The organism is Streptomyces sp. LUP30 (genome assembly GCF_001746365.1).
Classification (GTDB): Bacteria; Actinomycetota; Actinomycetes; order Streptomycetales; family Streptomycetaceae; genus Streptomyces.
The window spans coordinates 1-40,926 of record NZ_MJAJ01000071.1 but is presented as its reverse complement, the minus strand read 5'-3'; the positions used below and the strand labels follow the sequence as shown (position 1 = coordinate 40,926).

General features: G+C 73.1%; 38 protein-coding genes, 1 tRNA gene and 1 pseudogene. 19 read left to right on the top strand and 21 right to left on the bottom strand.

The features are described from left to right. Positions 1 to 1,238, top strand: a 1,238-nt coding sequence (locus BG482_RS36710; protein WP_069773549.1) for an aldehyde dehydrogenase family protein, incomplete at its 5' end; no start/stop codon positions are given. Positions 1,239 to 1,252: 14 nt separating this feature from the next. Beyond that, complete coding sequence (locus tag BG482_RS36705; RefSeq protein WP_069773548.1) at positions 1,253 to 2,335, top strand: Zn-dependent alcohol dehydrogenase; 1,083 nt, start codon at positions 1,253 to 1,255, stop codon at positions 2,333 to 2,335. A gap of 39 nt (positions 2,336 to 2,374) precedes the next feature. Here BG482_RS36705 and BG482_RS36700 read toward each other — a convergent pair whose 3' ends face one another. The 3 genes from BG482_RS36700 to BG482_RS36690 form a co-directional block, all read right to left on the bottom strand. After that, positions 2,375 to 3,418, bottom strand: a complete 1,044-nt coding sequence (locus tag BG482_RS36700) for a DMT family transporter (RefSeq protein ID WP_256096595.1) — start codon at positions 3,416 to 3,418, stop codon at positions 2,375 to 2,377. Positions 3,419 to 3,542: 124 nt separating this feature from the next. Beyond that, positions 3,543 to 4,304 (bottom strand): helix-turn-helix transcriptional regulator, encoded by a 762-nt coding sequence (locus BG482_RS36695; RefSeq protein WP_069773547.1) that lies wholly within the window; start codon positions 4,302 to 4,304, stop codon positions 3,543 to 3,545. Between the two features lie 47 nt (positions 4,305 to 4,351). Next, positions 4,352 to 4,984, bottom strand: a complete 633-nt coding sequence (locus BG482_RS36690; RefSeq protein WP_069773546.1) for a TetR/AcrR family transcriptional regulator — start codon at positions 4,982 to 4,984, stop codon at positions 4,352 to 4,354. 79 nt (positions 4,985 to 5,063) lie between these two features. On the opposite strand from BG482_RS36690, the gene BG482_RS36685 reads away from it, so the two are divergent. The 3 genes from BG482_RS36685 (at position 5,064) to BG482_RS36675 (ending at position 7,216) form a co-directional block, all read left to right on the top strand. Next, on the top strand, positions 5,064 to 6,215 hold the full coding sequence (locus tag BG482_RS36685; protein WP_069773552.1) for an acyl-CoA dehydrogenase family protein: 1,152 nt from the start codon (positions 5,064 to 5,066) through the stop codon (positions 6,213 to 6,215). Positions 6,216 to 6,274: 59 nt separating this feature from the next. Next, a complete protein-coding gene (locus BG482_RS36680) occupies positions 6,275 to 6,517 on the top strand; it encodes a YiaA/YiaB family inner membrane protein (RefSeq protein ID WP_069773545.1) in 243 nt (80 codons plus the stop codon). A 72-nt stretch (positions 6,518 to 6,589) separates the two neighbouring features. Next, the gene (locus tag BG482_RS36675; protein WP_069773544.1) at positions 6,590 to 7,216 is read left to right on the top strand and encodes a TetR/AcrR family transcriptional regulator; all 627 of its coding nucleotides are present in this window, start codon (positions 6,590 to 6,592) and stop codon (positions 7,214 to 7,216) included. 27 nt (positions 7,217 to 7,243) lie between these two features. Here the strand turns inward: BG482_RS36675 and BG482_RS36670 are convergent, their stop codons facing one another. Then, positions 7,244 to 7,705 carry a MaoC family dehydratase gene (locus BG482_RS36670; RefSeq protein ID WP_069773543.1) on the bottom strand — a complete coding sequence of 154 codons (462 nt, stop codon included), beginning with the start codon at positions 7,703 to 7,705 and terminating at the stop codon, positions 7,244 to 7,246. A gap of 131 nt (positions 7,706 to 7,836) precedes the next feature. Here BG482_RS36670 and soxR point away from each other — a divergent pair, with 131 nt between their 5' ends. Next, the gene (soxR, locus tag BG482_RS36665) at positions 7,837 to 8,325 is read left to right on the top strand and encodes a redox-sensitive transcriptional activator SoxR (protein WP_069773542.1); all 489 of its coding nucleotides are present in this window, start codon (positions 7,837 to 7,839) and stop codon (positions 8,323 to 8,325) included. Between the two features lie 97 nt (positions 8,326 to 8,422). Here the strand turns inward: soxR and BG482_RS36660 are convergent, their stop codons facing one another. The 3 genes from BG482_RS36660 to BG482_RS36650 form a co-directional block, all read right to left on the bottom strand. Then, positions 8,423 to 9,490: an RNA ligase (ATP) gene (locus BG482_RS36660; protein WP_069773541.1), complete on the bottom strand. Its 1,068-nt coding sequence runs from the start codon at positions 9,488 to 9,490 to the stop codon at positions 8,423 to 8,425. A gap of 241 nt (positions 9,491 to 9,731) precedes the next feature. Then, on the bottom strand, positions 9,732 to 10,454 hold the full coding sequence (locus BG482_RS36655) for a 3-keto-5-aminohexanoate cleavage protein (protein ID WP_069773540.1): 723 nt from the start codon (positions 10,452 to 10,454) through the stop codon (positions 9,732 to 9,734). 156 nt (positions 10,455 to 10,610) lie between these two features. Then, on the bottom strand, positions 10,611 to 11,213 hold the full coding sequence (locus tag BG482_RS36650) for a hypothetical protein (protein ID WP_069773539.1): 603 nt from the start codon (positions 11,211 to 11,213) through the stop codon (positions 10,611 to 10,613). 209 nt (positions 11,214 to 11,422) lie between these two features. Between BG482_RS36650 and BG482_RS36645 the strand changes: the two genes are divergently transcribed. The 4 genes from BG482_RS36645 (at position 11,423) to BG482_RS36630 (ending at position 17,639) form a co-directional block, all read left to right on the top strand. Then, entirely contained in the window at positions 11,423 to 14,209 is a 2,787-nt protein-coding gene (locus BG482_RS36645; RefSeq protein ID WP_069773538.1) for a penicillin acylase family protein, read from the top strand. Between the two features lie 372 nt (positions 14,210 to 14,581). Next, positions 14,582 to 15,346 (top strand): SDR family oxidoreductase, encoded by a 765-nt coding sequence (locus BG482_RS36640; RefSeq protein WP_069773537.1) that lies wholly within the window; start codon positions 14,582 to 14,584, stop codon positions 15,344 to 15,346. Next, positions 15,343 to 17,016 carry a class I adenylate-forming enzyme family protein gene (locus BG482_RS36635; protein ID WP_069773536.1) on the top strand — a complete coding sequence of 558 codons (1,674 nt, stop codon included), beginning with the start codon at positions 15,343 to 15,345 and terminating at the stop codon, positions 17,014 to 17,016. Before BG482_RS36640 ends, BG482_RS36635 begins: the two co-directional genes overlap by 4 nt. A gap of 29 nt (positions 17,017 to 17,045) precedes the next feature. Next, the gene (locus tag BG482_RS36630; RefSeq protein WP_069773551.1) at positions 17,046 to 17,639 is read left to right on the top strand and encodes a TetR/AcrR family transcriptional regulator; all 594 of its coding nucleotides are present in this window, start codon (positions 17,046 to 17,048) and stop codon (positions 17,637 to 17,639) included. An 82-nt stretch (positions 17,640 to 17,721) separates the two neighbouring features. Here the strand turns inward: BG482_RS36630 and BG482_RS36625 are convergent, their stop codons facing one another. Both BG482_RS36625 and BG482_RS36620 read right to left on the bottom strand, forming a co-directional pair. After that, positions 17,722 to 18,936 carry an acyl-CoA dehydrogenase family protein gene (locus BG482_RS36625; RefSeq protein WP_069773535.1) on the bottom strand — a complete coding sequence of 405 codons (1,215 nt, stop codon included), beginning with the start codon at positions 18,934 to 18,936 and terminating at the stop codon, positions 17,722 to 17,724. Between the two features lie 5 nt (positions 18,937 to 18,941). Next, on the bottom strand, positions 18,942 to 19,964 hold the full coding sequence (locus tag BG482_RS36620) for a phosphotransferase family protein (RefSeq protein WP_069773534.1): 1,023 nt from the start codon (positions 19,962 to 19,964) through the stop codon (positions 18,942 to 18,944). A 408-nt stretch (positions 19,965 to 20,372) separates the two neighbouring features. Between BG482_RS36620 and BG482_RS36615 the strand changes: the two genes are divergently transcribed. Further along, on the top strand, positions 20,373 to 21,350 hold the full coding sequence (locus BG482_RS36615) for an NADP-dependent oxidoreductase (protein WP_069773533.1): 978 nt from the start codon (positions 20,373 to 20,375) through the stop codon (positions 21,348 to 21,350). A 61-nt stretch (positions 21,351 to 21,411) separates the two neighbouring features. On the opposite strand, the gene BG482_RS36610 is transcribed toward BG482_RS36615, so the two are convergent. The 4 genes from BG482_RS36610 to BG482_RS36595 all read right to left on the bottom strand — a co-directional run bounded on the left by BG482_RS36610 (position 21,412) and on the right by BG482_RS36595 (position 23,678). Continuing rightward, positions 21,412 to 21,735 (bottom strand): DUF202 domain-containing protein, encoded by a 324-nt coding sequence (locus tag BG482_RS36610; RefSeq protein ID WP_069773532.1) that lies wholly within the window; start codon positions 21,733 to 21,735, stop codon positions 21,412 to 21,414. After that, positions 21,732 to 22,124 carry a YidH family protein gene (locus tag BG482_RS36605; protein WP_069773531.1) on the bottom strand — a complete coding sequence of 131 codons (393 nt, stop codon included), beginning with the start codon at positions 22,122 to 22,124 and terminating at the stop codon, positions 21,732 to 21,734. The genes BG482_RS36610 and BG482_RS36605 overlap by 4 nt, the downstream gene beginning before the upstream one ends. A gap of 57 nt (positions 22,125 to 22,181) precedes the next feature. Beyond that, complete coding sequence (locus BG482_RS36600) at positions 22,182 to 22,697, bottom strand: NUDIX hydrolase (RefSeq protein WP_069773530.1); 516 nt, start codon at positions 22,695 to 22,697, stop codon at positions 22,182 to 22,184. 87 nt (positions 22,698 to 22,784) lie between these two features. After that, complete coding sequence (locus BG482_RS36595; protein WP_069773550.1) at positions 22,785 to 23,678, bottom strand: DMT family transporter; 894 nt, start codon at positions 23,676 to 23,678, stop codon at positions 22,785 to 22,787. 288 nt (positions 23,679 to 23,966) lie between these two features. Here BG482_RS36595 and BG482_RS36590 point away from each other — a divergent pair. From BG482_RS36590 to BG482_RS36580, 3 genes and pseudogenes are all read left to right on the top strand, one after another. Then, positions 23,967 to 24,212 (top strand): annotated as a pseudogene (locus BG482_RS36590) (hypothetical protein); the annotation flags it as partial. 291 nt (positions 24,213 to 24,503) lie between these two features. After that, complete coding sequence (locus BG482_RS36585; protein ID WP_069773528.1) at positions 24,504 to 25,181, top strand: molybdopterin-dependent oxidoreductase; 678 nt, start codon at positions 24,504 to 24,506, stop codon at positions 25,179 to 25,181. Further along, positions 25,165 to 25,785 (top strand): cytochrome b/b6 domain-containing protein, encoded by a 621-nt coding sequence (locus tag BG482_RS36580; protein WP_069773527.1) that lies wholly within the window; start codon positions 25,165 to 25,167, stop codon positions 25,783 to 25,785. The genes BG482_RS36585 and BG482_RS36580 overlap by 17 nt, the downstream gene beginning before the upstream one ends. A gap of 138 nt (positions 25,786 to 25,923) precedes the next feature. Here BG482_RS36580 and BG482_RS36575 read toward each other — a convergent pair whose 3' ends face one another. Further along, a complete protein-coding gene (locus BG482_RS36575; RefSeq protein WP_069773526.1) occupies positions 25,924 to 27,321 on the bottom strand; it encodes a gluconate:H+ symporter in 1,398 nt (465 codons plus the stop codon). Positions 27,322 to 27,364: 43 nt separating this feature from the next. Next, positions 27,365 to 27,883 (bottom strand): gluconokinase, encoded by a 519-nt coding sequence (locus tag BG482_RS36570; RefSeq protein ID WP_069773525.1) that lies wholly within the window; start codon positions 27,881 to 27,883, stop codon positions 27,365 to 27,367. A 140-nt stretch (positions 27,884 to 28,023) separates the two neighbouring features. On the opposite strand from BG482_RS36570, the gene BG482_RS36565 reads away from it, so the two are divergent. Then, positions 28,024 to 28,725, top strand: a complete 702-nt coding sequence (locus BG482_RS36565; RefSeq protein WP_069773524.1) for a FadR/GntR family transcriptional regulator — start codon at positions 28,024 to 28,026, stop codon at positions 28,723 to 28,725. 14 nt (positions 28,726 to 28,739) lie between these two features. On the opposite strand, the gene BG482_RS36560 is transcribed toward BG482_RS36565, so the two are convergent. From BG482_RS36560 to BG482_RS36545, 4 genes are all read right to left on the bottom strand, one after another. Then, positions 28,740 to 29,165: a YchJ family protein gene (locus BG482_RS36560; RefSeq protein ID WP_079142599.1), complete on the bottom strand. Its 426-nt coding sequence runs from the start codon at positions 29,163 to 29,165 to the stop codon at positions 28,740 to 28,742. Positions 29,166 to 29,298: 133 nt separating this feature from the next. Beyond that, complete coding sequence (locus tag BG482_RS36555) at positions 29,299 to 30,654, bottom strand: M1 family metallopeptidase (protein WP_069773522.1); 1,356 nt, start codon at positions 30,652 to 30,654, stop codon at positions 29,299 to 29,301. 77 nt (positions 30,655 to 30,731) lie between these two features. Continuing rightward, positions 30,732 to 34,601, bottom strand: a complete 3,870-nt coding sequence (locus BG482_RS36550; RefSeq protein ID WP_069773521.1) for a Pls/PosA family non-ribosomal peptide synthetase — start codon at positions 34,599 to 34,601, stop codon at positions 30,732 to 30,734. A 326-nt stretch (positions 34,602 to 34,927) separates the two neighbouring features. Continuing rightward, positions 34,928 to 35,012: transfer RNA gene (locus BG482_RS36545), tRNA-Leu, on the bottom strand. A gap of 205 nt (positions 35,013 to 35,217) precedes the next feature. On the opposite strand from BG482_RS36545, the gene BG482_RS36540 reads away from it, so the two are divergent. The 3 genes from BG482_RS36540 to BG482_RS45865 all read left to right on the top strand — a co-directional run bounded on the left by BG482_RS36540 (position 35,218) and on the right by BG482_RS45865 (position 37,973). Beyond that, a complete protein-coding gene (locus tag BG482_RS36540; RefSeq protein WP_069773520.1) occupies positions 35,218 to 36,546 on the top strand; it encodes a M20/M25/M40 family metallo-hydrolase in 1,329 nt (442 codons plus the stop codon). Between the two features lie 169 nt (positions 36,547 to 36,715). Continuing rightward, positions 36,716 to 36,949: a chaplin ChpH gene (gene chpH / locus BG482_RS36535; protein ID WP_069773519.1), complete on the top strand. Its 234-nt coding sequence runs from the start codon at positions 36,716 to 36,718 to the stop codon at positions 36,947 to 36,949. Between the two features lie 181 nt (positions 36,950 to 37,130). Beyond that, the gene (locus tag BG482_RS45865) at positions 37,131 to 37,973 is read left to right on the top strand and encodes a chaplin (protein WP_069773518.1); all 843 of its coding nucleotides are present in this window, start codon (positions 37,131 to 37,133) and stop codon (positions 37,971 to 37,973) included. Positions 37,974 to 38,042: 69 nt separating this feature from the next. Here the strand turns inward: BG482_RS45865 and BG482_RS36525 are convergent, their stop codons facing one another. After that, a complete protein-coding gene (locus BG482_RS36525) occupies positions 38,043 to 38,231 on the bottom strand; it encodes a DUF5703 family protein (RefSeq protein WP_014671721.1) in 189 nt (62 codons plus the stop codon). Positions 38,232 to 38,278: 47 nt separating this feature from the next. Between BG482_RS36525 and BG482_RS36520 the strand changes: the two genes are divergently transcribed. Continuing rightward, positions 38,279 to 38,956 carry a hypothetical protein gene (locus BG482_RS36520; RefSeq protein WP_069773517.1) on the top strand — a complete coding sequence of 226 codons (678 nt, stop codon included), beginning with the start codon at positions 38,279 to 38,281 and terminating at the stop codon, positions 38,954 to 38,956. Positions 38,957 to 39,161: 205 nt separating this feature from the next. Here BG482_RS36520 and BG482_RS36515 read toward each other — a convergent pair. Further along, positions 39,162 to 40,926: ATP-dependent RecD-like DNA helicase (locus BG482_RS36515; RefSeq protein WP_069773516.1), on the bottom strand; the 1,765-nt coding region annotated here is incomplete at its 5' end.

Genomic DNA, 40,926 nt, shown 5'->3' with positions numbered 1-40,926 from the left:
CCCGGGCCGCCCTGCCCGGCTGGGCCGCCACGCCGCCCGCCGAGCGCGCGGCCCGCCTGGCCGCGCTGCGCGACGTCCTGGCCGCCCGCAAGGACGAGATCGCCGAGACCGTCACCGCCGAACTCGGCTCCCCGCCGGCCTTCTCCCAGGCGGTCCACGCGGCCGTGCCGATCGCGGTAGCGGCGTCCTACGCCGAGCTGGCCGCCACCCACGCCTTCGAGGAGAAGGTCGGCAACTCCACCGTCTTCCACGAGCCGATCGGCGTGGTCGGCGCGATCACCCCCTGGAACTACCCGCTCCACCAGATCGTCGCCAAGGTCGCGCCGGCGCTCGCCGCGGGCTGCACGGTGGTCCTCAAGCCCGCCGAGGACACCCCGCTCACGGCCCAGCTGTTCGCCGAGGCGGTTCACGAGGCGGGCGTTCCGGCCGGAGTGTTCAACCTGGTCACCGGGCTGGGCCCGGTCGCCGGCCAGGCCCTGGCCGAACACCCCGAGGTCGACCTCGTCTCCTTCACCGGCTCCACGGCCGTGGGCCGGCGGATCGCGGCGACCGCGGGCGCGGCCGTCAAGAAGGCGGCCCTCGAACTCGGCGGCAAGTCCGCCAACGTCATCCTGCCGAGCGCCGACCTCGCCAGGGCCGTCAACGTGGGCGTCGCCAACGTGATGTCCAACTCGGGCCAGACCTGCAGCGCGTGGACCCGGATGCTCGTCCACCGCGACCGCTACGACGAGGCCGTGGAGCTCGCCGCCGCGGCGGCCGCCAAGTACGCCGACCGCATCGGCCCGGTCGTCAGCGCCCGGCAGCGCGAGCGCGTGCTCGGGTACATCGAGAAGGGGCTGGCCGAGGGGGCCCGGCTGGTGGCCGGCGGCCCGCAATCCCCCCGCGGACAGGGCTACTTCGTCCGTCCCACGGTCTTCGCCGACGTCACCCCCGACATGACGGTCGCACAGGAGGAGATCTTCGGCCCGGTGCTGTGCGTGCTGCGCTACGAGGACGAGGAGGACGCCCTGCGGATCGCCAACGGCACGGTCTACGGGCTCGCCGGCGCCGTCTGGGCCGGCGACGAGGCGGAGGCGGTGGCCTTCGCCCGCAGGATGGACACCGGCCAGGTCGACGTCAACGGCGGTCGCTTCAACCCGCTGGCCCCCTTCGGCGGTTACAAGCAGTCGGGCGTCGGCCGCGAGCTCGGCGCGCACGGTCTCGCCGAGTACCTCCAGACCAAGTCCCTCCAGTTCTAAGGGAGTCGTCGACCATGGCTGTCCGCGCCGCCGTACTCCCCGCCGTCGGGGCCCCGTTGGAGATCACGCAGATCGAGCTGCCCGAGCCGGGGCCCGGCCGGGTCCGCGTCCGGCTCGCCGCCGCCGGCGTGTGCCATTCCGACCTGTCCCTGTCCGACGGCACCATGCGGGTGCCGGTCCCCGCCGTGCTCGGACACGAGGGCGCCGGCACCGTCGTCTCCGTCGGGGAGGGCGTCGAGCGCCTCGCCCCGGGCGACCAGGTGGTCCTCAACTGGGCCCCGTCCTGCGGCGCCTGCCACGCCTGCTCCCTCGGCGAGGTCTGGTTGTGCGCCAACGCCCTCGCCGGGTCCGCCGAGGTCTACGCCCGCACGACGCACGGCACGGACCTCCACCCCGGCCTGAACGTCGCCGCCTTCGCCGAGGAGACCGTCGTCCCGGCCTCCTGCGCCCTGCCCCTGCCGGACGGCATCCCCCTCACCGACGCGGCCCTGCTCGGCTGCGCCGTCCTCACCGGCTACGGCGCCGTCCACCACAGCGCCCGGGTCCGGTCCGGTGAGACGGTCGCCGTGTTCGGCGTCGGCGGGGTCGGTCTCGCCACCCTCCAGGCGGCCCGCATCGCCGGCGCCTCGACGATCGTCGCCGTCGACGTCTCCCCCGAGAAGGAGGCCCTGGCCCGCGCGGCGGGGGCCACGGAGTACGTCGTCGCCTCCGACCGCACGGCCCGCGACATCCGCGGACTCACCGGCGGACAGGGCGTCGACGTGGCCGTGGAGTGCGTGGGCCGCGCCGTCACCATCCGGACCGCCTGGGAGTCCACCCGGCGCGGCGGCCGCACCACGGTCGTCGGCATCGGCGGCAAGGACCAGCAGGTCACCTTCAACGCCCTGGAGCTCTTCCACTGGGGCCGCACCCTCTCGGGCTGCGTCTACGGGAACTCCGACCCGGCGAAGGATCTCCCGGTCCTGGCCGACCACGTCCGGTCCGGCCGCCTAGACCTGAGTGCGCTGGTCACCGAACGCATCGGGCTGGCGGACATCCCGGCGGCCTTCGAGACCATGCTGGCGGGCAAGGGCGGACGGGCACTGGTGATCTTCTGACGGCGGGCGGGCCCGGGTGCCGGGCCGCCGCGCCGCCGGTCAGGCGGAGTGCGGCGTCCGCTCGGGGCCCGGCTCGGGGGCGGCGCCGGCGGTCGTCAACGGGGGAGTCGCCCCGGCCGCGGTGTCGCCGGTCACGGCCCCCGGGGCCGCGGTCTGTGCGGTCGCGGCCTCCGCGGTCGCGTCCGGCGGCGCTGTCCGCGACCCCGACCGGGACACGGCCACCCCCGCCAGACACAGCGCCCCGCCCGCCAGGGTGAGCAGCCCCGGCACCTCGCCCAGCGCCAGCCACGACATCCCGACGACCAGCGCGGGCACCGCGTACGTGGTCGCCCCCATGCGGCTCGCCGTCGTCCGGGCCAGCGCGTACGCCCACGTGGTGAACGCCAGCGCGGTCGGAAAGACGCCCAGGTAGACCATGTTCAGCGTCGCGGAGAGCGGCGCGCTCCCCGTCTCGTGGGCCAGCTGTCCCGCGAACGGCAGACACACCACCGCCCCGATGGCGCACCCGAACGTCGTCACCTGAAGGGCACTCGCCCGGGCCAGGGCCGGCTTCTGGGCGACGACCCCGCCCGCGTAGCCGACGGCGGCGAGCAGACACAGCACCACTCCCAGCACGGACGATCCGCCCCGGCCGGACATCGACAACCCCACGGCGACCGCGCCCGCGAACGAGACCGCCATCCCCGCCAGCAGCCGCGGCGGCATCAGGTCGCCGAGCAGCCGCGCGCCGAGCAGGGCGATGAGGATCGGCCCGATGTTGACGACCAGGGCCGCCGTCCCCGCGTCCACCTGCTGCTCGCCCCAGTTGAGCACCACCATGTAGATGCCGAACCACAGCACCCCGGACGCGGCGATCCCGCGCCAGGCGGACCGCGGCGGCCACCCTTCACGCCGTATCGCGCAGACGACGCCCAGCACCGCCGCGCCGGACAGCAGCCGCCCGAGCGCCAGCGCCCCCGGCGAGTAGGCGTCCCCCGCGCTGCGGATCGAGACGAAGGCGGAGGCCCACAGAACGACGCTGACCGCGGCCGCTCCGGCGGCCGCCCATTCCGTACGACGTCCCGCACGCCGTGGACTGTTCATCATGGTCTCCAGGCTAGGAAGGAAGAGGGTCGGGGTCTCGCGGATTTCGGACGAGGAACCGGCGGCGCCGCGCACGAGCGGGCCTTGCCCGTCTCGCTGTGCCTCGCCGCGTCGTCGGCGGCGGTCAGCGCAGTGCCGCCGCCTCGATGCCCAGGAGCTCGGCCAGCGCCCGCTCGCCGGCCGGCGTCACCTTCACCGCCCGCTGCGAGCCGATGCGCACGCACCAGCCCGCGTCGAGCGCGTGCCGGCACAGGGCCGCTCCCGCCGCGCCGGCGAGGTGAGGGCGGCGCTCGGTCCAGTCGAGGCAGGCGCGGGCGAGCGGGCGGCGGGTCGTCCGGTCGAGCGCGATGCCGTTGCCCGCGAACCAGCGTGCCCCGGCCTCGGTCAGCACGAAACCGGCGGCCCGCTCTTCGCGGCGGCCCGCCCCGCTCAGCAGTCCACGCGCCGTGAACCCGTCGGTGAGGGCGATGCCGAGCCGCCCGGCGAAGTGGTCGTAGCAGGTGCGTCCCCGGGCCATCGCCGAACCGGCCGTCGTGGCCCGCAGGCCGCGCGGTCTGCGGGCGGGGTCCGGGGCGACCTGGGCGGCGAGGTCCTCCAGGAGCTGTGCGACCCGGGTGTCGAGGAGCTGGACGTAGCGGTGCCGCCCCTGCCGTTCCTCGGCCAGCAGCCCGCCCGCGACCAGTTTGCCCAGGTGCTCGCTCAGCGTCGACGCGGCCACGCCCGCGTGCCGGGCCAGCTCACCGGCCGTCCAGGCCCGCCCGTCGAGCAGCGCCAGCAGACAGGCGGCCCGCGTCTCGTCCGCGACCAGCCCGGCGAGCGCGGCCAGCCCCGGCGCCCGTGCGTCCCGATGATCACCCGTGTGTGTGTCGCTCACGTGGTCCAGCATGCGCGGCGAACAGTTCGGCCCGCACCGAACCGTGCTCGCCCGCCGTGCTAGGGCAGCTGCTCGAACTGCCGGGCGAGTCCGTCCAGCAGGGCCGTCAGGCCGGTCTCGAACGCCCGCTCGTCGATCTTCTCCTGCTGATCGGCGAGCAGGTGGGCCTGGCCGAGGTGCGGATAGTCGGCGGGGTCGTACGCGCTCACGTCGTCGACGAAACCGCCCGCGAACGAGCCGAGGGCGGACCCCATGACGAAGTACCGCATCAGCGCGCCGATGGAGGTGGCCTGCGCGGGCGGCCAGCCGGCGCGGACCATCGCGCCGTACACCGCGTCGGCCAGCCGCAGGCCGGCGGGACGCCGGCCGGGGCCCCGGGCGAGCACCGGGACGATGTTCGGGTGGTCGCGCAGGGCGGCGCGGTAGGAGACGGCCCAGTCGTGCAGCGCGGTGCGCCAGTCGCGGTCGTCCTCGAACATCGACAGGTCGACCTGGGCGCTGACCGAGTCGGCGACGGCCTCCAGGATCTCGTCCTTCGTGCGGAAGTGGTTGTACAGCGAGGGCCCGCTCACCCCCAGTTCGGCGGCCAGCCGACGGGTGGAGACGGTCGCGAGCCCCTCCGCGTCCACGAGCGCCCGTGCGGCCTGGACGATCCGGTCGGTGCTGAGAAGGGGCTTGCGCGGTCGGGCCATGGCGCACATAGTAGGGCTGCACCATGGAAACTAGCAGTGCTAATTTAAAGTCGGACTTCGTCGGTGGGGTGATCTCGTGGTGAATCTGGGGCTCAGCGAGGAGCAGGTGGCCGTCCAGCGGCTCGCCAAGGACTTCGTCGACCGTGAGATAGCCCCCCACGTGGTCGCCTGGGACCGGGCGGAGGAGGTCGACCGGTCCATCGTGGCGAAACTCGGTGAGATCGGTTTCCTCGGCCTGACCGTCGACGAGGAGTACGGCGGCTCGGGCGGCGACCATCTCGCCTACTGCCTGGTCACGGAGGAGCTGGGCCGCGGGGACTCGTCCGTGCGCGGGATCGTGTCCGTCTCCCTGGGCCTGGTCGCCAAGACCGTCGCGGCCTGGGGGAGCGAGGAGCAGAAGCGCCGCTGGCTGCCGGGCCTGACATCCGGCGAGTACGTGGGCTGCTTCGGTCTGACCGAGCCCGGCACCGGCTCGGACGCCGGCAACCTCGCCACCCGCGCGGTCCGCGACGGCGACGACTTCGTCATCAACGGCGCGAAGACGTTCATCACCAACGGCACCTGGGCCGACGTCGTCCTGCTCTTCGCCCGCTCGACCGACGCCCCGGGCCACAAGGGCGTCTCCGCGTTCCTCGTCCCGGCCGACACCCCCGGCCTGACCCGCCGCGCCATTCACGGCAAGCTCGGACTGCGCGGCCAGGCGACCGCCGAACTGGTCCTGGAGGACGTCCGTGTCCCCGGCTCCGCGCTGCTGGCGCCCGAGGGCAAGGGGTTCTCCGTCGCGATGTCGGCGCTGGCCAAGGGGCGGATGTCGGTCGCCGCGGGCTGCGTCGGCATCGCGCAGGCCGCCCTGGACGCGGCCGTACGGTACGCGGGGGAGCGCGAACAGTTCGGCAGGACCATCGCCCATCACCAGCTGATCCAGGAGCTGATCAGCGACATCGCGGTCGACGTGGACGCGGCCCGGCTGCTGACCTGGCGGGTCGCCGACCTGATCGACCGCGGCCTGCCCTTCGCCACCGAGTCCTCCAAGGCCAAGCTCTTCGCCTCGGAGGCCGCCGTGCGCGCCGCCAACAACGCCCTTCAGGTCTTCGGCGGCTACGGCTACATCGACGAGTACCCGGCCGGCAAGCTGCTGCGCGACGCGCGGGTGATGACCCTCTACGAGGGCACGAGCCAGATCCAGAAGCTGGTCATCGGGCGGTCGCTGACGGGGGTCTCGGCGTTCTGAGTACGTCCTGAGTACGGGGACGGATGCGGCCCGGGCCGTCCCGCGGCGATGCTGTCGCCATGAGCGACACACCGGTCAAGCAGAACACCGCCGCCTTCTACGGCCAGGCGGTCGCGTCCTTCGCCGTGGCCATGGCGGCGACCGCCATCGGCATCTTCAAACTGAACGCCGACGCCTGGGTGCGCGCCTTCCTCGCGATCGCCGTCCTCTACCTCGTGACATCGGCCTTCACCCTGGCCAAGGTGATCCGGGACCGGCAGGACGCCGCGGCCCGCGTGTACAGCCCCTTCGAAAAGCTCTGAGCGGGCGTTCTAAGCGAGCGCTCAGTTTCGGCTGTATGGTGTAGCTCCTGCAGCGAGAGGGGCGGACCAGCGATGAGTGCGGCGGAGGAGACGGCCGGCGGCGAGATCGAGCCGTGGGACGAGGTCACCCCTGACGCGGCCCGGCGACTGCTGGTCGCCGCCGTGGAGGCGTTCGCCGAGCGCGGTTACCACGCGACGACGACCCGGGACATCGCGGGCCGCGCGGGTATGAGTCCGGCCGCCCTCTACATCCACTACAAGACCAAGGAAGAGCTGCTCCACCGCATCAGCCGGATCGGCCACGACCGTGCGCTGGACATCCTGCGCACCGCGGCCGCCGGCGAGGGTGACGCCACCGGGCGCCTCGCCGAGGCCGTGAGCTCCTTCGTCCGCTGGCATGCCGGGCGGCGCACCACGGCGCGGGTCGTCCAGTACGAACTGGACGCACTCGGCCCCGAGGCCCGCGCCGAGATCCTCGACCTGCGCCGGCAGGTCGACGCCGAGGTGCGCGGCATCATCGAGGACGGGGTGGCCGCGGGCGACTTCGACGTGCCGGACGTGCACGGCACGACCCTCGCCGTGCTGTCCCTCTGCATCGACGTGGCCCGCTGGTTCAACGTGGACGGGCCCCGCACGCCCGACGAGGTCGGCGCGCTGTACGCCGAGCTCGTGCTGCGGATGGTGGGCGCGGCCGAGTAGCCGCGCCATGGCGTCCGCCGCCCCGGGTCAGAGGTAGTACCGGGACACCGACTCCGCCACGCACACCGGCTTGTCCCCGCCCTCACGCTCCACGGTGAAGGCGACGGCGACCTGGACGCCGCCGGTGACGTCCTCGACGCCGGTGATCGCCGCGGTCGCGCGCAGCCGGGAGCCGACCGGCACGGGGGCCGGGAAACGGACCTTGTTCGTCCCGTAGTTGACGCCCATCTTCACGTTCTCGACCGTGATCAGCTGCGGCCCGAAAAGCGGCAGCAGGGAGAGGGTGAGGTAGCCGTGCGCGATGGTCGTGCCGAAGGGGCCGGCGGCGGCCCGCTCCGGGTCCACGTGGATCCACTGGTGGTCGCCGGTGGCCTCCGCGAAGAGGTCGATCCGCTTCTGGTCGACCTCCACCCAGTCGGTGTACCCCAGTTGCTCGCCCACCGCCGCCTTCAGGTCGTCGGCGGACGTGAAGATCCTCGGCTCTGCCATGTCTGCGGCCCTCTCGCGTCACTAGCTGCCCATGTCACCATGCCATAGGTCTAAGCGACTGCTTAGCATGGTCCGCCGTCGGGTCGATGTCAACGGACCCGGCGGCGAGCGGGCTGGGTAGGGTTCGAGGGGTGCCGCAGATTCCCGAGAAGGTCCACGAGCTCACGGTCGGTCAGCTCGCCGCGCGCAGCGGCGCCGCCGTCTCCGCCCTCCACTTCTACGAGTCCAAGGGTCTGATCAGCAGCCGTCGCACGGCCGGCAACCAGCGCCGCTACCACCGTGACACGCTGCGCCGGGTCGCCTTCGTCCGCGCGGCGCAGCGGGTCGGCATCCCCCTGGCCACGATCCGCGACGCCCTGGCCGAGCTCCCCGAGGAGCGGACCCCGACCCGGGAGGACTGGGCCCGTCTCTCACGGGCCTGGCGCGCGGAACTGGACGAGCGGATCCAGCAGCTCAACCGTCTGAGGGACCACCTCACCGACTGCATCGGCTGCGGCTGCCTGTCGCTGGCGACCTGCGTCCTGTCCAACCCCGACGACGTCTTCGGCCGACGGGCCTCCGGCTCACGGCTGATGGCGGGCCGGAAGGAGCCCGGCGACCAGGCCCGCGGGGACGGCTGAGCCGTCTCCCCCCTCCCCCCTCCCCCTGATCCGCCCCCCGGCACGCGGACCCCCGGTGCTCGGTCCCACCCGTACCGGGTCCCACCGGTGCTCGGTCTCACTCGTACTCGGTGCCGCCCTTGCGGGTCAGGTAGGCCCCGCTGACCGCCTTGGCGATCGCCCTGCCCCCGGTCACGGGGCTGTGGCCCTCGACGGCCGGCCGGATCACCACGCCCTCGCGCAGGTGCAGCCCGCGTCCCGACACCGTCTCACGGCCGGTCGCGATCTCCAGGATCCGCTCACTGTCGTACGGGCCCTCGAACAGGCGCGGCACCAGGGGCAGTTCGCCCTCCAGGAGCTGCGCCGCGTCCAGCCAGCGCACCGTGCCGTCGATGTCCGCGCAGACGTCGAACACCGCGTACCCGAGAGTGGCGCGCCGCCCGTCCGCGCCGTACGTCAGGTCCTGCACGCCCGCTCCGTAGACCTCCGCGAACACGCCGACCCGGCGGGCGCCCAGCCGGTCGGCCAGGCGCGCCGCCGCCTCGGGGGCGCCGTGACCGCGCACGGCCCGCCAGTACAGGTTGCGGGGATCCTCCGTCAGGGCCAGGGACTTCGCCCCGAAGCCCTTCGAGGAGACGTACACCCGTTCCTGGTCGGCCACGTACGTCAGCAGGCAGGCGGAGCCGTGCAGCTTCTCGGTCACGACGACCGGCTCGCCGGCCTCGAAGATGCCGGGGTAACGCTGGATGTTCTCGATGTCGACCCAGGGCAGCAGATCCGGCGCGGCCTCGACGTCACCGCTCATGGTCGGCGGGATCGGCGGCACCCACTTGACGATGCCGAGCCGTTCCGCGAAGTCGACGCCCTCCGCCGCCGCCCGCACCAGGTCGACGTCGGCCAGCGCCCTGGGCCGGCACACGATCCCCTGCGACAGCTCGCCCCGCAGCCGCACCGCTTTGACCCGGTCCGACCCGCTGCCCGCCAGCCGCCCGGTGAGTCCCAGCTCCTCGACCAGCGCGGCGGGAAGCACCGACTGCTCGGGGATGTACAGGGCCGCCTCGCCGGTCCGGTAGGCGCCCTTGGCGACCACGGCCCGGTACAACCCGACCTGGGCCAGTTCGAGGGCGTCGGCGTTGGGGTGTTCGTGGACGGTCAGCACTTCGGCGGTGACGCGCAGCGTCGACATCAGGGGCTCCTCAGGGACTCGATGGGTCCTCGGTCGTGTTTCGTCGGCCTCTACTGTCCCCGCGGGAAACCGGTGGAGCGACCGGATTGACGGCTGCTAGCGTCGGTGGCGATCCGCTGCCCAAGTCCGCTGCGGCACCGGCCACTTCACCCGCTGCTCGGCCTTCCCGCACCCGCAAGCCCGGTCGCCCGACGCGCGTGGCACGCGGTGCGGTCCGCGTGCCGGTGGCCCCGCCCTGCGCTCATCCGCGCCCGCTCGGGTGCCGGCTCACCGCCTGTGCCACCAACTGGGCGTTCGACAGCGCCCGTTGTCCGTCCGGCAGGTGCAGCGTGTCCTCCAGGCCGATCCGGGTGGCCAGTCCGAGGCGTTGCGCCAGCCGCAGGACCGGCCAGGCTCCGCCGTCCTCGCCGTGCAGCAGCACGGGCCGGCCGAACGCGGGGCCCAGCTCGGCCAGGAGGGCGCGCGCGGTCGCCACGGCCGTCCGCCCGGCGGTGTCGGTCACCTCCGCGAGCACGCGCAGCACCCTCGGGCCGAGCGCAGACGCCGCGAACCGTGCCGCTCCGTCCGTCCCCGACCAGATGCCCGCCTCCACGCCGACGCCCCGTTCCATCAGGGCCGCCGCCAGTTCCTCCGCTCCCGGCTCGTGCCAGTTGACCGAGGCGTGGTCGGGCAGCACCGTCCAATCGCGCACCCGGGCCAGCCGTTGCGCGGGGTCCGGCTCCGCCCAGGCGCCCGTGGTGACGCCGACCGGCACCGCCACCCGCGCCCGTATCGCGTCGAGGGTCGCGGCGACCACGCGCGGTGAGACCGAGTCCCGTCCGCACGGCGTCCTGGGGTGGACATGGACGTCGGCGGCCCCCGCGGCGACGGCCTCCGCCGCGGACTCGGCCATCGCCTCGGGTGTCAGCGGGACCTTCGCGCCGTCCGCCGCGCCGCGCGTTCCGTTCAGACAGACCTGCACCATGTCCCCAGGGTGACATCCGCCACCGGCAACGGACCGGGCGACCGTCGCCGGCCCGCGGGGCCCGCGGAGCAGCGGAACAGGGGGGTGCGGCATCCCCGGCGCACCACCCCGCCGCGCCTCCGCGTCCGCCCCCGGCGTCCGCGCCGCGCCGTGCTCTCAGGCCGACATCAGCAGTCGTCCACGCCTGGCGTACGCCAGGGCCTCGGGGGTGAGGACGGGGCGTGGCACGAGGATCCCGCAGTCCGCGCAGACCGGACCCGCCGAGGGCTCGTGGTCCAGTTCGTACTTCCAGGGCAGTTCCTCGCCGCCGCACACCGGGCATTCGGCGCCCGGTTCGCGCTCCAGCGCGGCGATCAGCCTGCGCAGCACCTCGGCCATCGGCTCACGGGGGTGGACCCGCGGGTCGTCGCACCAGGCGACGCCGAAACCGCCCCAGGTCAGCCGGTGCCAGTCGTCGACGGTACCGGGCCTGCGCAGTCCGTCGTGCTTCTCCTTCCTGCGACGCTCGGCGAACTCGACCTCGTAGGCCAGCCATACGGCCCGCGCCTCCTCCAGCTCGTCCAACGCGGCCACGAGCCGCGCCGGGTCGGGGGAGCGGTCCTCCGGACCGAACCCGGCCCGGGAGCACAGGTGGTCCCAGGTCGCCCTGTGTCCGTAGGGGGCGAACCTCTCAAGGCACTTGCGCAGCGAGTACCGCCGCAGCGCCAGATCGCAACGCGGGTCTCGCACCTGTCTCGCCAGACTCCGGAAACCGGCCATCGCCTTGCACCTCCGTCACATCTGCACCTGTACTTCGGTCACTTCGGCGTCGTCGTACGGACGTCGTCGAATAGACGTATCGACATGCGATTCGGCTCCATCCGATCTCCGATGACCTCCACAAGCCGAAAACTTGACGCATGTTCATCTTCAAATCCTGGGGCTACCGGCGGTAACCTTCCGGCCACCCCCATCGCTAGGAGCAGCCGATGCCACGGCGAACCCCACGCACCACTCTCGACAGACTGAGAACTCCCGGCAGATTCCCCGGGTTCCTGAAGACAGCCTCCGTATGCGCGCTGATCGCAGGTCTTTTGTCGCCGATCACCCAAGTCGCGGCCGCCGCCGAGGCCACGGCCTCGAACGACTACTGCGGCGGCCAGTGTTCCGACATCCTGCCGCCGGGCGAGAACGGCAACGCCACTCTCGCCCAGGTCCTGCTCAACCAGGCGTTCGGGACCCAGCCCGACCACGCCGAGGACCAGCTGGGCCCCTACGCGAACCTCGCCAAGGGCTACCCCACGCTCACCAACGCCACGGTCAACACCTTCTTCAACGACGCCTCCTTCGGCGTTCCCTCCGATCAGGTGGCCTCCACCCTGAGCCCCGCGGGCCGCAGTGACGTGACGATCGTCCGCGACAAGAAGACGGGCGTTCCGCACATCACGGGCACCACCCGGTACGGCACCGAGTTCGGCGCCGGGTACGCCGCCGCCCAGGACCGGCTCTGGCTCATGGACGTCTTCCGTCATGTCGGCCGTGGCCAGCTCACGGCCTTCGCGGGCGGCGCCGCCTCCAACCAGGGCCTGGAACAGCAGTTCTGGCGCAACGCTCCGTACACCGAGGCAGACCTCCAGGCCCAGATCGACAACGCCGTCGCGACCAACGGCGCCCGCGGCCAGCAGGCCCTCGCCGACGCAGGCGCCTACCTGGCCGGTATCAACGCGTACATCGACGCCTCCGACAGCGGCCGCTACTTCCCCGGTGAATACGTCCTCACCGGCCACAAGGACTCAATCACCAACGCCGGCACCATCGATCACTTCAAGATCACCGACCTGGTGGCGCTGGCCTCGGTCATCGGCGCGCTCTTCGGCTCCGGCGGCGGCGGCGAGGTCAACAACGCCGTGTCGCTGCTCGCCGCGCAGGAGAAGTACGGCGTGGAGCAGGGCACCCAGGTCTGGGAGGCGTTCCGCGAGCGCAACGACCCCGAGGCCGTCCTCACCGTCCACAACGGCGAGAGCTTTCCGTACGCCGCCAAGCCCGCGAGCCCCCAGGGCGAGGCGCTGCCCGACGGCGGCTCGGTGACCACGCAGCCGCTGGTCTACGACGCCACCGGCACCGGCGGTGACCAGAGCGCCTCCGCCACCGCCGCGGCGGCCACCGCGTCCGCCCTCAGCTCGGCCCGGCGCGGCATGTCCAACGCCCTGGTGGTGAGCGGCAAAGCGACCGCGAGCGGCCACCCGATCGCCGTCTTCGGCCCGCAGACCGGCTACTTCGCCCCCCAGTTGCTCATGCTCCAGGAGATCCAGGGCCCGGGCATCAGCGCCCGCGGCGCCTCCTTCGCGGGCCTGAGCATGTACGTCGAGCTCGGCCGCGGCCAGGACTACGCGTGGAGCGCCACGACCTCCGGCCAGGACATCATCGACTCCTACGCGGTCGAACTGTGCCAGGACGACTATCACTACCTGTACCACGGCGCCTGCACGGCCATGGACGTCGTCGAGCAGAAGAACGCCTGGAAGCCGACCACCGCCGACGGGACGGCCGCCGGCTCGTACACCATGCGCGTCTACCGGACCAAGTACGGCCCCGTGCAGTACCGGGCGACCGTCGGCGGCAAGAAGGTCGCATACACCACCCTGCGCTCGTCCTTCATGCACGAGGCCGACTCGATCATCGGCTTCCAGATGCTGAACGACCCGGACTACGTCAAGAGCCCGCAGACCTTCCAGAGCGCGGCGCAGCACATCAACTACACCTTCAACTGGTTCTACGCCGACTCCTCCCACACCGCCTACTACAACAGCGGTGACAACCCGGTGCGTGCGAGCGGCGTCGACGCCGAGTTCCCGGTCTGGGCGCAGGCGGCGTACGAGTGGAAGGACTGGGTCCCGGCCACCAACACGGCCGCGTACACGCCCGCTTCGGCGCACCCCAACTCCGTCGACCAGGACTACTACATCTCCTGGAACAACAAGCAGGCCAAGGACTACGCGGCGGCCTCCTGGGGCGACGGGTCCGTGCACCGCGGGAACCTGCTGGAGGACCGGGTGAAGAAGCTGGTCGCGGCCGGCGGCGTCACGCGCGCGTCCCTGGCGAAGGCGATGGCCGAGGCGGCCCTCGTCGACCTGCGGGCCGAGGACGTCCTGCCCGACCTGCTGAAGGTGATCAACAGCTCCACCGTCACCGACTCCACGGCCGCGGCCGCGGTGACCAAGCTCCAGGCCTGGCTGACGGCGGGCGGCAGGCGCACGGAGACCACGGCCGGTTCGAAGACATACGCCGACGCCGACGCGATCCGCATACTGGACGCGTGGTGGCCGCTGCTGGTGAAGGCGGAGTTCGAACCCGGCCTCGGCTCCGGCCTGTACAGCGCGATCACCGCCAACCTGCCGGTGGACGAGGCCCCTTCGGCCGCCCACGGCCCGACCGGGGCGCACGCCGGCAGCTCCTTCCAGTACGGCTGGTGGAGCTATGTGGACAAGGACGTCCGGGCAGTGCTGGGCGAGTCGGTGCAGGGCGGGCTGACGCAGAAGTACTGCGGCGGGGGCACCCTCAGCGGCTGCCGTGACGTCCTGATCAGCACCCTGAAGACGGCGGCCGGCAAGACCGCGGCCCAGGTCTACCCCGGCGACACCCTGTGCGCGGCGGGCAACCAGTGGTGCGCCGACTCGATCGTCCAGCGCACGCTGGGCGGCATCAAGCACGGCAACATCAGCTGGCAGAACCGCCCCACCTTCCAGCAGGTGGTGGAGTTCACCTCGCACCGGTAGTCCCCGCGACGGCGGGTCGTGTCCTCACGGATGCGGCCCGCCGTCGGCGTCTCGCGCTCGCGTCCGCCGCCGTCGAGCGACCCGCACGGCATGTCGACGAGCGCGCGCCCGCGCGCCCGGCACGGCCCGCATCCCGCCGTGCCCCATCGCGCCCGCCGTCCCCCGGCGCCTTCCCGAGCGGCCTCCCGGCGCCGTAGGCCACGATGCATGCGGGCAGAGAGACGGAGAGAGACGGAAGGAGACGGAAGGGTGTCCCCGTCACGGCCGCCGGACTCCGCGGCGATCCCCGGGTAACCCTTTCGCCGCAACATACCGACTGGTTAGTCTGACAGGCAGAGCCGATTCGTGCCGCAGTCGCGTCGAAGGAGACCGATGGTGGAAGCCGTGCAGGATGCCGGAGTGGTCGTGACCGGAGCGGGAGGCGGCATCGGGGCCGCGCTGGCCCGCCGCTTCGCCGCCGAGGGCGCCCGGGTCGTCGTCAACGACCTGGACGCCGGGCGGGCCGAGGCCGTGGCCGCCGAGATCGGCGGCATCGCGGTGCCCGGCGACGCCTCCACGATCGTCGACCGGGCCCGCGAGGCGCTCGGCGGCGCCGTCGACGTGTACTGCGCCAACGCCGGGGTCGCCTCGGGCGGCACGGAGGCGGCCGACGAGGCCGTCTGGGCGCTGGCCTGGGACGTCAACGTCATGGCCCACGTCCGCGCGGCCCACGCGCTGCTCCCGCACTGGCTGGAGCGCGGCCGCGGCCGGTTCGTCTCGACCGTGTCCGCCGCCGGGCTGCTCACCATGATCGGCGCGGCCCCCTACAGCGTCACCAAGCACGGCGCGTACGCCTTCGCCGAGTGGCTGTCGCTCACCTACCGCCACCGGGGCGTCCAGGTCCACGCGATCTGCCCCCAGGGCGTGCGCACCGACATGCTGGACGCCACCGGCAGCGCGGGCGACCTGGTGCTCAAGCCGACCGCGATCGAGCCGCAGGACGTCGCGGACGCCCTGTTCAAGGGCATCGCCGAGGACCGCTTCCTGATCCTGCCGCACCCCGAGGTCGCCGGGTACTACCAGGTGCGGGCCGGCGACCCCGACCGCTGGCTGACCAACATGAACCACCTGCAGCAGAAGTGGGAGACCGCCGAATGACCCCGTCCGCCTCCCGGTACGCCGCCAAGCCCTGGCTGGCCCTCCTCGACGACGCCCAGCGCGCCCCGATCGAGCCCGCCGACTCACCCGTGCACGCCTTCCGCAGGTCCGTGGCCGAGGCGCCCGACCGCGCCTGCCTCGCCTACTTCGACGGCCGGCTCAGCTACCGCGAGGTCGACGAGCTCAGCGACTCCGTCGCCGGGTACCTCGCCGCCCGCGGCCTGGCGGCCGGCGACCGGGTCGCCGTCCTGCTGCAGAACTCCCCGCTCTTCGTCCTCGCCCTGCTCGGGGCGTGGAAGGCCGGCGCGACGGTCGTCCCGGTGAACCCGATGTACAAGTCCGCGGAGGTCGCCCACGTCCTGCGGGACGGCGAGGTCGCGGCGCTGATCTGCTCAGACCGCGCGTGGGAGGCGTATCTGCGCGAGACGGCCGCCGACTCGCCCGTGCGGATCGCGCTCACCGGCTGCGAGCTGGACTTCCAGACGCGGGGCGACGCGCGCGTGCTCGCCTTCGAACGTCTCCCGCAGGCGCCCGACGCCGACGACCTCACCGCCGTCGCCCGCGCCGGCCACAAGGCGCCCGAGGGCCGCGAGGCCGCCCCGGACGACATCGCGCTGATCAGCTACACCTCCGGCACGAGCGGAGCCCCCAAGGGCGCCACCAACACGCACGGCAACATCATGCACAACGCCGAGCGGCAGCGCACCGGGCTGCGCCTGCCCGAGGCGCCCGTGTACTACGCGCTCGCGCCCCTGTTCCACATCACCGGCATGGTCTGTCAGCTCGTCGCCTGTCTGAACAGCGCGGGCACGCTCGCCATCACGTACCGCTTCGACGCGGGCGTCGTGCTGGAGGCGTTCGCCGAGCACCGGCCGCACTACACGGTCGGCCCGTCTACCGCCTTCATGGCGCTGGCCGCCCACCCCGCCTGCACCCGGGACCACTTCGCCTCCTTCGCGCACATCTCCTCCGGCGGAGCACCGCTGCCGCCGGCCCTGGTGGAGAAGTTCCGGGCCGGCTTCGGGCCCTACATCCGCAACGGCTACGGGCTCACCGAGTGCACCGCGCCCTGTGCCTCCGTCCCGCCCCAGCTGGAGGCGCCGGTCGACCCGGCCTCGGGGACCCTCGCCGTCGGCGTGCCCGGTCCGGACACGGTCGTGCGCATCGTCGACGACCAGGGCGCCGAGGCGCCCTTCGGCGAGCAGGGCGAGATCGTCGTCCGAGGGCCGCAGGTCGTGCCCGGGTACTGGCGGCGGCCCGAGGCCACCGCCGAGACCTTCCCCGACGGCGAGCTGCGCACCGGCGACATCGGGTTCATGGACGAACAGGGCTGGCTGTACGTCGTCGACCGCAAGAAGGACATGATCAACGCGTCCGGGTTCAAGGTGTGGCCGCGCGAGGTCGAGGACGTGCTGTACACGCACCCGGCGGTGCGCGAGGCCGCCGTCGTCGGGGTGCCGGACGGCTACCGCGGCGAGACCGTCAAGGCCTACATCAGCCTGCGTCCCGGCGCCGACGCGGATGCCGGTACGCTCGCGGCCTACTGCAAGGACAGGCTGGCGGCGTACAAGTATCCGCGTCAGGTGGAGATCCTGCCCGACCTGCCCAAGACGGCGAGTGGCAAGATCCTCCGTCGGGAACTGCGTTCCCGCACACACGACGGCCAGTGACGCATCGAGGAAAAAGGCAGGTGGCGGCAGTGCCCAGGACGACGGACGGCGACGGGACGCCCGTGCCGCAGCGGCTGCTCGCCGCCGCCACCCGGCTCTTCGCCGAGCAGGGTTACGACCGCACCTCGGTGCAGGAGATCGTGGAGGCCGCAGGCGTCACCAAGGGGGCCCTGTACCACTACTTCGGCTCCAAGGACGACCTGCTGCACGAGGTCTACGCGCGCGTGCTGCGCGTCCAGCAGGAGCGGCTCGACGCCTTCGCGGGTGCGGACGAGCCGATCGAGAAGCGGCTGCGGGGCGCGGCGGCCGACGTCGTCGTCACGACGATCGAGAACCTCGACGACGCGATGATCTTCTTCCGCTCGATGCACCATCTGAGCCCCGAGAAGAACAAGCAGGTGCGCGCCGAGCGGCGGCGCTACCACGAACGCTTCCGCGCGCTGGTCGAGGAGGGCCAGCAGGCCGGCGTCTTCTCCACGGCGACCCCGGCCGACCTGGTCGTGGACTACCACTTCGGGTCCGTCCACCACCTGTCGACCTGGTACCGCCCGGACGGGCCGATGGGCGCGAAGGAGGTCGCCGACCACCTCGCCGACCTGCTGCTGCGGGCGCTGCGGCCGTAGGCCCCGCGCCCGTGAGAGGCGGGTACGCGTGAGGGGCGGTCGCCACGGCGACCGCCCCTCACGCGTACCCGGCGCCGGGTCCCTAGAGGTACTTCTTCAGCTCCCGGCGCGCCAGCGACCGCTGGTGGACCTCGTCCGGCCCGTCCGCGATCATGAGCGTGCGCGCACTGGCGTACAGCTCGGCCAGCGGGAAGTCCTGGCTGACGCCGCCCGCGCCGTGCAGCTGGATCGCCCGGTCGATGATGTCGACGACCGCGCGGGGCGTCGCGATCTTGATGGCCTGGATCTCCGTGTGGGCGCCCCGGTTGCCGACGGTGTCCATCATCCAGGCCGTCTTCAGCACCAGCAGCCGCAGCTGCTCGACGGTCACCCGGGCGTCCGCGATCCAGTTGTGGACCACGCCCTGCTGGGCCAGCGACTTGCCGAAGGCGTCACGGGACACGGCCCGGCGGCACATCAGCTCGATGGCCCGCTCGGCCATGCCGATCAGCCGCATGCAGTGGTGGATGCGGCCGGGGCCGAGCCGGGCCTGCGCGATGGCGAAGCCGCCGCCCTCCTCGCCGATCAGGTTCGTCACCGGCACGCGCGCGTGGTCGAAGACCACCTCGGCGTGGCCGCCGTGGGAGTGGTCCTCGTAACCGAAGACCTTCATGGCCCGTTTGACCGTGACGCCCGGGGTGTCGCGCGGCACGAGCACCATGGACTGCTGACGGCGGACGTCGTCGCCGTCCGGATTCGTCTTGCCCATCACGATGAAGATCGCGCAGTCCGGGTTCATCGCCCCGGAGATGTACCACTTGCGGCCCGTGACGACGTAGTCGTCGCCGTCGCGCTCGATCAGCGTGGTGATGTTGGTGGCGTCGGAGGAGGCCACCTCCGGCTCCGTCATCGCGAACGCCGAGCGGATCTCCCCGGCGAGCAGCGGCTCCAGCCACTGCTTCTTCTGCGGCTCGTCCGCGAACTGCGCGAGCACCTCCATGTTCCCGGTGTCGGGCGCGGCGCAGTTCAGGGCCGTGGGCGCCAGATGCGGGGAACGGCCGGTGATCTCGGCCAGGGGCGCGTACTGGAGGTTCGTCAGGCCCGCGCCGTGCTCGGCGTCGGGCAGGAAGAGGTTCCACAGGCCCTGCCGGCGCGCCTCCGCCTTCAGCTCCCCGACCACGGCCGGGGTGTCCCAGGGCGAGGCCAGCGCCGCCCGCTGCTCCTCCGCCACGGACTCCGCCGGGTAGACGTACTCGTCCATGAAGGCGAGCAGCCTGGCGCGGAGTTCCTCGGTGCGGGCGTCGAACGTGAAGTCCATGCCGGTCAGCCTTCCTGGAGAGTGGTCAGTCCGTGCTCGATGAAGACGGGGACGAGCTCCCCGATGCGGTCGAACCCGCGCCCGACCGTCTGGCCCAGCGTGTACCGGTAGTGGATCCCCTCCAGGATCACGGCGAGCTTGAACCAGGCGAACGCCGTGTACCAGGAGACCGCCGAGACGTCCCGCCCGGAGCGGGCCGCGTACCGTTCGATCAGTTCGGCGGGCGACGGGTGCCCGGGGGCGGAGGCCGTCGTGGAGATCGGGGAGTCCGGCAGCCGCAGCGGCACGCTGTACATCACCAGCAGGCCCAGGTCGGTCAGCGGATCGCCGAGCGTCGACATCTCCCAGTCGAGGATGGCGCGGATGGTGTCGTCCGGGCCGATCAGCACGTTGTCGAGCCGGTAGTCGCCGTGCACCACGGCGGGCGCGGGGGAGCGGGGCAGCTCGCGGCCGAGGGCGGCGTGGAGCTCGTCGACCCCGGCCAGCTCGCGGCTGCGGGAGGCGTCCAGCTGCTTGCCCCAGCGGCGCAGCTGCCGGTCCAGGAAGCCCTCGGGGCGGCCGAAGTCGGCCAGGCCCACCTCGGCGGGGTCCACCGCGTGCAGCTCCACGAGCGTGTCCACCAGCGACAGGATCGCGTCCCGGGTGCGCCGCTCGCCGAGCGGGACGAGCTCGTCGGCCGTCCGGTACGGAGTGCCCTCGACGAACTCCATGACGTAGAAGGGCGCCCCGAGCACCTGCTCGTCCTCGCAGAGCAGCACCGGTCGCGGCACCGGCACGCTCGTCGGATGGAGCGCGCTGATCACCCGGTGCTCGCGCCTCATGTCGTGCGCGGTGGCCAGGACGTGCCCGAGCGGAGGACGCCGGACGACCCACTTCGCCTCGCCGTCGGAGACGGCGTAGGTGAGGTTCGACCGTCCGCCCTCGATCAGCCGGCCGGTCAGGGGGCCGTGGACCAGGCCGGGACGCTCGCGCTCCAACAGGGCGCGCAGCCGGTCGAGGTCGAGGCCGGGCGGGTGGTCGGGGCTCATGCGTCGCTCCTGTGGGCGGGACGGGTGAACAGGACTCGCCCCATGATGCCGACCGGTCGGTATGCCGTCCAGTGGTCACGCCCAACGTGATCGGGGCCACGATAGGACGACGGCCCCCCGAGCGGCACCCGGGGAGCCGTGAACGCCCGACCGCCGGCCGCCCGCTCGCCCTTCCTGCCGGACGTCCCCAGCGGCGTCAGTGATCGTCCCAGGAGCCCTCGTGCTCGGCGTGGCGGTGGCCGTCGTCCAGGTGGTCCACGTGGTCGCCGTGCCGCACGCGCGCGTGCCCGCAGTCCTCGCCGTGCCGTCGACACCGCGGGCGACGACGTCGGACAGGCTGCCACGCCGACCGCCCGTATCGGGCCATTCCGCTTGCGTGGCGTCCGGGGACGCCGGAGGGTCGAACCCATGAAGGCCATCAGCTACTCCCGCTACGGCGGCCCCGAGACGCTCGTGTACGGGGACGTCCGCGAGCCCAAGATCGGCCCCGACTCGGTGCTGGTGAAGGTCCGGGCGGCTGCGGTGAACCCCGTCGACTGGAAGTGCCGCGAAGGATATCTGGACCCGATGCTCGACGCCGTCTTCCCGGTGGTCCCCGGTTGGGACGTCTCGGGGGTCGTCGTCCAGCTCGGGGTCTCCGTCGCGGAGTACGCCGTCGGCGACGAGGTCATCGGCTACGTCCGCGAGGACTTCCTCTCCCGCGGGACCTTCGCCGAGTACGTGGCCGCGCCGGTGCGCACCCTCGCCCGCAAGCCGCGCAATCTCACCTGGGAGGAGGCCGCCGGCCTGCCTCTGACCGGCCTCACCGCCTATCAGGTGCTGACCGGGGCCCTCCAGGTGAAGCGGGGCGAGACCGTCCTCGTCCACGCGGCCGCGGGCGGGGTCGGCTCCATCGCCGTGCAGCTGGCCCGCCACCTCGGCGCACGGGTGATCGGCACGGCGAGCGAGGCCAACCACGACTTCGTGCGCTCGCTGGGCGGCGAGCCGGTCGCCTACGGCGAGGGACTGGCCGAGCGGGTGCGCGGGCTGGCCCCCGAGGGCGTGGACGCGGCCTTCGACACGGTCGGCGGGGACACCCTGAAGGTCTCCGCCAACCTGCTGGCCCCGGAAGGGCGCCTGGTGTCGATCGCCGACGGCGAGGTCGTCGGCTACGGCGGCCGCTACTACTGGGTCCGGCCCGACGCCGAGGACCTCACCCGGGTGGCGGAACTGGCCGAACAGGGCGTGGTGTCCGTGCACGTCTCGGAGACGTTCCCGCTGGAACGCGCGGCGGAGGCCCACCGCCGGAACGAGGAGGGCCGCACTCGCGGCAAGATCGTCGTCACGGTGCCCTGGGACACGACGGACGGCGCGGACGGCGTCGGCGCGGACGTCGGCACCGGGTAGCGCGAGGGCTGACGCCGGCGCCGGGAAGGGGCACGCGCCGACCGGGACGCCCGGGTCGGACCTAGATCACCAGCGCCAGGGCGCAGGCCGCCGTCGCGATCGTGCACAGGACCACCGACGTGGCGTGCCGCGGAGCGAGGGGCGCCGGACTCGCCGTGGCGGCGAGGGCCCGGATCCGCTGGTGGGCGAGCAGCAGGAAGGCCAGCCACAGGCCGCAGCACAGGGCGCAGGCGACGATCCCGAACGGCGAGGCCCCGCCGTGCAGCCCCGCCTTCACGGCCAGCACGGCGGTGACGGTGCTCGCCAGCGTCGTACGCCGCCAGGCCAGCCGGGTGCGTTCCGGCTGCAGCCCGGGATCGCGCACGGACAGCGGCTCGCCGCTCACCCCTCCCACCCCACCAGCACCACCACGACCATCGCCACGGCCACCACCGCGACCACCACGCCCAGCAGCGCCGGGAACCGGGACGCCGGCAGGTCCTCGCCCCGGCGCATCGCCCGCTCGCAGCGCATCCAGTGGTTCACCGCGCGCAACGAGCACAGCACACCCGCCCCGAGCAGGGCCAGCGCCAGCCCGACCCGCCAGCCCCAGCGCAGGTCCGGCAGGAACTGGTCCACCGCGAAACCCCCGCCGATCAGCGCCAGCGCGGTGCGCATCCAGGCCAGGAACGTGCGCTCGTTGGCCAGCGAGAACCGGTAGTCGGGCGTGCTGCCCTCCTCCCGGACCTGCTCGGGCGCGAACCACAGCCTGACGTTCTGCACGAACTCGATCACCCGACGGACCCTACCCGCCGTCCGCCGCCCCGCCCCGAGCCCGCCGGCCGGCCCCGCTCAGCCCGTCGGCCGGAACTCCTTCAGGCGCCGGTACGCGGCCAGCCCGTCCGGCACCCACTCCCAGAGGGGCAGACGACGCTCGACCTCCTCCTCCGGCAGGAACGCGTGCCAGGCCACCTCCTCCACCTGGGGGTTCACCGGCAGCTCGCAGCGGACCTCGTAGACGGCCGACCACCAGCTCCCGGCGGGCCCGCCGTCGTAGAGGAACTTGAAGAGGAACTCCGGCCGGGGCAGACCGCTCACGCCCAGCTCCTCCTCGGCCTCGCGCAGGGCGGCGTCGTCGTAGGCCTCGCCCGCGCCGACCACCCCACCCACGAACATGTCGTACAGCGAGGGGAAGACCAGCTTCGCCGCGGTCCGGCGGTGCACGAAGAGCCGGCCGTCGGCGTCCCGGGCCTGGATGAAGACGCAGCGGTGCCGCATTCCTTCGGCGTACACCCGCCCCCGTGGAAACCGCCCCACGACCTGGTCGTTCTCGTCGACGACGTCGAGGATCTCGTCAGCAGCGCTCATGCGCCCATCCAAGCAGGCCGCCGTCACCGCAGGGCGCGGTCACGGCAGGGCGCGGTCACCGCAGGGCGGCCCGCGGCGACCGGCCGGTCACTGTGGCTGGAAGTGCGGCACGCGCTCGCGCGGCGCCGCGCCACGGGGCATCGCCGGATGCAGCCCGAGGAGCACGATGCCCGCGACGATCGCCGCGAGTCCCGCCGCCTCCCAGGCCAGCGCGCCGGTGTCGGTGTGCAGCCGGTCGCCGAGGAAGCCGACGCCGCAGAGGATCCCCGCGAGCGGCTGGGCGGCGGTCAGCGCGGGCAGCGACATCCGCAGCGGCGCCGTCTCGAACGCGCTCTGCACCAGCACGAGCCCGGTCACGCCGAGCGCGAGCACCGCGTACGGCTGCCAGCCGGTGAACAGCTCACCGAGGCCGCCCGCGCCGAAACGCTGACCGCTGACCCTGGTCAGGGCGTCCTGGACGCCGTACAGCAGTCCCGCCGCGAGGGAGAGCAGGACCGGGCCCGAACTCAGCCGGGACCGCTTCGCGTACGTCGTCAGCAGCAGCGCCACCCCGACCATCACGCCGATGATCAGCCAGTGCCGCAGCGGGTCCGCGACCGCGCTGCCGCCGCGCGGCTGGCCCGCCACGATGAAGGCGGTCACCCCGCCGGCGAGCAGGAGCAGACCGGCCCAGCCCTGGCGGCCGAGCGGCTGTTTCGTCTGGTGCCGGGAGAGCGCGAGGGCGAAGAGCAGGTTCGTCGCGAGCAGCGGTTCCACCAGGGAGATCTCGCCCTGGCCGAGCGCGACCGCGCCCAGCGCCATGCCGACCACCATCAGGCCGATGCCGCCGAGCCAGCGGGGCACCTTCATCAGGTCGAGCAGCAGCCGCGGCGAGAGGAAGTCGCCGAGCGGCGCCCTCTGGGCCGCGTTCTGCTGGAGCACGAACCCGAAGCCCAGGCAGCAGGCGGCGCTCACGGCGAGAACCAGAACCAGTACCGACACGCTGCGTACCTCGATCATCCGGTCGGACCACGGACGGGGGTGCGTGTGGCCGACTGTAGCGTCCCAGCGCCCAGGGTGCCCCTGGGAGTGCCGGAAACCTTCGCTTCGGGCCCGCCCCGGGACGACGATCCCGGGAGTGCCCCTGACCGGGCTGTTGACTCGCCCGCGGCGCCGGGCCCGAGGGCCGGGGCGCGACCGTACGGCCGTGGTGGCCGTATCGCCATGGTGTGGGCTCGGGCCGGGCAGCGCCATGGCGTACGCCACACCGGCGACGGGCGGTCCCGGCCGCGACCGGCCTTCGACCGGTGGCTGGAGTGGGAGCACGACGGCCACCCGCGGTATCCGGTCGACCTGAACTTCCTCGCCCACGCCAAGGCGTGCGAGGGACGGGGCGCCGAGGCCGCCGCCCTGTTCCGGCGCATCGGCCGGCATGTCACCCGCCGTCCCTGGGCGTACCCGGACCGCGAGCCGGGCCGGGCCTTCCGGACGGCCCGGGCCGCCGCGCTCCGGACCGGCGGGAGCGCCCGCAGCTGAGAGGCGGGTGAGAAGTGTGACGGAAGTCTGACGGCGGTTCTGGATCCCTGGCCCCGGCGGCCCCCCGGGTGCTCGAATGGAAGGGTGAACCCCGAACCGTCCGAGCAACCCGAGCAACCCGCACCACCGGAACGGCCGGAACCGTCCCAACGGCCGCGACCGTCCGATCCGCCGGGAGCACCCGAGCGGCCGGACCGGACCGGACGACCGGACCGGCCTGAGCCGTCCGGAGCGTCCGAACAACGCGATCAGCCGCCGCCCGGTGGACGCGGTGCGCCCGTCGGCCGGCGCGTGTTCCTCGGCACGCTCGCCCTGGGCGCCGTGGGCGTGATCGCCGCGCCCCCGCTCCAGCGCGGCCTCGAGGCCTTCCTCGGCAGCGCCGCCGACAAGGACCCGACCGGTCTCACCGGGCTGCTCCCCAACGGCGGCGGCTTCCGCTACTACTCGGTGACCTCGTCCGTGCCGCACAAGAACGCGGCGGACTACCGCCTCACCGTGGACGGCCTGGTCGACCGGCCCGGCACCTACACGCTGGACGAGCTGCGGGCCATGCCCCAGACCCGGATGGTCAAGGACGTCCAGTGCGTCACCGGCTGGCGGGTGCCCGGCACCCCCTTCGAGGGCGTACGGCTGTCCGCGCTGCTGGACGCGGCCGGCGTGCAGGCCAGGGCCGGCGCGATCCGCTTCACCTGCTTCGACGGCGCCTACAGCGAGAGCCTCACCCTGGCCCAGGCCCGCCGCGCCGACGTCCTGGTCGCGCTGCGGATGCAGGACAAGGACCTCGGCCACGACCACGGCGGACCCGTCCGCCTCTATGTGGCCCCCATGTACTTCTACAAGTCCGCCAAGTGGCTGTCCGGCATCACCGTCACCGAGAAGGTGCGCCCCGGCTACTGGGAGAACCGCGGCTATGACGTCGACGCCTGGGTCGGCCGTTCGAACGGACGGGACGATGATCCTACGAGCTGAGGCGCCGCCCGCCACGGAAGTGCGCCGCTTCACCCGCGCCGCGCGGTGGGTGCACCGCACCACGGCCCTGCTGATGGGCGTGTGCGTGGTGACCGCGTCCTTCCTCTACATCCCCGAGTTCGCCCAGCTCGTGGGCCGCCGTGAGCTGGTGGTCCGCGTCCACGAGTGGGCCGGGCTGGCTCTGCCCGTGCCCGTCCTGGCGGGCCTGGTCTCCCGCGCGTTCCGCGCCGACCTCGGACACCTCAACCGCTTCGGCCCGCACGACCGGCGCTGGCTGCGGGCCGCCCTGCACCGCGACAAGCGCCGGGAGTCGCGTCCGGCGGCCAAGTTCAACGCCGGTCAGAAGGTGTACGCGTCCTGGATCGCGGGGGCGACGCTGGTCATGCTCGGCACGGGCCTGCTCATGTGGTTCACCCACCTCACCCCGATCATGTGGCGCACCAGCGCTACCTTCGTCCACGACTGGCTGGCCCTGACCATCGGCGTCGTCCTGGCCGGTCACATCGGCATGGCCCTGGGCGACCCGGAGGCCCGGCGCGGCATGCGCACCGGATCGGTGAGCCGGGAGTGGGCGGAGCGGGAACACCGCCTGTGGCGGCCGTGACCGCCGTCGGTCACCCGCGGGGCGCTCCGCACGGCCCGCATGCGCCAAACCGACGCGAGCCGTGCCGGGCCGTCACCGCCCGGGCGGGATGCCGAGCGGACCGACCCGTTCTCGACGTCGGCGATCCCGGCGAGGCACCTAGACGACGAGCGAGAGCAGCAGGACCAGGCCGCCGGCGACCACCGAGATGATGGTCTCCATGACCGACCAGGTCTTGATGTTCTGTCCGACGCTCAGCCCGAAGTACTCCTTGACCAGCCAGAAGCCGGCGTCGTTGACATGGCTGAAGAACAGCGAGCCGGCGCCGACGGCCAGGACCAGCAGGGCGGTGTGCGCGGTCGTCATGTCGGCCGCGAGCGGGGCGACCAGACCGGCCGCCGAGATCGTCGCCACGGTCGCCGAGCCGGTGGCCAGCCGGATCGCCACCGCGATCAGCCAGGCCAGCAGCAGGGCCGGTATGGACCAGTCCTTGGAGACGTCCAGGACCATCCGGCCCACGCCGCAGTCGATCAGCGTCTGCTTGAACCCGCCGCCGGCGCCGACGATCAGGAGGATGCCCGCGATGGGCGCGAGCCCCTTGTCCACGAGGTGCGAGATCTGCTCCCTGCTGAAGCCCGCGGGCCGGCCCAGGGTGAAGATGCCGACGAGCACGGCGGCGAGCAGCGCGATCAGGGGCGAGCCGACCACGTCGAACACGCGCTGCGCGGTGTGCTCGGGGTCGTCCACGACGACGTCGACGAGTGCCTTGGACAGCATCAGCACGACCGGCAGGAGGATGGTGGCGAGCGTGGCGCCGAAGCCGGGACGCTTCTCCAGCTCCTCGGAGGGCCGCTGCGGGATCATGCGGTCGGGGGCGGGGACGTCGACCCAGCGGGCGGCGACCTTCGAGAACAGCGGCCCGGCGATGACCACCGTCGGCACGGCGACGAGCACGCCGAGCGCCAGGGTGACGCCCAGGTTGGCGCCGACCGCGTCGATCGCGACCAGCGGGCCGGGGTGCGGCGGGACGAGTCCGTGCATCACCGACAGGCCGGCCAGTGCCGGGATGCCGATCCGCATGAGCGAGTAGTTGCCCCGCTTGGCGACCATCAGCACCACCGGGATCAGCAGGACCACGCCGACCTCGAAGAACAGCGGCAGTCCGATCACGGAGGCGATCAGCACCATCGCCCACGGCATGGAGCGCCCGCCGGCCCTGGCGAGGATCGTGTCCACGATCTGGTCGGCTCCCCCGGAGTCGGCGAGCAGTTTGCCGAGGATCGCGCCCAGCGCGATCAGCACGCCCACCCCGGCGACCGTCGCGCCCAGCCCGGCGGTGAACGAGGCGATGGCCTTGTCCACGGGCGCCCCGGCGAACGCGCCGAGCGCGAGCGAGCCGACGGTCAGCGCCAGAAAGGCGTGCAGCTTGAACTTGGTGATGAGCAGGACGATCACGGCGATGCCCGCCAGGACGGCGATGCCCAGCTGCGCGTGGCCGGCCGAGGTGATCGGCTCGACCGTGTCCGCCGCCAGCATCTCGACGGTGAATCTGGTCACGGGGGTTCCCTTGCGGTTATCGGGACGGGGGAGGGTGAGGGGGTTACGCGGCCGGGTCGGGAAGGGCGGCGAGCGCCGTCACGGCCCGGCCTGCGATGGCCTGCGGGCTGCCGGAGACGTCGACGGCGACGCCCGCCTCGTCGGCCTGGAGCGGCTGGAGCGTGGCGAACTGGGAGTCCAGCAGAGCGGTCGGCATGAAGTGACCCTGCCGGTGCGCCATGCGGTCCTCGATCAGGGACCGGTCGCCGGCCAGGTGCACGAAGACGACTCCCGGGGCAGCGGCCCGGAGCCGGTCGCGATACGACCGCTTCAGCGCCGAGCAGCTGACCACCCCGCCGAGCCCGGCCCGTTCGTCCGCCCAGGCGCCGATGGCGTCGAGCCACGGCCACCGGTCGTCGTCGTCGAGCGGGGTGCCGGCCGACATCTTGGCGATGTTGGCCGGCGGGTGGAAGTCGTCGCCCTCCGCGTACGGGACGCCCAGCCGGGCGGCGAGCAGCGGACCGATGGTGGTCTTGCCCGTGCCGGCGACGCCCATCACCACGACGACCTGAGGGGTGCGCATCTTCGCCTCGCTGTCTTCCTCGACACCTGACGCCAACGGACGCCGACGACACTGAAACCGATTAGGTACGACGAATTCAAGAGGCTGTGATGAATAAGTCTGACTTTTTGGCTTCGTGATCTACCGCGTACTCTGTGTGCATGACCACTCCGGGCCGGGGTCTGCACGGCCGAGTACTGGACGCCCTGGGCCCCGCGATCACCGCGGGTGAGTACCCGCCGGGCAGCGTCCTGCGCACCGACGAACTGGCCCAGCGCTTCGACGTCTCCCGCTCCGTGATGCGCGAGGCGGTCCGTGTGCTGGAGTCCATGCACCTCGTCGAGTCCCGCCGCCGCGTGGGCGTCACGGTGCGCCCCAAGGCCGAGTGGAACGTCTACGACCCGCAGGTCATCCGCTGGCGGCTGGCCGGCGCCGACCGTCCGCACCAGCTGCGCTCGCTCACCGTCCTGCGCTCGGCGATCGAGCCGGTCGCGGCGGGCCTCGCGGCCACGCACGCCACGGCGGAGCAGTGCGCCGAGCTCACGCGGTGCGCACTGGGCATGGTGGCCAACTCACGTGGCCACCGCCTGCAGGACTACCTGTTCCACGACGTCGCCTTCCATCGGGTGATCCTCGACGCGTCCGGCAACGAGATGTTCGCCCGGCTCGGCGACGTCGTCGCGGAGGTGCTGGCCGGCCGCACCCATCACGAGGTCATGTTCGAGGACCCGGACCCGGCCGCCGTCACGCTGCACGTCCAGCTCGCCGAAGCGGTCCGCGAGGGCGACCCGGTGCGCGCGGAACGGCTCACCCGCGAGATCACGGTCGGCGCCCTCCAGGAACTCGACATCCTGGCGCCCTGACGCGCCCTGTCCCGCTACTCGGGGAACTCCCCGTCCACGTACATCCAGGCCCCGCCCACCCGCTCGAACCGGCTGCGCTCGTGCAGCGTCCCGCCCCGGTAGGAGGCCCGGAACTCCACGACGCCGGACGTGTGGAACGCGGTGCCGTCGGACGTGGCGAGGATCTCCAGACCCGTCCACCGCATCCCGGGGTCCAGCTCCAGCCGCTCCGGCCGCGTCCGTGGATGCCAGGTCCGCAGCAGATAGGGCACGTTCCCCCGGACGAACGCGCTGTAGCGCGAACGCATCAGCGCCTCGGCGGTGGGGGCGGCCATGCCGCCGTCCGCGTGGCAGCGCCCGCAGCACGCCTCGTACGACGAGGGCAGACCGCACGGGCAGCCGGCGGGCACAGAGACGGCGGCGGAGGCGCGCTGCCGCGGACGGGCGGTACGTCGGACCATGCCCCCATTGTGCCCGCCCCCTCGCCCCGGAGGGACGCGGGGAAGTGCGACCGGCCCCACCGATCCCCACCGGCCCTCACCGGCCCGCGGGGGCGACCCCGGACGGATCGCGTCGCCGCGTCCCGGCGGAGCGCTACGCGCCCCGGACCGCCGTCAGCACCGGCAGCGGGGGCAGCGCCGTCCCGTACACCCAGGCCTCGAACAGGTCGTCCAGCAGGGCGTCCACCGGCTCCGGAGCGAACCGGGCCACATGCGCGGTGAGCGTCGACGTCGTCACCGCCCCGCCCCGGTGCAGGGACAGCCAGGCGCGCAGCATCCGGAAGAACGCCTCGTCGCCCAGCGCGCAGCGCACCGCGTGCACGGTGAGGCCGCCGCGCTCGTAGAGGCGGTCGTCGAACATCGACTTGCGGCCCGGGTCGGCCAGGCGCAGATCCTGCGGCTGCCCCGACAGCGACCGGTGCGCCACGGCGGCCAGTTGCTGTGCGCTGCGGCCTCCCGACCGCTCCGACCACAGCCACTCCGCGTACTTGGCGAACCCCTCGTTCAGCCAGATGTGCCGCCAGTCGGCGATCGACACGCTGTTGCCGAACCACTGGTGCGCCAGCTCGTGCGCCACCAGCCGCTCCGAACCCCGCGCCCCGTCCACGTGGTTGGCGCCGAACAGCGACAACCCCTGGGCCTCGACGGGGACGTCGAGCTCCTCCTCCGTCACCACCACCGCGTACTCGTCGAACGGGTAGGGCCCGAAGAGCTGTTGGAAGAGATGCATCATCCCGGGCTGGCGCGCGAAGTCCCGCGAGAACTCCGCCAGCAGATGCGCCGGGATGTGGCCGTGCTGCGGCACCCCGCCGAGCCCCGGATCGCCCAGCAGCACGGTCTGGTACTCGCCGATGGACAGGCCCACCAGATAGCTCGACGTCGGCGCCGACTGCTCGTAGACCCAGGTCGTCGTCGAGGCCTTCGCCGTCCGGGTGAGCAGCCGCCCGCCCGCCACCACCGAGTACGCGGACGGCGTCGTGACCGATATCAGATACGACGCCTTGTCCGCGGGCCGGTCGTTGCACGGGTACCAGGACGGCGCGCCCACGGGCTGGCTCGCCACCAGCGCCCCGTCGTCCAGCTCCTCCCAGCCGATGCCGCCCCACGGACTGTTCACCGGCTTGGGATTGCCCGACCAGTGCACCTCCACGGTGAAGGCCGCCCCGGCGCGGATCGGCTTGGCCGGGCGGATGCGCAGCCGGCCGCCCCGATGCGTGTAGTGCGGCTGCCGGCCGTCCACCCGCACCCGGCCGATCTTGAAGTCGGCCAGGTTCAGCTGGAACTCGGCCAGCGGCGTACGCCCCGCGATCGCGTTGATCCGCGCCGCGCCCGACAGCCGGTTGGGGCCGGGCCGGTAGTCCAGCGTGAGCTCGTAACGGTGCACCCGGTACCGGGAGTCACCGTTGGCCGGGAAATACGGATCCGGCCCGACCGTCTGCTGAACTGCCACGTCCCCGTCCGCTCCCTGACCTGTGCTCGAACCACCCATCGCCGGTACACCGCTCACCGACTCCGAGTAGCCCCTCCTCAGGGACGCCATGCCTCGATCGGGTTGCCGAGCCAGCGGGTGTCGTCCGGAACGGACTCCGCGGCCATGACGAGCGACGCGGGGCCCAGGGTCGTCCGGGCCCCGATCGTGCTGCCGGGCAGCACGATCCCGCCAGGGCCCAGCGTGGCGCCCTCACGGAGGACCACAGTATCCGTCCGCAAGATCCGGTCGTGGAAGAGGTGAGTCTGCAGCACGCACCCACGGTTGACCGTCGCACCGTCCTCCAGCGTGACCAGGTCCGACTCGGGCAGCCAGTAGCTCTCCACCCACACGCCCCGGCCGATCCGCGCTCCGAGGCCGCGCAGCCACGCCGTCATCACGGGCGTCCCCGGCACCGCGCCCGCCAGCCACGGCACGGCCACCACCTCGACGAACGTGTCCGCCAGCTCGTTGCGCCAGACGAAACCGCTCCACAGCGGGTGCTCCCCGGCACGGTGCCGGCCGACCAGCAGCCACTTGGCGACGACGGACACGGCCGCCGCCGCGAATCCCGCACCCAGCAGCACCACGCCCGACAGCAGCGGCGCCCACACCCCCAGCGCGCACAGCGCGGCCACCGTGGCCACGCCCAGCGCGGTCGAGCACAGCACCGGCACGATCCTGCACAGCTCCACCAGCGCCCGCGCCCACAGCAGCCGCGCGGGCGGCTCGTAGGTGAGGCTGTCGTCGCCGTCCGCCGTGTGCCGCGGCAGCTTCACCGGCGGCAGCCCCAGGTACGAGGTGCCCTTCTTCGCCTTCTTCGGCGTCGCCGAGAGCACGCCCACCAGCCCGCCGTCCGGCACCGACCTGCCGGGCGCGGTCATCCCCGAGTTCCCGAGGAACGCCCGCCGCCCGATCTCCGCGCGCCCGACGCGCACCCAGCCGCCGCCCAGCTCGTACGGTGCGGTCAGCGTGTCGTCGGCCAGGAACGCGCCCTCGCCGACCGTCGTCAGACTCGGCAGGGCCAGCACCGTCGACACCTCGGCGCCCCGCCCGATCCGCATGCCCAGCAGCCGCAGCCACACCGGCGTGACCAGCCCGGCGTACAGGGGGAACAGCGTCTCGCGCGCCCGGTCCATCAGCTGGGTGACCGTCCAGGCCTGCCAGCCGACCCGCCCGTGCGCCGGGTGCGTGCCCTCCCGCAGCCCCAGGCTCAGCAGCCGGACGGCGACCAGCACCAGCAGCGCGTACGCCGCCCCGTAGGCCAGCGTGGCGGGCACGAGCGCGACGGCCGCACCCCGCATGGCCGCTCCCAGCCCGTCGCCGGGCGTCACGAAGAGCGAGGCCACCAGCAGTGCCGCCGCGCCCGACAGCACGGGAAGCAGCGTCAGCCCGAGCCCCGAGACGCCGTACATCGCCCGCCAGTAGCGGCTCTGCGGCGGCCGCTCCTTGGGCCAGTTGCGCTTGGCCTTGCCGACCTTGGCCGCGGGCGCGCCCGCCCACCGCTGCCCGGTCGGGATCTGGCCGGTGACCGCCGAGCCCGGCGCCACCTCGGCCCGCTTGCCGACGCGCGCGCCCGGGAAGAGCGTGCTGCGCGTGCCGACGACCGCGTGCGCGCCCACCTTCACCGTGCCGATCTCCAGCCGGTCGCCGTCCAGCCAGTAGCCGGACAGGTCCACCTCGGACTCCACGGCCGCGCCCCGGCCCAGCTTCAGCAGTCCGGTGACCGGCGGCAGCGCGTGGAGGTCGACGTCGGGGCCGACCTTCGCGCCCAGCGCCCGGGCGTACCGCTGCAGCCACGCCCCGGTCAGCGAAGTGGCCCCGCTGAAGTCGGCCAGCCGCTCCGCCGCCCACAGCCGCACATGCACCGAGCCGCCCCGCGGATGGCGGCCGGGCCGCACGCCCCGCAGCAGCAGCCGCGCCCCGCCCGCACCGAGCGCGAGCCGTCCCGGCGGGCTGAAGAACAGCAGGGCTCCGGCGGCCACCAGCCACCACGGGGCGGTGGGCAGCCAGCCGTAGGCGGGCAGCAGATCGCCCAGCGCGGTCAGCGCGACCGTCCAGCGCAGCCCGAGCAGGGTGAACAGGGGCAGGAGCAGCAGGAGCTGGAGGAACTGCGTCCGCTTCGGCACGGGCGCGATCGTGCGGGTGCCGACGTCGTCCTGCGCCGAGGCCTCCAGCCGCCGGGCCAGCTTGCGCAGGGTCGGCCGCTGGTAGACGTCCAGCACCGCGGCGCCGGGATAGCGGGTGCGCAGCCGGGTGGTGAGCTGGGCCGCGCCCAGACTGCTGCCGCCGATCGCGAAGAAGTCGTCGGAGGCGGAGGCCACCGGGATGCCCAGCACCTCCGTCCACTGCTCGGCGAGCCAGGCCTCGGTGCCGTACAGCTGCTCGGCGCGGCCGCCGGTCTCCAGCCCCTCCAGGGGCCAGGGCAGCGCGTTGCGGTCGACCTTCCCCGACGTGCGCGTCGGCAGATCCCGCACCGGCGCCAGCAGCGGAACCAGGGCCGCGGGCAGCTCGGCGCGCAGCCGCTCCACCGCCGCCGTCTGGTCCCAGCCGTCCTGGGTGACGACGTACCCGACGAGCAGCTGGTTGCCGCTGCGCGCGGTCCGTACCGCCGCGGCCGCGCCCGCCACGCCCGGCAGGGCCTGCAACGCCGCGTCCACCTCGCCCAGCTCGATGCGGCGTCCGCCGAGCTTGATCTGCTCGTCGGCCCGGCCGAGGAAGACGAGCCCCTCGGCGTCCGCGCGCACCAGGTCGCCGCTGCGGTACGCCCGCTCCCAGCCCAGCGACTTCAGCGGCGCGTACTTCTCCGCGTCCTTCTCGGCGTCGAGGTACCGCGCGAGCCCGACTCCGCCGATCACGAGCTGTCCGCTGCCGCCCAGGGGCACGGGTTCCCCGGCCTCGTCCACGACCGCCAGCTCCCAGCCCCTGAGCGGCAGCCCGATCCGGATCGGCTCCTCGCCCGACATCAGCGAGGCGCAGGCGACGACGGTCGCCTCGGTCGGACCGTAGGTGTTCCAGACCTCCCGACCCTCCGTGACGAGGCGCTGCACCAGCTCCGGCGGGCAGGCCTCACCGCCGAAGATCAGCAGGCGGACGTCGTTGAGGGTCTCGGGCTCCCAGAGCGAGGCCAGCGTCGGCACCGTGGAGACCACCGTGATCTCCTGCTCGACCAGCCAGGGCCCCAGATCGGCGCCGCTGCGGACCTGGGAGCGGGGGACGGGCACCAGACAGGCGCCGTACCGCCAGGCGAGCCACATCTCCTCGCACGAGGCGTCGAAGGCCACCGACAGCCCGGCCATGACCCGGTCGCCCGGCCCGATGGGCTCCTCGGCGAGGAACAGGGCGGCCTCGGCGTCCACGAAGGCGGCGGCGCTGCGGTGGCTGACGGCGACGCCCTTGGGTCTGCCGGTGGAGCCGGACGTGAAGATGATCCAGGCGTCGTGCTCGGGACCGGGGCGCGCGGCGGGGGCCGTCGGGGACGTGCCGTGGACGGTGATCCCGTGCCCGGCGCCGACGACGGCCCGCACCTCGGCCTCGCCGAACACCAGCTCGGCCCGCTCGTCGGGGTCCTCGGCGTCCACCGGGACGTAGGCCGCGCCGACGGCGAGGACGGACAGGATCGCCACGTAGAGATCGTTGGTGCCGGACGGGACGCGCACGCCCACCCGGTCGCCGAGCCCGACCCCGGCGGCGGCGAGCCGGCGCCGGAGGTTCTCCACCTCGACGGCCAGGGCGCGGTAGGTCAGGCAGACGACGCCGTCGTCCAGAGCCGGCTCGTCCGGGAACGACCGCACCGTCGCGTCGAGGACGTCGACCAGGGTGCGGGGGGAGGCGGCGGGGCCGCCGGAGAAGCGGGCGGTGTCGCCGAGTTGTGCGCGGAGTTCTTCGTCGAGCAGGCCGAGAGCACTGCTCTCGTGTGTGGCTGCCATCGGTCCTCGCGTCTCGATCCCGGAAGCCTCCGGGGCGCCGGCGGGCCCGCAGGTCTGCCTGGGGTTGTCCGGTCCAGCTCCGTAACAAGCCGGATATTTTAGTACGACGCTAGGCACGCCCGCCGGTGACGGCCACCCGGGACGGCCGTCCGGGGATCCGGGGAAGATCATCGACACGCCGCTGACCTGGGCGGTCACGGCGAGGGGGAGACTTGCCCCACATCAAGGGAAACCACCGCCCTGTGGCCCCGATGTCCTTTTTCGGCATGCCGTCACCGAACGCCGGAGAGGGTGGTCCCGACCGGGACCACCCTCTCTGGTTTCTGTGTCCGAGGGGGGACTTGAACCCCCACGCCCGATAAAGGGCACTAGCACCTCAAGCTAGCGCGTCTGCCATTCCGCCACCCGGACAAGGTGTCTGTCGTGCGGGGTTTACCCCGCGGCGACGTCGTAAACATTACCAGGCTTTCCGGGGTGCCCGATCACGGGAGGCCGACCGCCCGGCGTCCGGTCCGGCGTGAACTGCGTGTGACGGGCCGGGACCCGTCTTGGGCCGGGGCCCGGGGGAGGGGAGGATGAGGGAGACCCACCAGCAGCGACAGCGGGAGGAACCAGCGTGAGCGCGACGGACGACACGGCCAGGGGCGTCACCGGCGAGGACGAGGTCGTGGACCTCTGCCGCGAGCTGATCCGGATCGACACCAGCAACTACGGCGACCACTCGGGGCCGGGTGAACGCAAGGCGGCCGAATGGGTCGCCGAGAAGCTCGCCGAGGTGGGCCTCGAACCGGAGATCTTCGAGTCCCACCCGGGCCGCGCCTCCACGGTGGCCCGCATCGCCGGCGAGGACCCCTCGAGGCCCGCACTGCTCATCCACGGCCACCTCGACGTCGTCCCGGCCAACGCGGCCGACTGGACGCACCACCCCTTCTCGGGCGAGGTCGCCGACGGCTGCGTGTGGGGCCGGGGCGCGGTCGACATGAAGGACATGGACGCGATGACGCTGGCCGTCGTCCGCGACCGGCTGCGGTCCGGGCGCAGGCCCCCGCGTGACATCGTGCTGGCGTTCCTGGCCGACGAGGAGGCCGGCGGCGTCTATGGCGCCCGCCACCTCGTCGACAACCACCGCCACCTGTTCGACGGCGTCACCGAGGCGATCAGCGAGGTGGGCGGGTTCTCGTTCACGGTGAGCGAGGAGCGGCGGCTCTACCTCATCCAGACGGCCGAGAAGGGCATGCAGTGGATGAAGCTGACCGTGGCCGGCACCGCCGGGCACGGCTCGATGATCCACCGGGACAACGCCATCACCGAGCTGTCCGAGGCCGTCGCGCGGCTCGGCCGGCACACCTTCCCCGTGCGGGTCACCAAGACGACCCGGGCCTTCCTCGACGAGCTCGGCGACGCGCTGGGCACCGAGCTGGACCCCGAGGACATGCAGTCGACCCTGGTCCGGCTCGGCGGCATCGCCAAGCTGATCGGCGCGACGCTGAGCAACACCGCCAACCCGACCCAGCTGGGCGCCGGCTACAAGGTCAACGTCATCCCCGGCGAGGCCACCGCGCACGTCGACGGGCGGTTCCTGCCGGGGCACCAGGAGGAGTTCCTGGCCGACCTCGACCGGATCCTCGGCCCGAACGTGCGCCGCGAGGACGTGCACTCCGACAAGGCCCTGGAGACGTCCTTCGACGGAGCGCTGGTCGAGGCGATGCAGTCCTCGCTGCTCGCCGAGGACCCGACGGCGAAGGCCGTCCCCTACATGCTCTCCGGCGGCACCGACGCCAAGTCCTTCGACGATCTCGGCATCCGCGGGTTCGGTTTCGCCCCGCTCAAGCTGCCGCCTGAGCTCGACTTCGCCGGGATGTTCCACGGAGTCGACGAGCGGGTGCCGGTGGACGGGCTGAAGTTCGGGGTGCGCGTGCTGGACCGCTTCATCGACGCGTCCTGAAATGTCCCGGTGAAACGAGCTTTCGCCGGGCGGAGAAAAATCGACCGTCTGTACGGACGCGACTGGGAAGAGTGAATGCGCCGATAAGCGCGTAGCCCCATTAATTCCGCCTCGTTACTGGTGACATGCGATCCGCTGCTTGGGGTCGCTTTGCCAACTAGGAGGAATAATGATCAAGAAGGTCGTCGCTGCTGCGGCTGCCACTGGTGGGCTGGTTCTCGCGGGAGCGGGCCTCGCCGTCGCCGACGCGGGCGCCCAGGGTGCCGCGGTGGGCTCCCCGGGTGTGGTGTCCGGCAACGTCATCCAGGTTCCCGTGCACGTCCCGGTGAACGTCTGCGGCAACACGATCTCGGTGATCGGGCTGCTGAACCCCGCCTTCGGCAACACCTGCGTCAACGACTGACGTCGACCCGCTGAGGGGTCGTCCACACCGTCGGCCCCGGAGCGCACCCCATGCGCTCCGGGGCCGACCGGTCTTTTCCCGAAGGAAAGGCCGAAGACTTCGAAAATCCCGGATAAATCGAACAGCTGCAATGATGCGAGCAATTCGGGACGCGGACGGAATGGAAAGCAGGGATTCAGCAATGCGACAGGTCACCCGCAAAAGCCTCATGACCGTGGCGGCGGCAACGGGGGTGATCGCCGCCGCCGGCGGCTACGCCCACGCCGACTCCGGCGCGAACGGCTACGCCACCGACTCGCCCGGCGTCCTGTCGGGCAACTCGGTGCAGGCGCCGATCAACGTTCCCGTCAACGTGTGCGGCAACACCGTCGACGTCGTCGGGGCGCTCAACCCGACCTTCGGCAACTCCTGCGTCAACAAGGGCGGCGGTGCTCCGTCGCGCGGATACGGTGAGCAGCGGGGCGGCGGCAGCCACGCCGGGAACCACGGCGGGAACCACAACGGCGGCCACGGCGGCGGTCACAACGGCGGCCACGGCGGTTCCGGCGCGCACGGCGGGTCCGGGGGCGCGCAGGCGGGCGGCCACACCGGCGGATCGCCCGGCGTCGGCTCCGGCAACCACGTCCAGGCGCCGGTCGACGTGCCGGTGAACGTGTGCGGCAACAGCGCCGACGTCGTCGGGATCCTCAACCCGAGCTTCGGCAACGACTGCGCCAACGACAGCGGCTCCAGCATGCACACGCCGCCGTCGCGCGGCCACGAGACCCCGGGCAAGCCCGGTGGCCACGACCACGGCACCCCGGGCGACCACGGCCAGTCCAGCCCGTCCCGTCCCGGCGGCGTGCCCTCCACCTCGCATCACATGACGCCGGTCGGCGCCTCCGCCGTCCACCGGCCCGCCGCCCACGCCGCGCAGCTCGCGCACACGGGCAGCGAGATGCCGATGGGCCTCGTCCTGCCGGTCGGCGCGGGCGCGCTGCTGGCGGGCGCGGTGCTCTACCGCAAGGCGCGTCCCTCCGCGTAAGCGCGAAGGGCGCCCACAACGGAGCGGGCCCCGCCTCGGCGGGGCCCGCTCCGTTTTCCGTCTCTCACCTCACCACGTGGCACGCACCTGGCGGATGATCCGCCGGCGCAACCGCACCCGGCGGCTGCCGTCACGCAGCAGGCTCAGGCGGTCCAACTCCCAGTGTCCGTACTCGGCATGGTCGGTCAGCAGTCGCGTCGCCTCCTTGCGGGAGACCCCGCGCGGCACGTAGACGTCGACGAATTCGTATTCCGGCATCGCATCTATTGTGCGGGCTGGGGCCCGGTACGGATAGCGTCTGCACTATGTCTGATGCTGCGCAGCCCACCGCTGCCGAGGTACGCGCCGCCGCCGAGGCGGTCAAGACCGCGCTCGACCGCCACCTGGCCGCGGTCGAACGCAGGACGGGAGAGGACGACCCGGCTGTCAACGAGGCGTTCAACGAGCTGGCCGCGGCCGCCGAGGTGTACGACGAACTGCTCTACGACCGGTACGACGAGGTCACGCCCTTCGAGATTCCTGGCGCGGAGGACTCCCTGCCGCCCTACGAGGGACCCGAGGAGCCGAACGGGCTGAGCGTGCTGATCCGCCGCGACTACGCCGTCGCCGAGCCGCAGCGGTTGCTGGCGCAGGCGCAGCGGGTGGAGGCGGCGGACGGCGACGCGGCGGGGACCGAGGTCGCGAGCACCGTGCACGGGGCTCTGGGCGTCCTGTTCGGCGAGTTCGAAGCGGACGAGATCGCCTCCCGGCACAAGGAGTTCGGCCTGGAGGAGGGCGACTCCACGCTGTGGGTGCTGGCCGCCGACGAACCGGCCGAGCCGGGGGAGTGGCTGGAGGCGCCGTTCGACGACGTCGACGCCGGGCGGGTGGTCTGCCGCTTCGACGTGAGCTCGGTCTTCGACGAGCTCGACGACGACGCCGACGACGATCTCGCGGACGACATCGAGGACGAGGAGCTGGAGACGCTGGACGCGGACCGCTAGCCCACGGACCACGGCCGGCGGCGGCCGGCGCCGAAGCCCGGTCGCCCGCGCCTGACGGACGGGCGACCGGTGCCCGACCACCGGCGGTCGGGGACCGGAGCCCGGTGTCGTCCGCGTGCGGACGGCCGTCGGACGGCGGCAGGACTGCGGTAGGACGGAGGCGGTCGCGGAGGGGGAGACCCGTTCGCGACCGCCTCCGTTCGTGCTACTCCGCCGCCGGGAGCTGTGCGCGCAGCAGTACCGGCAGCCGGGTCGTGCGCGGTTTCGCGGGGACCCCGGCGACCGCTCGGGGCAGGGCCTGCTCCACTCCGTGCACCACGGACAGATGGCGCTCCGCCCGGCCGAAGGCCGTGTACACCCAGGGGCGGGACAGGGCCTGCGCCGCGTCCCCGGGCAGCACCACGACCGCCGCCGGCCATCGGCTGCCCACCGCCTGGTGCGCGGTGAGCGCCCAGCCGTGGCGCACGGTCTGCTCCACCCGCTCCCTCGGGACGACGACGGAGACGTCCGCGCAGGTCAGGTGCAGCCCGTCCGCGTCGGCCGTCACCACCCGGCCCGCCACCGTGCGGCCCGGCGCGGGGGAGTAGGCGATCCGGTCGCCGGGGTCGAAGCCGCCGAAGCGGCCGGGGCCGGGATTGAGCCGTTCCTTCAGCGCGGCGTTCAGCGCGCGCGTACCGGCCGCGCCCCCGTGACCCGGGGTGATCACCACCGCTTCGTCGGACGTGATCCCGAAGGCCCGCGGCACCGAGTCGGCGAGCAGCTGCACGGTCCGGTGGACGGCCTCGCCCGCGTCGCGCACCGGCACGATCACGATCTCCTTGCCCGGTGCGTCGACCTGGTTCAGCTCGCCGACGCCGACCCCGGACACCAGCTCGCCGAGCGGACCCGGGTCGGGGGTGCGCGAGGCGATCTGCGGGCAGGCGCGCGCCGCGAGCAGGTCGGCGAAGACCCGGCCGGGCCCCGCCGACCACAGCACCGCCGGATCGCCGCTGAGCACCAGCCGCGCCCCGTCCGGCAGGGACTCGGCCAGCATGGCGGCGCTCTCCACGTCCAGTTGCGGCGCGTCGAGCACGATCAGCAGGTCGAGCGCGAAGGCCCCGTCGCCGTCCCGTCCGGGACCCTCGGCGCCGGAGAGGAGACCGGGGACGGTCACGACCGTGCCGTCAGCGGCCCGCTCGCCGAGGAGCTCCGTGAACGCGCGCCGGCCGTCCGGGGTGTGACAGGCGGCGACGGCGCGCAGCCCCAGCTCCCGCGCCGCGGCGAGCAGCGCGGCGGGTTCGGCGCGGGCGGCCTCGCCCCCGGTGTGCAGCACCAGGCCGTGCCCGGCGACGGCGCGGACCAGCTCGGCGGCGCTGCCGGACGCGGCCGCGGCCACGGGCTCCCACGGCGCGGACGCCTCCTTGGCCAGGGAGTTGACGACCCGGGCCAGCGCGTCGGCGAGGCTCTCCTCGGCGAGCGCGTACCGCTCCAGGCCGACCAGGACACGGACCGGCCGGGCCGCTTCCTCCTCGCCCTCGTCGCCCGTCTCGGCGTCGGCCGTCGGCCGGCCCCCCGCGGGCGCGTCGAGGGCGTCCTGGAAGACGAGAGCCTCTCCCTCCGCCAGGGCGCCCTGCACCGCCGCGTCGGCGTCCGGCACGGCCTGGCGGGCGAGAGCGGCGGTGAGCGTGGGCAGCTCCAGGGCGGTGTGCCCGGCCAGCGCCGCCTGCTCCAGCAGCCAGACGGTCATCGCACGGCCGCGCCGTTCGTCGTCGGGGGCGCACTCCGGGCCGAGCAGTGCCCGCGCGAACCCGTCCGCCTGTTCGGGGCGCACACCGGGGACGCGCAGCAACTGCCAGGGATCCTCGCGCAGGACGTCCTCGGCGCCCTCGCCGAGCACGGCGGCGGCCTGCGGCGCGAGCGCCTCGGGTGCGCCGCCGCCGGCCAGCACGCGCCGTACGCCCTCGACGGCGTCCGCCGCGGGAGCCGGTGGC

What these genes read in the sequence shown, in the direction of transcription:
- BG482_RS36620 (WP_069773534.1), bottom strand. Translation starts at nt 19,964, where the DNA reads ATGAGCCCCGACCACCCGCCCGGCCTCGACCTCGACCGGCTGCGCGCC.
- BG482_RS36640 (WP_069773537.1), top strand. Translation starts at nt 14,582, where the DNA reads ATGGTGGAAGCCGTGCAGGATGCCGGAGTGGTCGTGACCGGAGCGGGA.
- BG482_RS36675 (WP_069773544.1), top strand. Translation starts at nt 6,590, where the DNA reads ATGAGTGCGGCGGAGGAGACGGCCGGCGGCGAGATCGAGCCGTGGGAC.
- BG482_RS36625 (WP_069773535.1), bottom strand. Translation starts at nt 18,936, where the DNA reads ATGGACTTCACGTTCGACGCCCGCACCGAGGAACTCCGCGCCAGGCTG.
- BG482_RS36570 (WP_069773525.1), bottom strand. Translation starts at nt 27,883, where the DNA reads ATGCGCACCCCTCAGGTCGTCGTGGTGATGGGCGTCGCCGGCACGGGC.
- BG482_RS36520 (WP_069773517.1), top strand. Translation starts at nt 38,279, where the DNA reads ATGTCTGATGCTGCGCAGCCCACCGCTGCCGAGGTACGCGCCGCCGCC.
- BG482_RS36690 (WP_069773546.1), bottom strand. Translation starts at nt 4,984, where the DNA reads ATGGCCCGACCGCGCAAGCCCCTTCTCAGCACCGACCGGATCGTCCAG.
- BG482_RS36525 (WP_014671721.1), bottom strand. Translation starts at nt 38,231, where the DNA reads ATGCCGGAATACGAATTCGTCGACGTCTACGTGCCGCGCGGGGTCTCC.
- BG482_RS36670 (WP_069773543.1), bottom strand. Translation starts at nt 7,705, where the DNA reads ATGGCAGAGCCGAGGATCTTCACGTCCGCCGACGACCTGAAGGCGGCG.
- BG482_RS36695 (WP_069773547.1), bottom strand. Translation starts at nt 4,304, where the DNA reads ATGCTGGACCACGTGAGCGACACACACACGGGTGATCATCGGGACGCA.
- chpH (WP_069773519.1), top strand. Translation starts at nt 36,716, where the DNA reads ATGATCAAGAAGGTCGTCGCTGCTGCGGCTGCCACTGGTGGGCTGGTT.
- BG482_RS36650 (WP_069773539.1), bottom strand. Translation starts at nt 11,213, where the DNA reads ATGGCCGGTTTCCGGAGTCTGGCGAGACAGGTGCGAGACCCGCGTTGC.
- BG482_RS36550 (WP_069773521.1), bottom strand. Translation starts at nt 34,601, where the DNA reads ATGGCAGCCACACACGAGAGCAGTGCTCTCGGCCTGCTCGACGAAGAA.
- BG482_RS36565 (WP_069773524.1), top strand. Translation starts at nt 28,024, where the DNA reads ATGACCACTCCGGGCCGGGGTCTGCACGGCCGAGTACTGGACGCCCTG.
- BG482_RS36645 (WP_069773538.1), top strand. Translation starts at nt 11,423, where the DNA reads ATGCCACGGCGAACCCCACGCACCACTCTCGACAGACTGAGAACTCCC.
- BG482_RS36600 (WP_069773530.1), bottom strand. Translation starts at nt 22,697, where the DNA reads ATGAGCGCTGCTGACGAGATCCTCGACGTCGTCGACGAGAACGACCAG.
- BG482_RS36635 (WP_069773536.1), top strand. Translation starts at nt 15,343, where the DNA reads ATGACCCCGTCCGCCTCCCGGTACGCCGCCAAGCCCTGGCTGGCCCTC.
- BG482_RS36580 (WP_069773527.1), top strand. Translation starts at nt 25,165, where the DNA reads ATGATCCTACGAGCTGAGGCGCCGCCCGCCACGGAAGTGCGCCGCTTC.
- BG482_RS36680 (WP_069773545.1), top strand. Translation starts at nt 6,275, where the DNA reads ATGAGCGACACACCGGTCAAGCAGAACACCGCCGCCTTCTACGGCCAG.
- BG482_RS36560 (WP_079142599.1), bottom strand. Translation starts at nt 29,165, where the DNA reads ATGGTCCGACGTACCGCCCGTCCGCGGCAGCGCGCCTCCGCCGCCGTC.
- BG482_RS36615 (WP_069773533.1), top strand. Translation starts at nt 20,373, where the DNA reads ATGAAGGCCATCAGCTACTCCCGCTACGGCGGCCCCGAGACGCTCGTG.
- BG482_RS36660 (WP_069773541.1), bottom strand. Translation starts at nt 9,490, where the DNA reads ATGTCGACGCTGCGCGTCACCGCCGAAGTGCTGACCGTCCACGAACAC.
- BG482_RS36700 (WP_256096595.1), bottom strand. Translation starts at nt 3,418, where the DNA reads ATGAACAGTCCACGGCGTGCGGGACGTCGTACGGAATGGGCGGCCGCC.
- BG482_RS36705 (WP_069773548.1), top strand. Translation starts at nt 1,253, where the DNA reads ATGGCTGTCCGCGCCGCCGTACTCCCCGCCGTCGGGGCCCCGTTGGAG.
- BG482_RS45865 (WP_069773518.1), top strand. Translation starts at nt 37,131, where the DNA reads ATGCGACAGGTCACCCGCAAAAGCCTCATGACCGTGGCGGCGGCAACG.
- BG482_RS36655 (WP_069773540.1), bottom strand. Translation starts at nt 10,454, where the DNA reads ATGGTGCAGGTCTGTCTGAACGGAACGCGCGGCGCGGCGGACGGCGCG.